Raw genomic sequence first — 57671 nt, forward strand, 5'->3', positions numbered from 1 at the left:
GCAGCGTTCGAGGACGCCGATGCGGCCTGTGCATACTACCGCGCCAAGGACGAGCCATGGTGGATCAAGGCAGATGGCCTGGCTGCCGGGAAGGGAGCTGTTCTTCCAGAGAGCATCGAGGCCGGATGTGAATTGCTCGCGGATTGGTTGAGCGGGGGCGCCATTGGCGAAGCCGGCCGTCGCGTTGTGATCGAGGAGCCATTGACTGGCCGAGAAATGTCGGTGATCGCCATCGTATCCGGCGAGACGGTGCGTTGCCTGGCGCCGAGTCAGGATCATAAGCGTCTGCTCGACCACGGCGCGGGACCGAATACCGGCGGCATGGGTGCGTTCGCTCCGGTGCCGGGAGTAGCGCGCGAAGACGTGCAGGCGATCGAGCGGGATTTCTTTGCGCCGACACTGAAGGAGCTGGCGCGCCGTGGCATCGAATTTCAGGGCGTGCTCTATGGCGGCATTATGATGACGCCCGCCGGGCCGCGGCTGCTGGAGTACAACGTGCGCTTCGGCGATCCGGAAGCGCAGGTGATTCTTCCGATGCTGGAAAACGACTTGGTCGATGTGATCGAAGCTGCTGTGGAGGGCCGGTTGGATGAGGTGGATCTGCGCGTGAGGCCAGGTGCCGCCGTAGTCGTCGTGGGCGCCGCGGAGGGTTATCCGGCGACGCCGCGGAAGGGCGATGCGATCTCGGGGCTCGAGGACGCGGCGAAGATCCTCGGCGAGAAGGGGAAAGTCTTCCACGCAGGGACACGCGCGGAGGACGGTCGGATTCTGACGAACGGCGGGCGTGTTCTGGGCGTCACGGCGCTTGGCGATGACCTGGCTGATGCCCGTGCCCGGGCCTACGAGGCACTTGGAGCGGTCTCCTGGGAGGGGCTCCAGTTTCGGACCGATATTGGGGGCTAAAAAAGCGCGTCATGGGATGCGACGCTGCTGCGCGCGCAGGGCGGGCACGCACAGGCTAAGTTTTTCTTTTTCAGGCTTCTATATCAAGTTGACGAGCGCGCAGATTATTCCTATATAGTACTTTATTGGCATATTGGACAAACTTGGTCTTTGTTGTCCTTTTTCCGGTTGCGCTCCACCCCCCTCCTGCTCACTATCCCGGCCTTGAAAAGCGGGGAGGAGGCCGGTTTCGGCCCGCACCCGGGTCTCCCGTTGCAGCACTGGACTCGGGACCGATTTTACCCGGAGTATACCATGCACACCGTTCAAGACAAGATTCTGCAACTCAGGACGCTGAAGTCTGAAGCGCGCCTGGGCGGCGGAGAAAAGCGTATCGAGGCGCAGCACAAGAAGGGCAAGTACACCGCCCGCGAACGCATCGACATGTTGCTGGACGAGGGCAGCTTCGAAGAGTTCGACATCTTCGTAAAACATCGCTGCACGGATTTCGGGATGGACAAGCAGCGCTTCGCCGGCGACGGCGTCGTCTGCGGCTATGGAACCGTAAACAACCGCCAGGTGTTTGTCTTCTCGCAGGACTTCACCGTTTTTGGCGGGTCGTTGTCCGAGACCTTCGCTCAGAAGATCTGCAAGGTCATGGACATGGCGATCCGCGTTGGTGCGCCGATCATTGGCCTGAACGACTCGGGCGGGGCGCGTATTCAGGAGGGCGTCGGATCGTTGGCAGGTTACGCAGACATCTTCCTGCGCAACACGATGGCCTCCGGCGTCGTTCCGCAGATTTCGACAATCCTTGGTCCTTGCGCCGGCGGCGCGGTTTATTCGCCGGCGATTACGGACTTCACGATCATGAACCAGGGCTCCTATATGTTCATCACGGGTCCGAAGGTCGTGAAGGCGGTAACCGGCGAGGATGTGGACACCGAATCGCTCGGCGGCGCGACCGTGCATGCCGCACGCAGCGGCGTGTCGCACTTCACGACGGACAACGAAGAGGAAGCGATCGACCTGATCAAGGTGCTGCTGAGCTACCTGCCCCAGAACAACATGGGCGAGCCACCGCTGCAGTCGACCACCGATCCGATCAATCGCAAGGAAGACGATCTGAATGCGATCGTCCCCGACGATCCGAACCGTCCTTACGATATGAAGAACGTGATCGCGCTGATCATGGACGATCACAACTTCCTGGAGATCCAGCGTCAGTACGCGCCGAACATTATTACCGCGTTTGGTCGCATGAACGGGCGCTCGGTCGGTATCGTCGCGAATCAGCCGAAGTACCTGGCCGGCGTGCTGGACATCAACGCCTCGCGCAAGGCGGCGCGCTTTGTTCGCCTGTGCGACTCGTTCAATATTCCGATCCTGACGTTCGAGGATGTTCCGGGGTTCCTGCCCGGCACATCGCAGGAACACAACGGCATCATCACGCACGGCGCGAAGTTGCTGTATGCCTTCGCCGAAGCGACGGTTCCGAAGATCACGATCATCACGCGCAAGGCCTACGGCGGAGCGTACTGCGTTATGAGCTCGAAGCATCTGCGCGCGGACGTCAATTATGCTTGGCCGCAGGCGGAAGTCGCCGTGATGGGGACGAAGGGCGCCGTCGAGGTTCTTCACCGCAAGAAGATCGACGCGGCAGAGGATCCGACGAAGGAAGAAGCGAAACTGGTCGAAGAGTACGAGGATCTGTTCATGAACCCGTACATCGCGGCCGAGCGCGGCTACATCGACGACGTGATCGAGCCGAGCAACACGCGCTTCCGAGTCATTCGCGCTCTCGAGATGCTGGTGACCAAGCGCGATTCCAACCCGCCGCGTAAGCACGGCAATATCCCGTTGTAAGAGAAAGGAAGGCTACGCGATGAGGTTCTTTCGTCGCTGGATGACATTGCCGGTCCTGCTGCTTGCTTCGGTGAGTTTCGCCCAGGAAGCGGCCGACGTTGTCGAGGAAGCGCACAATCCGGGAGCGTTCTTGGATTCCATCATCTTCGGAATCGAGATTGCCGTTGTCGGTATGGTGGCGGTGTTCCTGGGACTGGTGGCGGTGTTCTTCGTGATGTCATGGCTGAAGAAGCTATCCGAACCGAAGCGCAAGAAGCGCACGGCGGGCGAAGCGGTCGCGGAAGAGGAGCAGCCGGAAATCTCCGCCGAAGTGGCACACGCGATCGCGCTGGCACTGTTCATGGACCTGCGCACCTTCGAAGAAGAAGCTGCCCACGAGATTACCATCCGCAAGATCACCCGCCCGTACTCGCCCTGGTGGCACTCGGGCAAAATGCGCCTCGTGAACGATCAAGTTCAGATTTTCAGGAAGTGGTGACCCATGAATCAATTCAAGTACACCATCAATGGTAACACGTACGATGTTTCGATCGATCGCTTTGAAGGCGACCAGGCGGAAGTCGTCGTGAATGGGACGACCTACAAGGTCGAGATCGAGCGGGAAGTGCGACAGACGAAGGTCGTTCGCAAGAAGGTTGTCACCGGCGGTGGCCCGCAGCCCGCACGTATGAAGCCGGCGGGCGGTTTGGGCGACGTGAAGTCGCCGCTGCCGGGTATCATCAAGGATGTTCAGGTTAAGGAAGGCGACGAGGTGAAGCAGGGCCAGTGCGTTGCGATCCTCGAAGCCATGAAGATGGAGAACGAAGTCTATGCCTCCACGGCCGGCAAGATCACGAAGATCCACGTGGCGGCAGGACAATCCGTCCTCGAAGGCGATGTACTCGTCTCGATCGGAGCCTGATCCATGATCGATTTCTTTATCCAGTTCGTCCATAACAGCGGCCTGGCGCCGCTGTTCACGCCGGACAAGATCGACCTGCTGCTCAACTTCATCATGATTGCCGTGGGCCTTGTGTTCATTTACCTGGCAATCTCGAAAGACTATGAGCCGCTTCTTCTTGTTCCCATCGGCTTCGGCATTCTTGTCGGCAACATTCCTTACCATCCGTCCATGAACCTCGGGTACAACAACGAGGGCTCCGTTCTCTACATTCTGTATCACGGTGTGCGCTGGGGTTGGTTTCCGCCGCTGATCTTCCTTGGAATCGGTGCCATGACCGACTTTTCGGCGCTGTTGTCCAACCCGAAGCTGCTCTTTCTCGGAGCGGCTGCGCAGATGGGCATCTTTATCACGCTGCTGGGCGCGCTGGGGCTCGACTTCAACAGCGCACAGGCCGGCGCCATCGGCATTATCGGCGGCGCGGATGGCCCGACGGCTATTTTCCTGTCGTCGAAGTTGGCGCCCGAACTGCTCGGCGCGATTGCCGTGTCGGCGTATTCGTACATGGCGCTCGTTCCAGTGATCCAGCCGCCGATCATGAAACTGCTAACCAATGACAAGGAACGGAAGATGCGCATGAAGCCGCCGCGTGCGGTCAGCAAGCGCGAGAAAATCCTGTTCCCGGTCATCGGCTTTCTGTGCACCTGCTTCATCGTGCCCGGCGCGCTGAACTTGCTCGGCATGCTGTTCTTCGGCAACCTGTTGAAGGAGAGCGGCGTGACGGAACGCCTTGCCAACACCGCTCGCAACGCGCTGATCGATTCCGTGACGATCATCCTTGGTTTCAGTGTCGGTGCCAGCACACAGGCCAGCACGTTCCTGACGACGCAGTCGGTGAAGATCTTCGCGCTCGGTGCGTTCTCTTTCGCGATTGCGACGGCCAGCGGCGTGTTGTTTGCCAAGTTCATGAACCTGTTCCTGAAGGAAGAGGACAAGATCAATCCGCTCGTCGGTGCCGCCGGCGTGTCTGCCGTGCCGGACTCCGCGCGCGTTGTGCATACCGTTGGCCAGGAGTACGACAAGTCGAACTTCCTGCTGATGCACGCGATGGGGCCGAACGTCGCAGGCGTGATCGGCTCCGCGATCGCCGCCGGTGTGTTGTGGTCGGTTCTCTCGAAGCTGTAGGGGAGAAGTGGCTAGTGACTAGTGGCTAGAGGCGGGTTACACTCCATCTCACTTGCAATTCCTCCGGCACCGGGTACTCTCGGTGCCGGTTGCTTTTTGGGAGTTGCCAGCGAATGACGATCAAGTTCGAAGCCCCACCGAATGTCCGCTACTCGTGTACGCAGTGCGGCGATTGTTGCCGGACGTGGACGGTGATCCTGATGCCGGGCGAGCAGGAGGCGATCTCTGCGCTGGAGTGGAAGGGGCGCGAGGAACGCCTGGTGGGGGAGAAGACGACGACGCCGGCGCTTGGGCCCGGTACGCCGAAGGGGCGCCATCGCCTGGTGCGTACCGATGCCGGCGAGTGCGTTTTCCTCGGCGAGAAGCAGCAGTGCCTGATCCACCAGCACTTCGGCGAGATGGCAAAGCCGCTGCTCTGTCGGCTCTATCCGTTCGGCTTCTATCCGATGGGCGACCGCGTGGCCGTGCCGATTTCGTTCTTCTGTAACGCAGTCAGTGGGATGACGGGTCGCACGGTTGCGTCGCGCACGCCAGAGTGGCTGAAGCTGATTGAGGAATCGCGGCGAGCCGTCGATCGCGGTCGTCATCAGTTGAGCGCGGGCAAGCAGATTTCCGGCGAGCTCATGTGGGAGTTTGAAAGCTACCTCGTCAACTACCTGATGGATCGCAGCATGACGTTGTTCCAACGCGTGCGCGCGGCGCTGGAGTTTGTTCGTCTCGCGACGACAGGCAATCCGACGGCGCCGACCTCCGGCGTTTTCCGCGAGGCCATCGCAAAGGGTGTCCCCGACCAGGTGCGCCGCCTAGCCGCGACGGACACGATGGATGATTCACAGCGGGCCGTCTTCTATCAGTTGCTGTTCATCTCACTGAATCCGACGCCGCCGAATTTCTTCGAGATGACGCGCGGCGATCAGGAGCGCGAACGCCAGCGGCGCCTTGAGATCGGTAACAGCTTCCGTGATCGCACCGGCAGGCCTCACGTTGATAATCGCGAACTGAATTCGACCTTCGAAGAGATCGATCGGGTTGGCGCCTCGATCTTCCTGGACGATCCGCCGCCGGTTATTGAGACGTTCCTGTGTGCCCACATTGTCGGCCAGAAGTTCCTGATCGCCGGAAACGAAGAGCACCCACTTGTGGAATCGACGAACCGATTCCTGATGATCTTCCCGATGATCGTCTGGACGGCGAAAGCGTTGGCGGCTGACCGCGGCGCGAGCGACGTCGAACTGCCCGACATTCAGAAGGCGATTCGCTTTCTCGACCGCACACCGGGTTCGATCTCGTTCGAGGGATTGCCGAAGAAGCAGGAAGAGGCGGTCACCTTCGTTATTCAAGAAACCGGCATCGCCGTGTGTGCGACGAATGAAGTTCTCGGTGCAGAGGAGTCGATCGAATGATGGAGCCGATTCGTTTTCGCCCACACCATTTCCTGTGCATGTTGACGTACAGCGGAGCCGGATACACGCCGGAGTTCGTTGCGAATTTCGACGCGTTGATGCAGCGCATCAATGCCGGCCCCGTGGAGATCGAAATTGTCCAGGGTCCCGACGACATTTGCGGGCCGATGATGTCGTGTCGGGATCACCCGGATTTTCATTGCGAGAACGCGAGCGTCCGTCAGCGCGATGCGCACGCGTTGCGGGAAATCGCGGAGTCGATGGCGCGTTGGCCGGGAGACGTTGTTCCAACCTTTGAATTTGGCAAGCAGGTGTTGTTGACGGCGGAGTTGATCGCGTTTCTCCGCGAGGAATTCCGCACCGGCCGCATTCGCACCGGATGCAAGGATTGCGAATGGGATCCACGTTGCAGCGAACGCACCGCGGACGGATTTAAGGGCGCGCGTTTGGGGACGTAGGGGGGGGGGTGTGGCACCCCTTCAGGGTGCGTGTTTCATCGATCGGCAACCCAGGGTGGCGCTCGCCTTGCTCGCTGACCCTGTGCTGAGGATTGTCGAATCCCGTTGGGATTCTACGTCGATGGTGAGTGATGAGTCTCGCTGGGATTCTTTGGTGCGAACAGAAACGATCATTCCACATCAAGTCCGAAGGACTTGAACATCCGATAGCCCAGGGCAAGCGAAGCGCCGCCCTGGGTTTGCAGGCAATGCAACCGCACCCTGTAAGGGTGCAACAGCACACATCAATGAAACGAGCCGCCCGGTGTGGGCGGCTCGTGGTTTCTGCGATTCTGGTTTCGATCAGTAGCGATAGTGATCGGGCTTGTAGGGACCTTCGACGGGAACGCCGATGTAGTCCGCCTGCTTCTTGCTCATCTCGGTCAACTGGGCGTTGAGCTTCTTGAGGTGAAGACGCGCGACCTTCTCGTCCAGCAACTTCGGCAGCACGTAGACCTTGTTCTCGTACTTGCCGTTGTCGCGGTTCTCCCACAGATCGACCTGTGCGATCGTCTGGTTGGTGAAGCTGGCGCTCATGACGAAGCTGGGATGGCCCGTGGCGCAGCCGAGGTTCACGAGACGGCCCTTGGCGAGCAGGATGATGCGCTTGCCGTCCGGCCAGATCACGTGATCGACCTGCGGCTTGATCTCGACCCACTCGAGGGGATCGAGCGCGTCGACCTGGATCTCGCTGTCGAAGTGACCGATGTTGCAGACGATGGCCTGGTCCTTCATCTGGTCCATGTGCTCGCGTGTGATGACGTCGACGTTGCCGGTGCAGGTCACGAAGATGTCGCCCCACTTGCAGGCCTCGTCCATCTCGACGATGGGGAAGCCTTCCATGGCGGCTTGCAGCGCGGTGATCGGGTCGATCTCGGTCACGCTGACCTGGGCGCCGAGGCCGGCGAAGGCCTGGGCGCAGCCCTTGCCGACGTCGCCGTAGCCGAGCACGACGCAGCGCTTGCCGGCGATCATGACGTCGGTGGCGCGCTTAATGCCGTCCATCAGCGACTCGCGGCAGCCGTACAGGTTGTCGAACTTCGACTTCGTCACGGAGTCGTTCACGTTGATGGCGGGGAAGAGCAGCGTGCCCTTCTTCATCATGTCGTACAGGCGATGCACGCCGGTGGTGGTTTCTTCGCTGACGCCGCGAACAGTGGCGGCGACCTTGTGCCAGAGCTGCGGGTCCTCATCGAGGGTGTCGTTCAGCAGCGTGTCGACAACGGCGACTTCTTTGTTGCTGCGATCGATCTCGGGCTTCTTGCCGGTCTTCGCGAACTCGTCTTCGCGCTCGCAGCCGCGGTGGATCAGCATCGTGGCATCGCCACCGTCGTCCACGATCAGGTCGGGGCCGCGATCCGGGCCGTGTAGCAGCATCTGCTTCGTGCACCACCAGTATTCTTCGAGGCTCTCGCCCTTCCAGGCGTAGACGGGAACGCCGGCCTTCGCGATGGCGGCGGCGGCGTGATCCTGGGTCGAGTAGATGTTGCAGGAGGCCCAGCGCACGTCGGCGCCGAGGGCAACGAGCGTCTCGATCAACACGGCGGTCTGCACGGTCATGTGCAGGGAACCGCTGACCTTTGCGCCGGCCAGCGGCTTGCGCGGGCCATACTCCTCGCGCATCGCCATCAGCCCGGGCATTTCCGTCTCGGCGATTTCGATTTCCTTGCGGCCGAAGTCGGCCTGGCCGATGTCGGCGACCTTGTAAGGAACGGTCTGGTTTTCGACAGTAGACATGTCTTCTTACTCCTTGGGGTTAATGGGAAGTCGAGGATTGTCGGTTCTTATTCATCTGGCTTTCGTGCCAGCAGCGCGAAGCCGTCCGGCACTTGGACCTTCTTGTTGTCCGGCGTCGTCCACGGCTTTCCGGGCAGCGCAACCCAGCCGTCGATTTCGAGGCCGCATTCATTCATCCAGCTGTCCAGTTGCTCACGAGAGAACCCGAGCCACCGATGCTGCATGTGATCGCGCAGCCAGGTTTCCTGGTGTTGCATGAAGTCGGCCAGGTACAGCAGCCCGCCGGGGGCAAGCGCCTTGGCCGCGCTGCGCACTGCGCGTCCCGGCTCGTCGAGGTGCTGCAACACCATCACGAGCGTCGCGATGTTCACCTCGCCCGGCTTCAGCGGCGGTTCGTGCGCGTCGCCCTGGCGAAATTCCACGTTGTCCAGGCCCCACGCTTCGACCTTGCGCCGCGCGACCGAGAACATCGCTTCGCTGTTGTCGATCGCGATGATCTTGCGCGGCCGGTCGGCGAAGAGCTCGATCACGTGCCCGGTGCCGGACCCGATGTCCGCCACGGTCAAGTCGCGTGGGACAAAAGCGCGCAGCAGAGCCCGGCCGATCGAGTCGCCGAACAGCGCCGAGCGGATCTCGTCCCACTCGTCCGCAATCCGTTCGAAGAAGCGACCGTTGCGCTTCTCGCGGCGGGCGATCACGCCCTCCATGCGAGCCAGATCCGCCAGGAACAGCTCGTCGCCATCCCAAGCCGCGCGGATGCTCTGCCACAGCGGCGCCACGGCTTCAGGCAGCCGGTCGACATCGATCCGGTAATGCCGCCAGGGGCCCTCGCGGCGTTCCTGGACGATGCCTTCTTCACGCAGGACCTTCAGGTGGTTCGAGACGCGAGACTGGGCGAGCTGTGTGGCTTCGGAGAGCTCCATGACCGACAATTCCCCCGCGTCCAGCAGCCGCGTCAGGCGCAGCCGGGTCGGGTCGCTGAGGGTTTTGAAGAGTCTTGTGACGTCTTTGACGGCCATGGCCTGGAAACCTCATGCGCATTCTCGCTGAGCGCATTTCCAGATATCATGATATGATGATGCGCGGTCAAGGGGAAAATGCAGAGCCCTGCCCTCCCGGGCCCATTCGGCCCGGGATTTTCGCTCTCGGTGGCAGAGGGGGCTACTGAACGCGCTTGTAGGGTGTGTACTCCAGCGTCTCAGCGACATGCGGGCGGAAGACGTGGGCCGTGCGCGCGGGGACTTTGACGCGCATTGTGCCGGACATGACCTGCGCTTCGGCTTTGCTCAACTCGTCCCTCAGTTTGTCCCAGTTCATCAGTTTGCTGTCCCGCAGCGGGATGACTTCCGTGATCGGTTCGACGGTCGGGTTGACGACGACGATGGTGGTTTCTTCTACACGGTCCGTGACACGCATGAAGGCAAGTAGTTGTTCGGTCTCCAGCAGTCGGAAGTCGCCGACGCGGAGCGCGCGATTGCTGTTTCGCATCTCGATCAGGCGACGCATCCATTGCAGGTCTTTGTTCGAATCCTTGACCAGGTCCCAACGCATGGGCGCCCGGTTGGCGGGGTCCTCGCCGCCTTCCATACCGAGTTCGACGCCGTAGTACACGCACGGCGAGCCGGGCAGCGTGAACTGCAGCACCTGGGCCATGCGCCGCTGCCACTGGTTCTTCATCAGATTCTTCAGGCGCGGCGTGTCGTGGTTGTCCAGAATGATCCAGGATTTCAGAATCGGATCCAATCCGGTATCGCGGACCATCGTATCGAAGCATCGGCCGGCATGTTCGCCGCTGATATCGCCGTTCACCATGTAGAGGATCAATTGGCGGGCGTGGAAGTTCATCACCGAGTCGAGTGCCGGCGACCATTCCTCCGGGTAGTTCCAGATCTCGCCGGTGACGAGCGAGCCGGGCTTCGCGGTGTGCGCGGCGTTCGTAATGCCAGCCAGGATGTCGAAGCCGATGTCGAACGCCACGTCGAGGCGCCATCCGTCGGCGCCGTCGCGCAGATAGCCCTGGATCGCGGAATCCGGATCGCCGAACAGGCGCTTCTGCACGGTCGGATTCTCCAGGTTCAACTCGGGCAGATTGTCGACGTTCGCCCAGGCGCGGTAGCCGCGCTGGTACTGATCGCCGATGTAGAACCACTCGCGCCAGGGGCTTTCGGGGTCGGCCATCGCTTCCTGGAAGATCGGCGACGTGCGGCCCATGTGGTTGAAGACGCCATCCAGCACGAGGCGCATGTGGCGTTCGTGTACGGAGTCGGCCAGCGCGGACAAGTCTTCGCGATCGCCGTACTCCGGCGAGATCGTGAAGTAATCCTGCGCGTCGTACTTGTGGTTTGTGTAGGCCTTGTGGATCGGATTCAGGTAGAGCACATCGACCCCGAGATTGTCGATATAGTCAAGGTGCGCCCGGACGCTGTCCAGATCGCCGCCCCAAAAGTCGATCTCGTGACTCCAAACGTTGACTTCTTCCAGGTACGTGCCTTTGGTGGGAACCTCGCCCCAGTCTCGGAGCGTCTTCGGAGCGGGGTAGAGGTCTTTCTTCGCCTCGAGATCTTCCGGGGGTGCGAAGCGATCGACGATGACCTGATAGACGATCGCGCCATTGCGCCAGTCGGCCTCGCGCTCGGCGAGGACCTCGGCTTTGTCGCGGTCGTAGGAATTGGCGTAGGAATACGTCATGGTGGGTTGCTCAGCCTGAAGTGAAGTCGCCGCCAGGGCGGCCAGGAGCGCAAGGGAAGCAAGTTTCATGGTGAGACCTCCCGGGCCGTTTCCATCGATCATGCGGAGCGGCGCGCGAGGGTCAAGTGAAGGCGGAGTGATTCGAATGCAGGGGTTCTCCTGTTGACACACGGATTATGGGTTTGGTGTATCGGGTACAAATCAATAAATGCAGTTTCGCCATAACCCAGTTGAGTCGGCAGGGAGAGGAGTGCTTCAGCCATGAACGGATGGGTCGTTGCGATAGGTCTTCCGGTTCTAATCTTTGTTGTTCTTTCTGCACTGCTGTTCAAGTACTTAGAGCACATCGATGAGTGGCTTTCGAAGGGAGGCGATCGGCGTATTGCCGCAGGCCTGATTGTTTCACTGATTGTCCCAGGAATTGCATCTGTAGTTCTTGATCTGGCTGACCTTTCAGCGATAATCGATGATGATCAGACTACGGATCCAGAGTTGTTACTCGTGACTATCGCAGGGATTCTTTGTTCGATATTCCTGGTTGGGCAGATGGCGCTTTGGATTAACGTAGACCGGTGGGAGAAGCGATTGAACGGGCTTCGCTCCCAACTCGATCAACTGAAGGACGAATTTCGAATGGCCAAGCAAGATCATGAGGCGACCCTTGGCTTCACGAATATCTTCCTGGGAGTTGTAAACGAGAAGCACACTCGCCTGAAGCGTCTGCGGAGCGAGGAGAGTGGACAGGGCGTCTTGGACCTGCCCCGGCTAATGAAGGAACTAAACCCTCTAGCTCAAATCAAGTGCCTCCTGCTCTGTTTATACAAATTCCTAGAGGAGAGACTCCGGAGAGAGGATGGCGGCAAGGAGGAACTGAGGATTGCGTACTTCAAGCTGGATGAAGAAGGCTACTACCATCCGATTTTCAGCTGGAACGGGCAGGCGGAGGGATGTGTATCGAGCCCGCAGGGAAGTCATCGCGATTGCTTTCGTCTTGACACTACTGAAGATAGGTCATTAGTCGTGTGGTGTGGGCGTCACAAGAGAATCGCGATAATCGAAGACGCCCAGAAGGCTCATGCGGAAGATCATGTTTTTCGGTTTTTTGACCAAAGCCAGCAGGATCATATCGGTTCGATTCTCGCTGTCCCCATTTCATTGGGCGATGAGCAGGGCCCAATCAGCCATATACTGTCCATAGACACAAGTAAACGAAGGTTCTTCCTCGACAATCAGAAGACACAGACACAGTGGAAATGGATCGCGAAGCACTTCGCTCAACGGGCCCTCTACGAAGAGGAACTTCAAGAAATCACCCAATCGGAAGGGTAGTCAAAATGTCTCAGAATACTCGCAAAGAAACAACGTGTTTGGTGCAGACGTCCGCACGGATCGTCAGTGAAGCAAAGACTCGGGCCCACGAGACGGTGAAGACATATTGCGCAGAGAACAAGCACCAAGCGAATGCCAAGGTCGTCAAGAACGTCAGGCGAGCTGGGATTGCGGTTCCCAAGCACTAGCATCTTCAAATGGAACTGCCTTGACCTTTGGGAGAAATGAATTGAGACGCTCTCCCAGCTACCGACTGAACGTGGATGGAAGGAAGCTGCCATCTCACTCGCGCCGAGGCAGTTGCAGCCATCGGATGGCCTTGAGATACTCCCTTTGAATCAGCCGCGAGCGGGCAGTGCGAGGCGAAGCAGGGCGCCGTGGTCGGAGTCGTCGACGGTCAGGTGCCCCCGATGCAGTTCGACGATCTGGCGCGCGAGGTACAGCCCGAGGCCGGTGCCGCCCTTGCGACGGGTCAGCGGGTTTTCGATCTGGAAGAATTTCTCGAACACCAGGTCGTGGTACTCCGGAGCGATTCCCTCGCCGTTGTCCTGCACGGTGACTTCGACGGTCTCGCCGTTGTAATGCGTCGTGATGGTGATCGTTTCCTGGCGGGGAGAGAACTTGATGGCGTTATCGATAATGGCTTCGATTGCCTGGGTCATCCGTTCGACATCGACCAGCGTATTCGGCAGCGCCTGCTGATCGACCCAACTGACCATCAATTCCTGTTCGTCCAGGCTGCGTTGGCGTTCCTGCAGGACCTTCTCGATCAAGGTTTCAATATTTGTGGGCTCGAACTGCAGCTCCAACTTGTGGTTATCGAGCAGCGCGATATCCAGGATCGTGTTCACAACCGTGGCGAGGCGCTCGATGTTGTTCGTAACGATCTTCAACAAGTTGCGCTGGGTGTCGTCGAAGTTGCCGCTGTAGTGCGTCGCCAGGAGATTCGCGGCGCCCCGGATCGATGTGAGGGGTGTGCGCAGCTCGTGCGAGACGACGGCGATGAAGTTGTTCTTCATCTCGTCGATGCGGCGAAGCTCTTCGACTTCGCGCGTCAGCGACATGTCGATCACGATCAACAGGGCCTCGCGCGTGGGGACCTTGTTCTCGGTGATGGGCACGGCGTGGATGCGCAGCGGGCTGTTCATTTCGTTCAGCGGTTCGAAGTCGCCGCGTTGTTCCGCGGCGCTCTGGATGGCGGCGTCCGCCATTTCCCGCAACTTGACGCCGAGGCTGTTGAGCTCGGGGATTTCCAGGTTCTCGATCTGAGATTCTTCCGCCAGGCCAAGCAGCCCCCTGGCCCGGCCGTTGGCCATCACGACGTTGCCGCCTTCGGTTGTCAGCACGATCCCCGCGGGGATGCTCTCGAAGGCCTTTGTCAGCTCCGCATTCACGTGGCGCAACTGGCGGCCCAGGCTGAAGCGGTCTATCGTCACGGAAAGGAATCGCGCGACGGCGCGGACGACTTCCAGATCGTCCTTGTCCAGCTTCGATTGATCCGACTTGTTTGTAATATTAATGACTCCGAGGACCTTGCCCTCGGAGTGGATTGGTGCGCTGATGTATGTATTCGTGGTGTACCGACGGTCGTTCTCGCGGCGACGGGTTGCGACCGACAGCCGGGGCTCGCCGGATTCCGCCACCTTGCCGGCAATGCCTTCGCCGACTTTGACTCGGATCGATTTGGTCAGCTCGGGATCGATGCCGGACGCCGCCGCGACGCTGAGTTCCGCGGCCTTGTGGTCCAGCAGGAGGATCGAGCAGCGCTCGACGCGCAGCAATTGCTGAATCAGCTCGACAGTCGACTTGAGAACGGAACCAAGTTCGCCCCCGGAGGAGACGATCTCGCTGAGGATCGTCAGCAGTTGGACATAGGAGAACTTCTCGGATTCCGTTATCGAGACAGGCATTTGCTGTGTGTTCGTCATCGTCGTGCCAGATTGGCTCCAACCCCAAGAGACGTCTTTCCTATGTCTGGACAAGAGCGCCGAGGCTGGCAAGGATTTTCATTCCAAACCTCAGGTCCCTCGCGAACTTTCATTCGTTTACCATGCCAGAACCATTCCGTTTTAGGGGATGGCGCCGACGGCGTTTCCACGGCTTGTCATGGAAACTATGACGCTGGGCCAATCGATCTCCCTTGATTTTGCGGGGGCTGTTAGGGTTGGGTTCCCACTCAGCGGCGAAATGCCCTGGAATCAGACATGAAGCAAGGATTTACATTATGTACACTGTAGCTATTTTGGGTGCCTCGGGCGCCGTCGGTCGCGAGATGTTGCGAGTTCTTGAGCAGCGTCAGTTTCCCACAAAGGAAGTCCGCCTGTTGGCTTCCGCACGTTCCGCGGGGAGTCGTTATCCTTACCGCGGCGGGCTGCTGACAGTCGAGGCCGTCACACCCGAGTCCTTCGACGGGGTGGACCTGGCTCTGTTCAGCGCCGGCGCTTCCATCTCGAAGGAATGGGCTCCCGTGGCTGCAGACCGCGGTGCTATCGTCGTGGATAACACGAGCGCCTTCCGCATGGACGAGGACGTTCCCCTGGTGGTGCCCGAGTGCAACGCGCACGCCATCGCCAAGGTCCCTTCCCGTCGCATCATCGCGAACCCGAATTGCTCCACGATTCAGATGGTTCAGGTGCTGAAGCCGTTGCACGAGAAGTTCGGTCTGAAGCGCATCGTCGTTGCGACCTACCAGTCCGTCAGCGGCAGCGGCACCGAGGCGATGGAGGAACTGCGCGATCAGAGCATCTCGATTCTCGAGGGCGATCCGAACTTCGACATCAAGGTCTATCCGCACCAGATCGCGTTCAATTGTTTGCCGCACATCGATGTCTTTCAGGAAAATGGTTATACCAAGGAAGAGATGAAGATGGTGAACGAGACGCGCAAGATTCTGGAGGCGCCGGAGATCATGGTTTCCGCCACTTGCGTGCGCGTTCCGGTTTTCCGCGGCCACAGCGAATCCGTGAACTGCGAATTCGGCAAGCCGGTCACCCCCGCGCAGGTTCGCGAGCTGATCGCACAGATTCCGAACTGCGTTGTCGTCGACGATCCGGCCAACAACCAGTATCCGTCGCAGATCTACAGCGAAGGGCGCGACGAGACGTACGTCGGCCGCGTTCGCCAGGACATCTCGAAGCCGGAAGGCACGGCGATCGATATGTGGGTCGTCAGCGACAACCTGCGCAAGGGCGCTGCGCTCAACGCCGTTCAGATCGGCGAGACGCTGGCCAAGACCGGGCTGCTTTCTGCCTGACGGATTGATTGCTCACCAAAGAAGATCCGCCCCCTGGCAGTGCGCCGGGGGGCGGTTTGTTTTCCGGCTGAATGCTCTGAAGTCGTTTCTGGGGCCATGTCAGATGACCAGGATGGGCTTGCAATCCGGGGACAAACCCAACCAGAATCAATGAGTTGGTTGCCAGGAGCATCGTAATGAAGTCGATCGGCACACTCCCGAACGAAGAGATTATCCGCGTAGCTGCGCGCTACGGAGCGAGGAGAGTGCGTGTCTTTGGTTCTCGCGTCCGCGGCGAGGAGCGACCCGACAGTGACCTCGACTTGTTGGTTGAGTTCGACCAAGATCGAAGCTTGCTCGATGCAATCGGACTTGAGCAGGAACTTGAGGAGCTCCTCGGTTTCCCGGTTCAGGTCCTGACTCCTGCCGGTCTTTCGCCCATCCTTCGCGACGAAGTCCTCAGCACCGCCTTGCCCTTATGAAAACGGATCGGGATTTTCTCCTGCACATTCTCGATGCGGTTGTTGATGCTCTGACCTACGCTTCAGGCGGGGAGGAGGAGTTCTTTGCGGACAAGAAAACCCAGGATGCTATTCTTCGGAAGTTGGAGGTCATCGGTGAGGCCACCAAGCGTCTTTCCCCTGAACTCAAGGCTGCGAATCCCGACATTCCCTGGCGTCAGATCGCGGGCATGCGAGACAAACTCATCCACGATTACTTTGGTGTTGATCTGAAACTTGTCTGGAACGTGGTCAGCCAAGTTCTGCCCGGATTCGAGGAGAACGTCCGCCGAATCCTCAAGGAGCTTTCGCCACGAACCTGAGGGGGATGGCCAGAATTCCCGACGCAAGACCGGGTTGCTGACTAAAGAAGATCCGCCCCCTGGCAATGCGCCGGGGGGCGGTTTGTTTTTCGGCTGAGCCAACTACTTCACCGGCACGCAGATATCCACGATGCAGCGCCCTTCCGGGTGTGTGTCCGGATCGTTCAGGTAGTGCTCGTAACACGGCCGCTCGTCGATCGTGAGCCCCTGGGCGGGGATCCACTCTTCGATCAGTTGATCCCACGCGGCCTGATATTCCGGCGGGAGCAGTTCGTGGCGTGCGACGGCGTACCTGCCGGCGGGAAGCACGCAACGTTCGACTTCGCCTTCGGCCGGCGTTTCCGGCGGGACGGTCAGGCAGATCGCCATGCGCAATGCGTCCTCGCGCGGCACGTCGGGGTCGATCTCGTAGGTGGCAAGCAGTTGCGTTTCCGGGAAGCGTACCAACCCACGCGGCTCCGCCCATGCGAACATGCGCTGCATCACGCCCATGAAGGCTTCGCCATCGCCCGCGCGAAACGGACCTTTGTGGCGGACGACTGCCACATCGAACGCGGGCTTTTCTTTCACTTCGATGCTGCTTGCTTTCGGGGTCATCGGTGGCTCCTTGGAGGAATCGATCTACAGCGCCTTCACGGGCACGCACAGGTCGACAACGCAGCGGCCTTCGGGGTGTTGTTTGGGGTCGTTGTGGTAGAGCTCGTAGCACAAGCCGTCGCCGGGCTGGTAGCCGCTCTGCGGAAACCACCCGCCCATCAGGCCGGTCCAGGCGTCTTCGAACTCGGGGGGCAGCAGCTCGAAGCGCGCGACGGCGTACTTGCCCCCAGCGATCGTCATCTTGCCGATCTCACCGTCGACGACCGTCTCCGGCGGGACGGTGACGCAGACGCTAAGGCGCAGCTTGTCCTCCTCGGTGATGTTCGGATCGTCGTGATAGGTGGCGAGCATCTGGGTCTTCGGGAACTGCAGCAACCCGCGCGGCCCCGCCCACTGGCACAAGCGCGCAAAGAGCCCTTCGAACAGCTTTGCGTCGCCCTTGAACGGTCCCGTGTGGCGGATGTACGCGACGCACATCTCGGGCATTTCTTTCACTTCAACTTCCGCGGTGATTTCCTTGCTCATTGCAATCCTCCATGTCGGTTTGTGGCCGAAGCCGGTCGCAATGTACTCAACGTGGATTGTGAAGTCTTTCCGAGGCTTGCGAATCGATTGATCGATCTTGCTATTCGATTGGCCGATCTTGCGCCGACGCCATTCGGTGGCGCTCATTCCGGTGGTGGCGCGGAACGCGCGCGCAAACGGTGCCGAGCCGGAGAAGCCGCAATCGAAGGCGATCTGCGTGACCGAATCGCGGGGATTCGCGATCAACTTCTGCGCGGCACGTTCCACGCGCAGGCGCGCCACGAATGCATTCAACGTTTCGCCCGTCATACCGCGAAAGATGCGATGAAAATGGAACGGCGAGAAGTTCGCGACGCGGGCGAGTTTCTCCAGCGGCAACGGCTCGGCCAGGTGCGCTTCGATGTAATCCATCACGCGATGAATCCGTGCGCGATACTCCTCGCGCACCGCATCGGCGGGGGAGAGCGGTTCAGACATGCCGAAGACCTCGTGAAATCCCAAATCCCGGAAAGATACAGGCAGCTGTACCCGATCGCCCGGGAGAAGGCGACAGGAATTTCGAGTGGAAGCGGAGGATGGGCAGGCGAGGGAAGCGGTTTCGAGTACGAGTTCGAGTGCGAGTACGTGTACGAGTCAGGGCGAAGGTACTTCGTGCTCTTTATGACTTCGTGGTGATTCAATTCTTTGGCGCAGGGGCAGTTGAGAGCTTCCACCCGACGGCCGGCGGGGGAGTGCTCACACACTCCTCTCGAATCATCGCGAGGCTCTCCGACTCCTCTGCAACAAGCACGATTGCGTACGAGGTCGTGTAGACATGACTTGCGCGAACGGGCCCCTCGCCCGGAGGATCGACGGGGTACAGGATCATGCCTTCGAAGGCGCCATCCTTTGTTCCTGCATCGATCCTCACCGCGGTATCGCGATTCGTACATGTAGACGGGGTTTCCCGGGTAGAGACATCCCCGACATTGATGACCCTTGTTACAATCGGCGCATCCAGCAACCACGGAAGATACCTCGCCGGTAATGTGGGTTTCCCCGTTGCCGGCTTCTTCAATCCGCCTTCACGCAGCAGCGCATCGCCATTCTCTTTGGTGCGGGGCTCCAGTCCTGCATTCACCCAACTACAGAACGCCGGCATTTGCCGTTCCGGGATTGCGTACACGCGCTCGCCCCACGGGACCAGGATCAGTTCGGTTGGTAGATTGAGCTTGTTGGATTCCGCAATAGAATCGTCGCCCAGCAGATGCAGACGGCCATCGCTCTCGGTGACTCGTCCCCAGTTCTGTGCGTCCATGCCTGAGCAGGACCGTTGGCTGAAGACGAATCCGCTCTTCGGGGCGACCAGCAGAGTCCAATGCGCGCTAAGCGACACGCCCGCATCGTATTTGCCCGCCCACGGATGATCGGCAAGCCCTTCCAATTCGCGCGCGATTTCCTCTGCCTTTTGTTCGGCGGCCTCGCTCCAGGCCGGCCGGGGGGGAATGGTGGGCAAATCATCAACCGTGACAGACGACTTCCCGCCTCCAGAAGACACACATCCCGCAAGAACCAGCAGAGTAATCAAGACGCCAACCCCAGCGGGTATTCTCATCCTCACGATCCCTCTCCGTGCTCTTCGTGACTTCGTGGTGAATCCCCCTGTGCTTCTTCTGCGGCCGCGCGCATTCTCTTCCCACGTGGAGAGCGCGATGTGACGGAGGCCCCCAAAGTCGGCACGCGGTCAGATGCCCCCGTGGAGATCCATCCATTCGAGGTGTTTTCATCCACCGATGAAATCCAAAACGACCCGCCTGCACTTGGCTCCATCACCCACAATCTCATACCCTCGAAAACGCCGTCGCTTGATCCGGCATCGATCTTGAACCAAACGCCCGTGTCTTCGCCGTATTTCGTCTCCTTCGTCACCAGGTCCCCGACTTCCAGGATGGTGGCTTCCAGAGGTTCTTCCAGCAGCCACTTCCGATACTCTTCCGGGACTTGGGGCAGGCCGGGGGCGGGCTTTGCTTCATCGCCTTCGCGCAGGTAGCAGAACCCGTACATCGAGTTGCGCGGCTCCTCCCCCGAATTCACATAGTTGCAGAATCCCTTCATTTGTCCCGGAGGAGAAAGATAGAATCGTTCCCCCCAGCGAATGGGGATCATGTCCGCATAGATTTCGCTCGGATACCAGCTTATAACCGGGCATTCCAGAGAGAGGTAAAGTTGGTCGTCAAACTCTGCTACGGAGCCATGAAGTCGAAAGAACGGCGGGCAACATCCGTATGATTCATACAGAAATCCGTAATGCGGGGCGACGGCCACCCAACAATTTTCCTGCAGATATAGGCCGGCCCAATGATCGTCGGGCAGCTTCGCGGCCTCGGCTTCGATCTTGGCTCGAAGTTCTTCCATCTCCTGCTGCGGTTCATCCGGAATGAACGCGGACTTGCATTGGTTGTCTTCGGCAAGCGCCGAGACCCCCAGCGCGAGCGCCAGGGACAGAACAAGCGGGATCGCTTTCATCGTCTCACCTCGATGAGAAATTCTGGCCCTGATGAGAACTGGACTGTGGGGACGGAGGGTGGGTTTGTTTCCTCAGAGCTCCGCGTAACGCGTTGCGAAGTCTCGCGCTCTTTCGACCTGGTAGTTCCTCGCGATGAACTCCAGCACCGGTTCGATCGCGGCGCGCTTTTGTTCGGCGGACTGGTTGAAGCCACCGGTGCGCGGGCGTCGTCGGCGGAAGATGATCGGCGTCGTGCAGTCAGTCAGGTCGATGGCGTGCAGCAGCAGCAGCACGGGGCGTCGACGCGTCGCGAGGCGCTGCAGGGCCGCGATGGTGCGCTCTGGCCCGAGCGCGACGATCGCCGCGCCTGTCAGCGGCAGGCCGAACGGCGGCAGTGTCGTGACCGGAAACTCCATCAGGCGGGAATCGGCAAACGACGCAGCTTTCTTGCGCAGGCGATGCGGCTGCGGGAAGTAGGGCGCTCGCGGCGCACGCACGTAGGCCAGGCGGCCGAACTGGCGCTTGCCCGGTTGGATACGGCGCGCCAGCCACGCATCGGCCGCGCGCAGCACCGGCCCCAGCGCCGTCGGCAGAACCGAGGCATCGTACACGTAATCCAGTCGCCGCAGGACTCGCAGAACGCGCGCATCGACATCGTAGCCCGGTGAACGAAATCCGATTGGTGCGGGCAGTCCCGCGGCGCGGATGATACGGTCGGTGCGGGTGATCTGCTCCAGGATCGCGCCGACGGGCAGACGCGTCAGGCCGATGCGGTGCGTGTAGCTGTGGTTTGCGATCTCGTGACCGGCGCCGGCGATCTGGCGAGCCAGCGCGCGTTTCGCAGGCAATTGCAGATCGCGTCCGACGAGGAAGAAGCTGGCCGGCACGCCGTGGTCCGCGAACAGATCGAGGAGATTGGGAATCCCCTGCTGCCAGGCGGGATCGCGCTCAAAGGAATCGCCTTCCTTCTGTCCATAGCACCGCCGCACGGCCCACAGGCCATCGACGTCGACCTGGACGAATGCGGGAGGCTGGAAGGACTTGGAGGGCATAGCGCGCGTTTCCCTGAATGGAGCCAACAAGATACGTTCACTACTTGTCGCCCCGACCGCGAGTCAATTCGTGCCCGTTTCAAAAAACGTCCGGGCCCCTGCGGTGTGCAGGGGCCCGGTGAATTTCAGGCGGCGCAGGTACCACCTGACAGGAGTTGGAGGCTGATTAGTGTTCGAGCAAGTACCAGTCGTTCACGTTGGTGAACTGGGTCTGCTTCGAGACGCGAAGGTTATCCAGCACGATCGTGCCGCGGCCCCAGTCGATGTTCTGAATTGCGAAGTGGCCGTGGGCCTGGCCGTACTCGGAGAAGTCGGCCGCGTGCGTGCCGGACGCTTCGAGCGAGTCGTTGATGTAGACGTCGAAGGTCGACTCGCCGACCTGGATCTCGAAGCCGAAGGGTGTGCTGGGCAGGGTGATGACGCTGTTTGCCAGCTGCGGGCCGTTGTCGCCGTAGTTGTTCGGGCTCTTGGCAAAGACCTGCAGCGTGCCGGTCGTGTTGCCATCCTGGACCGCCAGATGTGCGACCACGTCTGCCTGGCCGCCATCGTAGCTATCCCAGACCCAGAGGGCGCTGTAGGCGCCGATTTCGACGCGCATCGGGCCGGTGATCGCGGAGATATCGTTGACGTCGGTGGAGATGTAGATGCTGCCGCCGTCAAAGGCCATCGCCTCGCGGGCGTCGACGCTGGTAGGTGCCCATGCGAAATTGCCGGGCGTCACCGCCAGCGCGCCGGAGCCCTGGGCAATCGTGCCCTGTCCAGGATCGGCACCGAGCGTTTCCCACTTCGTTTCGTCGATGCCGCCATCATAGGTGGCGTTCGCGAAATCATCTTCCACCGTGGTCGGACGATTGAGCGTGCCGGTGTCCACATCGCCGACGGAGACGGCGGAGATTTGGACGCTGCCATGGCCCCAGTCCTGCTGCCCGAAGTTCAGCATGAACGAGGGGGTTTCGCTCAGTTCGCTGATATTGATGTTCGTCGGGCCTTCCAGAACCAACTGGCCATCGAGAGCCAACTGGTACGTGAAGTCGTTGACGACCAGGTCGACATCCAGCGGATAGGAAAGGCCGAACAGCTCGATTACGGCGTTGGTCTTGCCAGTACCGGACGTGGTCTCGCCGGCATTCTTCTCCCAGACTTCGACCTTCAGCTTGTCGGGCACGTCCACATCATAGACGAAGAACACGCCGAACATTGCGCCCGCGTAGGAGTACATGTCGTGGGCGCCCGGGCCGACAGTCGTCGCCGTGTCGTCCAACTGGACCTTCAGGTTCACGTCGACATTATCACCCCATCCTGTAGTGCGATTAACGTCAACATTCCACTCATTAATCGTGAAGGAGATCGGCGTGCCGAGGTTGTCCGCACTGTTGGTGATGTCGATCTTGTTGTTGGCGAACAGGGTCGTCTGGTTCCAACCGGCGTAAGAAGTGGTCAGAGTCAGGACCTGGGTCGTGGAGTTCTGAACGGCGGCGCCGGCCACGGCGTCCGTGTTCACCTGCCAGACGGTGTTATCGAAGCTGCCGTCATAGGTCGGGTTGTCAAAATTGTCGGTGAGTTGTTGGGCGAACGCGCTGGACCCGACGAGCAGGACCATGGCCACGAACGCGCAGATACGGCTAACAGAACGCTGGTGCATGGGGAGGATCTCCTTGGGGAGGAAGTTGTGTGCAATGCGCCCGCGGTTTACGGTGGTGGTTGATGGGGCCTGCTGGGGGCGGTGCGGGGCGCTTGGCACGGCTAGTGTTCCTCAAATTCTAACTCGCGTAGAGTTATCGATAACAAATCCAAGCGGGGGCTCCCCGTCAACCCCTTTTTGGACCGGTCTGCAATTAAATCGGCAGATTCGGACCTGGTAGGGCGCGTGACCACCTGTCTGGTCCAATAACGCTCAATTGGTATCGTGAACGGTATGGCGGCGGTCGGAAAGGGTTGCGAACGGGAGTGCAACCCCCCGCAGTTGTCCCGTGCAGTGCCCCGTCGCCGCTGGCGCGCGTCCAATATGTTGGCGTTGACAGTTAAGCCGCGCGGGGGGCCCATCCATCATTCGGTGCAAGTTCACCAGAAGGGCGCGATACGGACGAGGGGAGCATTTCAAGCTCCAGGAGAGCCAAGATGGCGATCATGTTGTTCGTGCGTATCAAGTCGGAATTGGAGTCGGAAGAGCTCGTGCGGCGGGCGACCGAACGACGGCCGCAGTTTCTTGAAGTTCCAGGGCTTATCCAGAAAATCTACGGCCTCGATCCGAAGACCGGCGATGCATGCGGCGTGTACTTCTTCGAGGATCAGGCATCGCTCGATGCGTTCCGTGCGACGGAATTGGCGAAGAGCATCCCGATCGCCTACGAGGCAGTCGACGTGCGACCGGAAGCTTATGAAGTGCTCTTTCCCCTGCGTCCGGATCGTGGGCCGATCGCCGAGTAGGTTTGCGGCGGGCTACGCGTCGCTCCAGTCCAGTGGCTTCTTTGCGAAGAAGCATTCCAGGCCGTGGCGGAAGGTCTCTTCCTGCGAGTACGACGCGAAGAGTTCGACGACGTTCGCCATGTCGGCGAGAATGCCGGGAATCTCCGGCGCGTTAACGAGTTGCTTGGAACGCCGCATCGCGCCGTCACTGTTTGTGCGCACCATCTCGTCGGCATAGGCACGTGCATCGTCGATGACGTGGCGCGGATCATCGCCGGCGCCGAGATGATGCACCCAGCCGCGCGCGTAGGCTTCGGGGGCTTTGACGCGGCGTCCGCTCAGCATCAGTTCGCGGGCCGCGGACGCGTGCAGGCGCCGCATCGCAATTGTCGAAACGAGGCCGGGGACAAAGCCGATTTTCACTTCAGGAAAACCGAACAGCGCGCTCTCGTGCGCCCAGATGCAATCGGAGACGATGGTCAGCGCGGTGCCGCCGCCGAGCGCCGGTCCGTGAATCGCGGAAACGAGCGGTTGCGGCAGTTGCAGCATGTCGCCGAAGCACGCCGCAAGTTCCTTGGCCAGCAGTTTGACGCTCGCGAACGTGAAGTCGTCGTGTAGTTCGCGCAGATCGAGCCCGGCGCAGAATCCGGCACCTTCGCCGCTGAGGAGCACGACCTTCGCGGCGGGATCGTTGGCCGCGCGGCGGATCTCGTCGCGCAGATGACGGACCATGTCGAGCGTCAGTGCGTTGCGGCGCTCCGGGCGATTCAGGCGAATGTGAAAGACGCGGCCGTCGCGCTCGGCCAGCACTTCGTCGCTGCGACCGGGCGCACCGTTCTTGTCGACCTCGACGAACTGGAAGCACTCCGGTGGCAACTCCGGCCCCCAGTGCAGGCGAGCTTGCTCGTACATCTCGGCGGGCACGCGAACCGGCATGCGCAGCAAGGCGTGGGAGTACGTCTTTCCCTGCGCGTCGATCTGAAGCGAAACGGACCCGCCACCGCCGAGTGCGCCGTGCACGAGGAAGTTCAGTGCGTCGAGGTTCGGCATTTCGAAACGCTCGACCGGGCCGGTGGCCATCGAGCCAAGAAACGCTGCGACGCGTTCGGCGGTGAGCTCGCGCGCCAGGAAGTCGTACCACTCTGGGCGGCGGGCGATCACGCCAACGTTGACTGCGTCCCCTTTATCGCCGGAACGGCCGTGAGCAAGCATGTAGAGAGCAACGGTGACGCTCATCGGGCGGTCTCCTTTGCATCGTCAAGCGTGAGGATATCGAGCTTTGGTTCGGCTGCGGACTTATCGACCAGCCCGGGCCAGTACGCAAGCACGTCTGTTGGACGAGGGCGGCCCCCGGCGAAACCCGTTGCGCCAGGAGGGCCGGTCAGGACGAGCGGCACAATGTCCTGGCCGAAGCGCGCGAGTTGCTCTTTGTCGTGTCCGCGCACCGCGATACGCAGTTGCACTTCGTTGACTTGCGTTTCGTCCACGGCCGCGCGCGAAATTGCGCCATGGCATCCATCGTAGCCGACGGTTTCGGTGCTCACGGCATCGAATGAGATACCCAGCTTCTCTGCGCGCTTCAGGACGAGTTCGCCCGCGCGGCGCGCTTTGCCGACGGCGTCCGGCCACGAATAGACCATCGTCCCGGACAGCATATATCCGTCGGCGTAGGAACACGAGACCTTATAGGAATCGGTGGTGGGATTGCCCCTCACGCCGGTGATGCGCACTCGATTCGGCGCTTCCTGCTCGACGCGAATCGAAGAGAAGTCCACGACAACATCCGGCGTGATGTAATCCTTCGGGTCGCCGATTTCGTACAACAACTGTTCCTTCACGGTGCCGGTGGAAACTTCGCCGCCGAGGGAATCGTGCTTCGTGATCACGAGACCGTCGCGCCCGTCAAACTCCGCGATTGGGAAGCCGAGCTCAACCAGCTCCTCCGTCCCCAGTTTTCGACCAAGGAAGTTGCCGCCGCTCGACTGGGCGCCGCATTCCAGGATGTGTCCGGCGACGATCCCGAGCGCAAGAGCGTCCCAATCGTCCCACGCGACACCGTAGCGATGCACCAGCGGCGCCAGAGTCAGGCCGGTATCGGTGACGCGACCGGTCACGATGATCTGACAGCCTGCTTCGAGCGCCTGAACCATCGGACGCGCGCCGAAGTACACGTTGGCACTCAGGAGCGAGTCCTTGATCGCCGCCAGTTCCGGTGCGTGCGGATCAAGGCCCTTAAGTGGCAGATCGTCCAGGCGATCGAGAATGTCGTCGCCGTGCACGACACCGATCTTGATTTTGCTCTTCGAGTCGTGGGCCTTGATTCGTTCGAGCAGCGCCTGCGCACAACCAATCGGATTCGCGCCGCCGGCGTTGCTGATCACCGTGATGTTGTTCTCGATCAAATCCGGTAGCAGTTCGTCGATCACGCCGACAAAATCGCGCGCATAGCCCATCGCCGGATCCCGGCGGCGCTGCTTTTGCATGATGCTCATGGTGACTTCGGCCAGGTAATCGAAAACCAGGTAATCGATCTGGCCGGAACGAACTTGAAGCAACGGTGCTTTTGGCCAGTCGCCCCAGTAGCCTTGTGCGGATGCAACGCGGATCATGGTGTGTCCTTGTCCAAGAGCGGAGTGGCGAGTGATGAGTGACGAGTGGCGAGTAGGCCGCCGGAATCCCTGAGAGATTCACTAGCCACTCGTCACTAGCCACTAGCCACTGCTCTCCTAAATCATCGGCCGGAATCTTCCCCAGCAGTCTTGCAGTGCTTCGACCATTTGGCCGTTTGTTGCGTGTTCGGCGGCGTCGAGGAGTGTTTCAAAGACATTCACTTCGCTTTCGCCGCAAAGGGCTGTTTCGCGCAGGCGAGCGAGCGCTTCCTTGGCGCCGGCTTCGTGGCGGTGCTTGAAGTCGCGTACGCGTTCCGCCTGCATTTCGCGCTTCTCGCGTGGCGTGCGTGAGAGATTGACTTCCGGCCGAGCCGTCTTGTCGTCGCGATAGCAATTCACGCCCACGATGCGGCGCGTTCCTTCGCCGACCTGCTCGTGCATGCGGTAGAAGCTATCCTGAATGCGCGCGCGCGTGTAGCGTTGCTCGACCGCCGCCAGGACTCCGCCAAGATGATCGATCTCGTCCCAGATGTCGAGCACGGCGGCTTCAACGCGATCGGTCAGCACCTCCATGCCTGGGCTGTTGCTGAACACGCCCATCATATGGCGAAACAGGCCGGATTCCTCGAGCAGAATTGCCTGCGTGTCACTTGCGATCTGAGCGGCTTCGGCGGTCGGCGTTGTGATTGCTTCATCGTACGAGTTCGAATGTGCCGAGTTCGTGTGGTTGATCAAGCCCAGGAACAACTGCACCGCGGTGCGCGTGATGTTGTTCAGGTAGCGCTGTTCGATCAGGCTGCGGCCGCTCGTCTGCGTGTGGAACTTCAGCTTCGCCTTCGCCGGATCGACGCCGAAGTGATCGCGTAATGCAATCGACCACAAGCGCCGCGCAACGCGGCCCGTGACGGCCGATTCCAGGTCGTGATCGAACTGGAAGAAGAACGACAAGCGCGGGACCACGGCGTTCAGATCCATGCCGCGCCTCCGGAACTCGTGCGCGTAGAAGAGGCCATTCCCGACGGTGAACGCGAGTTGCTCGATCGGGTTCGCGCCGGCTTCGGCGATGTGATAGCCGCTGATCGAAATCGGATACCAGCGCGGCATCACGCGCGTTGTGTAGTCCACCATGTCGCCGAGCAGACGAAGACTGGGCTCCAGCGGGAACAGAGTCTCGTTCTGCGCCTGGATTTCCTTCAGGATGTCTGCCTGGACGGTACCCCGCAGTGCGGCCGCCGTTTCGCGCCGCATGCGCAGGTACTCCTCGCGATCCGGCTCGCGACCATTCTCTGCACGGAACTTTTCGGCCTGCTGGTGCGTGGCGGCGACGATGAACTGCGCCATCAACATTGGTCCCGGACCGTTGATCGTCATGGAGACACTGACGTTGCGCGCTGTCAGATCGAAGCCTGCAAACAGGCGCTGCATATCGTCGATCGTCGAGACGGCCACGCCGCCTTCGCCGACTTTGCCGAGCAGGCCTTCTCCATCCGAATCCATCCCGTACAGAGTCGGCCCATCGAAGGCGGTGGAGAGGCGAATCGTGCGCTGGTTCTGCGCGAGGAAGTGAAAGCGCTCGTTCGTATCTTCCGCCAGGCCGAGGCCGGCAAACATTCGCGTGGGCTCCTCGTGCTCTTCGCCTTCCTTGATCAGGTACATCCGCGGATAGGCGGAGTGCGTGTATGGAAACTCGCCGGGCAGGCCTTCCCTCAAAAGATAGCGAGTCACCGCGCCGGGTTCGTCGTAATTCGGAAGCGCGACTTCCGGGACGTTGAGGCCGTTCAGCGTGTGCGTTTCTGGAATTGCGCCGAGCGCTTTGCGCCAGCGCTCCATCGCCGCAGCACCGGCGGATTCGTCCGTGCGAGCGCGTTGGACTTCGCCAGGAACGCGATCATGGTAAGCGCGCACCGCGGCGGCGCTGGCGGCGAGAACGCCTGCAGATTGAGCCGGCATTGTGGCGGTCATGAGGTGACTCCGATCTTCCTTCGTTCGGTTGTTTCCGGGCCGGAGTGTTGTTGTGCCCCATCAGGGCACGGTTTCCTTTTCAGCCCGATCCCCAGCCCGATGGGCTGGGCTAAGGAATGGTGCGCCTTCAGCGCATTCCCATTTCGACGTCTCACCGTCTCCCTTTATGGCATTCGGGCCGCCATTCAGACAAGGCCCAACGGGTCGGCAAGTCCTTAGCCCAGGCCGCAGGCCTGGGAAAGCCCGGCGCCAATCAGGGCGGCCTGAAGGGCCGCGATAGAAACGTCGTCACCTCCCGATTCGTTCCTCCAGCAATTCGTGCAACTTGTCCACGCCTTCGTCGCGATGCCGGACGGCCGTGACGCCGAGGAGCTCGAACGGGCGACCTTCCGCGCGCAGGCGGGCGCGAATTGTCTTCAGTGCAGCGGCGGATGCCGGTTGATCGCACTTGTTCAGCACAACAATGTCCGCCTGCTCCAGCATGACGGTTTTTTCCAACTGCAGCGCCGAGCCGAATTCGCTCGTCATCACGTACACGTTCAGATCAACGAGGCCATCGAACGGATTGTCCGCCTGGCCGATGCCGGCGCTTTCCAGAACGATCACATCGAACGGCGCCGCAGACAGGACCTTCACCGCGCGGCCGAGAGCGCCGCTCACGCCGCCGGGATTATTGCGTGTGGCGAGGCTGCGGATGTAGACGCCGCCTTTGTCCGCGGCCAGCATGCGAATGCGATCGCCAAGGAGCGCTCCGCCGCCATTTCGTGACGTTGTTGGATCGCAGCAGACAACGGCGACGCGGTGTTTGCCGGCGGCGCTGAAACGCAGCAGCAACTCGTCGATCAAGGTGCTTTTGCCCGCGCCTCCGTTTCCAGAAACGCCGATCACGAAGGGGCGTTTCGTCGCCCCTTCGAAATCCTGTGCAGTGTCTTCGACGATGGAGAGTGCACGGGCGATGGCGTTGGGTTTTCCGGCCGCCAGATCATCTACCAAGGCATCAAGCTGTCGATCGTCGGCGCGATTGGCGGCGCAGATGGCGCGGACCTGCTTTGCGATATCCCACAACGCCATGCCGGGCGCGAAGACTTCGGCGATGCCCATTTCTTTGAGTTGTTCCGTGTCGCGGCCGGTGATGGTTCCGCCGCCCCCGGCAACTACCGGGATCGACACACCGGCCGCGCGCAGATCGTTCAAAACGTCTTCCAGAAACTCCATGTGCCCGCCGTTGTAAGAGCTGATACCGATCGCGTCGACATCCTCCTCGATCGCGGCGCGAACGATTTGTGCGGGGCTCTTATTAAAGCCAAGATAGATGACTTCGAGTCCTTCGTGCCGCAGCGCACGACTGACGCCGACGATCGCGGCGTCGTGGCCATCGCAAAGCGCGACGGCGGTTAGTACGCGGAACGGGGCACTGGGAGTTTCAGGCATGGCGGGCTACTCCATCAATCGGCGGTGTTCGATTTTTAGGCAACGATCCATGACGACCTTCATTCCGGCCGCCTGTGCGATTTCGGCGGCTTCATCGTTCGCGATCGTCAACTGCAACCAGAAGACCTTGGCGCCGACGTCGGCGGCTTCTTTGGCGACTTCCGGTGTGTGTTCGCTACGGCGATAGACATTCACCATATCGATCGGCCCGGGTACTTCGGCCAGTGTCTTGTAGACCTCCTGGCCGAGCCACTCTCCGCCGCGAGGGTGCACCGGTAATATCTCGTAGCCGGCATCTTTCATTTCTTCCGAAACCTGATAGCTTGCGCGGTGTGGCTTCGGCGACAGACCAACCACGGCGATGCGCTTCGTGGTCTTCAGTATCTCGCGGACTTCTTCATCGGTTGGTTCGGTGTATGGCATGATCTCCTCCTGGATCGTTTGGACGGAATTTCGAGGAATTCCGTCGACCGCTCTCACCTAACCTGTCCGGCGAAGCTTGTCAAAGCGAAGGCGGATCGTCATTCCTCCGGCGCTGGCGCAAGCTCCGGCCACTCGCCTTCCAATTCGATAAGTGCGGCAGCCAGTGCGCGCTCGTGCTCGACGCGATTGATGGAGAGTACAAACAGCCGGCCGGCCGAGGCGATTTGCTCGGCAGCGGCTTCGGGCTCCATCACGGCGGCGAAGAGCGATTCGCTCTGGTTGCGCGTTTCGCGACCGGCATTGGCGACGGCCAGCATCGCGGCGTGGTGGGCGAAGTCCTTCCAGCGCTGGTCGACGTCGTCGCGGGCGGCCATCTTCGCCGAGCGCATCGCGGCGCTGTCGGCCACGTATATCTGAATCGCCATCTCGGCCAGCGCCGCCAGCAGTTCCTGCTCGTCGCGCAGCTTCTTCGGGTCGCCGAGCTTCGCCAGCACGGCTTCGACGGCGCGGGCGAAGACCTGGCGCAGTTCCTCGACGACGGCCGCCAGGCGATCGCCGCTCTCGACCTTACGGGCGCGGATCTGGTCGACGACCGATTCCTTTACGCTTCGCCGCATGATGCTGTTCACGACCACCATGCGGTTGATCTCGTTGGTTCCCTCATACAGGCGGGACACGCGAACATCGCGATAGTTCCGCGCCACGGGGTACTCCTCGCAGAAGCCGTAGCCGCCGAGCATCTGGACGGCGTGATCGGCGACTCGGGTGGCGCCTTCGGTCAGGAAGATCTTCGCGATGGCGCACTCGACGTTGAATTCTTCGCTGGCGTGGCGCTTGGCGGCTTGCTTGCCCTCGGCCGGCGCCAGGATCTCGACCGTGTCTTCGATCAGGCGCGACGTGCGGTAGGCGATCGCCTCTCCGGCGAAGATCAGCGCGGCGCAGTCGGCGATCTTCTGGCGGATCATCCCGAAGCTGACCAGCGGTTGGCCGAACTGCTTTCGTTCCATGCCGTAGCGGATTGCCTCGCGGAGGGCCCGCTTGTTCGCGCCGAGCATCGTAGCGCCCAGCTTCAGCCGGCCCAGATTCAGCATATTGAGAGCGATCTTGTGCCCGCGGCCGATGTCGCCCAGGCGGGCGCTGTCGGGGACTCGGACGTTTTCGAGCTTCAGTCCGCACGTTGAGGAGCCCTTGATGCCCATCTTGTCTTCTTCATCAAGGACGCTGAAGCCCTCCGCTTCGCGTGGAACCAGGAAGGCCGTCAGCTTGTTGCCGTCGACCTGGGCAAAGACCGTGTAGAGACCGGCCCAGGCGGCGTTGGTGATGAACTGCTTCGTGCCGTTCAGGATCCAATGGTCCCCATCGCGGACGGCGGTCGTCTTAGCGGACAGGGCGTCGGAGCCGCTTGAAGGCTCGGTCAGCGCGTAGGCGCCGATGACCGAGGCGTCGGCCAGCCCGGGCAGGTGCGCGGCGCGCTGCTCCTCCGTGCCGTACGTCATCGTGGGCTGCATGCCGATGCCCTGCTGGACCATGGCGGCGACCCCAAAGGACCCGGCACGGCCGAGTTCCTCGATCATGGCGATGGCCGAGAAGATCCCAAGCCCCAGTCCGCCGAATTCCTCCTCGACTTCGGCCATGAAGAGGCCGATTTCGCCAAACTGGCGAAGGAGGTCCGGCGCGTGTGCGTCACGATCCTCGTCCAGCTCGTGCAGGCGAGGGACGACTTCGCCTTCCAGAAAGGCACGGACGGCTTCCTGGAGTTCCCTCTGTTCACTGGACTTATCTTCGGGAAATCCCGCGTCCTGGGGGGAGATGACGTGGGTCAGGAAGCTGATGCCGGGCTGTTGTGTCTTCTTATCCATCACGGACATGGCGACCATACTCCTGGGGTGGGGTCACGGTAGTGTCATAAGCGAATAAGAGGAAGACGCAAGACCCGGTCCCATCGTGGATCGGTCCAAAACCGGGATTCTGGGCACATTTTCGAGCCGAGAGGTGCCGAAATCGTGGCGGAAATGCCGGTGGGGGAGCGCGGCCGAATCGCCACCCACGATAAGGTCGAGAGGCCCGGCTCTTTTTCCCTTGGTCCCCGGGTGTCATAGGTGCCAAAGTGCCCGCCCCCAGCACTTTTTCGTTGCGATTCCGGGACGAAGAGGGCTTGGGAAGAGAATTGCCCCGCGGCTTGGTTAGCCGCAGGGAGACTTTTGCCCCCGGAGAGGAACGCTTAGTGAAGTCCCGTTCGGCAGCGCTCAGAACTTACATTCTCCGGCGCATCATGCTTATGGTTCCGACCTTTATCGGAATCACTCTTTTTACCTTCGTGCTTTGTCAGTTTGTGCCCGGTGGCCCCATCGACCAGATGCGGATGCGCATGGCCGGTGCCACCGAACAGGGCGAAGTCGGCGGCGGTGGCCAGCACGGCAACCAGTCTGGCGGAGTGATGTCCCTGCCTCCGGAGCAGTTGAAGATTCTGGAGAAATACTACGGCTTCGACAAACCGATTCCGATGCGGTACCTGACCTGGCTGTGGAACATCGTCAAACTCGACCTCGGCACGTCTTACCGCTATACCCAACCGGTCATCAAGATCATCGGCGATCGGCTGCCAGTCTCGATCTATTACGGTTTCATTACAACGGTCTTTGTCTACCTGATCTGTATACCACTCGGCATTGTGAAGGCGATCAAACACCGCACGGTGGTCGATAACACGACCTCGCTGCTGATCTTCGCCGGCTATGCTGTTCCAGGGTATGCCCTTGGGGCCGTGCTGATTGTGCTGTTTGCGGTTAAGAAGGAGTGGTTCCCGCTCGGTGGATTCCACAGCGAGGGGTTCGCCGATTTCAGCATGGGTAAGAAGATTATCGACACCATTCATCACTCCATCCTGCCGCTGATCTGTTACCTGATTGGCTCGTTCGCCGTGATGACGATGTTGATGAAGAATTCGCTGATGGAGAACATGGGTGCCGACTACGTGAAGACCGCGTTGGCAAAGGGACTGACTTGGCCGCGCGCCGTGTTCGGACATGCCGTGCGCAACTCGTTGATTCCGCTGGCGACCAGTTTCGGCAACAATATCAGTATCATCCTGGTCGGGTCCGTTCTGATCGAGACGGTCTTCAATATCCCCGGCATCGGCAAGTTGCTCATCACTGCCATCGAGGCGCGCGACTACCCGATCGTTCTCGGCATGACCGTGATCAGTTCGATCCTGATGCTGCTGGGCAACCTGCTGTCCGATATCTGTGTGGCATTCGTTGATCCCCGGGTGAGGTTTGAATAAGGGATGAGGAAGCTCTTTCGACTGAACCCGATCACGCAGCGCCGTATCCAGCGTTTCCGGCGCATCAAGCGTGGATATTACTCGCTGATTATTCTCCTGATCGCCGTTTTCATCTCGCTGTTCTCGGAGATGATCGCCAATAGCCGAGCCATCGTTATTTCCCACGAAGGGAAGATCGCCTTCCCCGGCATGATGCACGTGTTGCAGAATGGGAAGATCCTCCCCATGTATCAGTTCGGCCAGACCGACGAATGGGGATTCGACGATCAGGGCGAAACGGACTACCGCCGCCTTCAACAGCAATGGAAGGAGGAGGGCTCCGACAGTTGGATGATCATGCCGCCGGTCCCCTGGAATCCCTACGAGTCGGATTTCGGTTACGATGCCCCTCCGCCAAACGCTCCGGATTCCAAGCACTTGCTCGGCACGGATTCTCAGGGCCGCGATGTGTTCGCGCGCCTGCTGTACGGATTCCGCGTGTCGATCTTCTTTGCGCTGGCGCTGGTTGCATGCGGCCAGTTCGTCGGCACAGTGATCGGGTGTCTCCAGGGATATATTGGACATTGGTTTGATATTTTTTCGCAGCGCATCATCGAAATCTGGTCGACCATCCCGTTCCTGTACGTCGTGATCATCATGGCGGCGATCTTCCGGCCGTCGTTCTGGTCGCTTATCCTGATCATGGGCATTTTCCAGTGGATCACGATCACGTTCTACATGCGTACAGAAATGTACCGTGAGAAGACCAAAGAATATTGCCTGGCTGCTAAGTCTTATGGTGCCAGCCATGCGCGCATTATCTTCAAGCACCTGCTGCCGAACTGCCTGACGCCGCTCGTGACGTTCACGCCGTTTGCCATCGTGGGCGCGATCGGCGCGTTGACAGGCCTTGATTATCTCGGCTACGGCCTGCCGCCTCCGACGGCCAGTTGGGGTGAAATGATCCAGCAGGCCCTTCGTCCAGAGAATCGCGATGCGATCTGGCTGACGCTTTCGCCGTTCTTTGCTATCGCATTCACGCTCATTCTGGTCACTTTAATCGGCGAAGCTGTTCGAGAAGCCTTCGACCCCAAACAATACGCGAAGTACAAATAACTCGCGAGGAGAGGTTTTATGCTCAAAATCCGCCATTTGTTGACATTCGCGACGCTGCTCGCCCTGTTCGTGGTTCCAGCGTACGCGCAGGACGAAGAGGCTGCTTCGACCGATGAGACGTCGGCCGAGGAAGCCCAGCCCGCCCAGGAAACCTTCCCGCTCAGCCCTGAAATGGCCCCCGAGGACATCGACTGGCAAACGAACTACGACGATCCGCCGATCGGCGATCCGGCTGCTCTCAAGGGCGGCACGTTCTTCACCTACATGGACGACTATCCGCTGACGTTCCGTCTGATGGGGCCGAACTCCAACGACTCGTTTGCCGGTTGGAACCGCTCCTTCACGATGGACTTTGCGCTCGTTGCCCGTCACCCCGAGACGGACAACTACATTCCCTGGCTGGCCACCCATTGGGCCGTCATGGATGACAACCGCACAGTGTACTACAAGCTGGATTCCGACGCGAAGTGGAGCGATGGCGTCCCGGTGACGGCGAAGGATGTGGTCTTCGCCTGGGAGATGTTCAAGAGCCCGTACATCGTCGACCCCTTCTACAATCAGTACGCGAACGACTACTATGAGGAAGTGAAGGCGATCGATGATCATGTCGTGAAGATCGTCGGCCGGCGTCCGAGTTGGCGCCCCCTGGCGGACTACAATCTGTTCGCCATGCCCGCCCACTTCTACACACTCGACGACAATTACGTGAACGATTACAACAACAAGTACCCGATCGTCGTCGGTCCCTACCATATCACGGCCGCGGAGTCGGGCAAGAAGGTCGTCTTCAGCCGCATCAAGGATTGGTGGGGCAAGGACAAGCACTACTGGAAAGGTATGTGGAACGCGGATGAGATCGTCATCAAGGTCATCCCGGTGGAGCGTGCGCTGGATTACTTCCAGAAGGGCGAGCTATCCTTCTACACGGTGACGACGGCTGCGATCTGGGCCGAGAAGCTGGAGAAGGACAACTTCCCGCCATTCGGCGACGGCTGGGTTCACAAGAAGCGTGAGTTCGTCGAGGTTCCCTCGGGCATCTACGGCCTGAACATGAACCTCTCCGTCCCCATCTTCCAGAATAAGCACTTCCGCAAAGCGCTGCAGTATCTCTTCAACTTCGACGAGTTGAATCAGAAGTTGATGTACAACGCCTACTACCGTCAGGTTTCTGCGTTCGAGGGCACGGAGTACGAGAACAAGGACCTGAAGCCTTACGGCTTCGATCCCAAGAAGGCCCGCGAGGAACTGATCAAGGCCGGATATGTAAAGCGCGGCCAGGACGGTATCTTCATCAACAAGGACACGGGACAACGCGCCAGCTTCGAGCTGATTTACGGCTCGAAGTCGATGGAACGCCACATGACGGTCATCAAGGAAGGTTACAAGAAGTTCGGCATCGAAGTGAACCTCAAGGTTCTTTCGCCCGCGACGGCCTTCGAGTACGGCCTGGAGCGCAAGTTCGAGATGATCATGACGGGCCGCACCGCCGGCTTCTATCCGAGCCCGTACCAGTACTTCAGCAGCGAATTCGTCAAGACGACCAACAACAACAACATCTGGGGCTTCGGCAGCCCGGAGACGGATAAGCTGATCGATGTCTACCGCTTCGACATGGACAAGCAGAAGCGCATGGACGCGATGCACAAGCTCGATGAGATTATCCAGGACGAGGCGTTCTACATTCCCTTCTGGGATGCGCCGTATATCCGTTTCATGTACTGGGATAACCTGTGCTTCCCGGAAGGCTACTTCCCGCGCCGCACGGAGCAGTACACCGACTGGGCAGTCTACTGGATCGACCCGGACAAAGAAGCTCGCCTGAAGGAAGCGATGCAGGCGGGAACGAAGCTTCCGTTCGACAGCGTCATCGACGTGGATCCTTACGGATTGCAGGCGCAGTATTCCACGAAGGAATAACGAGGAACCGAATTGGCACTGCTTGAGATCAATGACCTGCAGGTCGCATTCACGACCGAAGCGGGAACGCTGAAGGCCGTCGACGGGGTGACGTTGTCGGTGGATTCGCGCCGCACCTTGGGTGTCGTGGGCGAGTCCGGCTGTGGCAAGAGCGTGACAGCCATGTCGATCCTTCGGCTGATTCCGAATCCGCCGGGAGAAATCGTCGGCGGTCAGATCCTGTGGAAGGGCGACGACATCCTGTCGCTCGAGCAGAGCCAGATGCCGTCCATTCGCGGCAAAGAGATCTCGATGATCTTCCAGGATCCGATGGCTTCTCTGAACCCGGTCTACACGGTGGAGAAGCAGCTCGGCGAAGTGCTGAAGCTGCGTTTCGGCCTGAAGAAAAAAGAAGCTCGCGAGCGCTCGATCAAGATGCTCGAAACGGTTGGCCTGTCCGAACCTGAGAAGCGCGTGACGCAATACCCGCACGAACTCAGCGGCGGTATGAAGCAGCGCATCATGATCGCGATGGCATTGCTTTGCGAACCGGATCTGTTGATCGCCGACGAACCGACGACGGCGCTCGACGTGACGATCCAGGCGCAGATTCTTCACCTGATGAAGGAACTGCAGAAGGAATTCGGCACGGCCATTATCCTGATTACGCACGACATGGCGGTCGTGGCGGAAACCTGCGACGACGTTGTCGTGATGTATGCTGGCCGGGTTGTGGAGTCTGCTCCGGTCGCGGAGTTGTTCGAGGCCAATCGCCATCCCTACACACGCGGTCTGCTGGAGAGCATCCCCGGCACCGGCCACACACGCGATGGCGGACTGCCGACGATCGAAGGCACGGTACCATCATTACTTCGGCCGCCGAAGGGTTGCCGCTTCGCGGAACGTTGCACCCGCTGCAAGGCGTTGCCCGAAGCCGATCAGAAGCGCTGCGTCGAGGAAGACCCGCGGTTGCGCGAGCTTTCCGGGAATCACAGCGTGGCGTGTCACTTCCCGCTTGAAGTCAATGAGCCCGCGGAGGTGGCACAGTGAGCGCGACGGCCCAGAAGAATGGTTCCGATCCGATCCTGAAGGTTCGCGGACTGCAGAAGTTCTACCCGATTCGCGGTGGTGTTTTCGCCACGAAGCAGGCCGAAGTGCGTGCCGTCAATGGCGTCGACTTCGACTTGAAGGAGGGCGAGACGCTCGGCCTTGTCGGGGAGAGCGGCTGCGGAAAGTCGACCCTCGGGCGAACCGTGATGCGGCTGGAAGAACCAACCGGCGGGCACGTGCATTTCGAAGGCCGCGACCTGGCCACTGCCAATCATCGCGAGTTGTTCGAACTGCGCGGCGACCTGCAGATGATCTTCCAGGATCCCTACTCCTCGCTGAACCCGCGCATGACCGTTGGCGAGATCGTGCGCGAGCCGTTACTTGTACACCGCATCGGAAAGAAGGCGGAGCAGATCGCACGCGTCGAGCAGTTGCTTGCGCGCGTCGGTCTCGGCGGCGAGCAGATCAATCGCTATCCCCATGAGTTCTCCGGCGGCCAGCGCCAGCGCGTCGGCATTGCGCGAGCGCTCGCGTTGAACCCCCGCGTGATCATCGCCGACGAGCCCGTCTCGGCTCTCGACGTTTCCGTGCAGGCCCAGGTGATCAACCTGATGGTTGAGTTGCAGAAGGACCTGGGGCTGACCTACGTCTTCATTTCTCACGACCTGTCCGTCGTGGAATACATCAGCGACACGATCGCGATTATGTACCTTGGACGTATTGTCGAGAAGGCGCCGCGCGACATCATCTTCCAGAATCCGCGGCATCCATACACGCGTGCTCTTATCGAGGCCATTCCGAAGCCCGACCCGCGCCGGAAGCGCGAGTTTGTCCCGATCGGCGGCGAAGCTCCCAGTCCCGTCAACCCGCCGCGCGGATGTCCATTCCACCCGCGCTGCCCGTTCATGATCGAGGAATGCAAGGCGGCTCTCCCGCCGCTGGAGAAGGTCCCCGAGAGCGACGCCGAACATCTCGCGGCGTGCATTCGGAAACACGAAATCTGATAACAAATACCGGCCCCAAACGGGGCCGGTTTTCATTTAGAGTTTGTGGTAGAGAGCTACTCGTCACACGGTTCGACGTCGCCCGTGATCTGGAAGTATTCGGCTGTGTCTACATCGAGATTCTGTGAGCGCGGTTCGGGCGCCTGGGCCTTCAATTCACCACCGGGCTCTGGACCATAGACTCCCAAGGCGACGAACAGTGGCTGGCTGCGGCTGACACCGGCCGCGCGGATCGTGCCTTCGAAGAAGGTCGAGTACCCATCGCGCGCCGACATGAAACGCGTCGGATCGTCGGCCACGGCGTTCTCTTCCAGATTGTCGGTGATAGGGTACCAGCCGACGAATTCGTTATCCCCTTCGCGGGCGAGGAAGTACTGGAAGTCGGCGACGTAGCCGGACTTCTGCCAGGGCGATTCACGCCGACGGACGGTGTTGCCGCTGATCATGATGAACGCATCGCAGTTCAGTTCTTCGCCATAGTCCAACGGCGCGTCGGCTGCCACGTAGAGCCAGCCCTCGCGCATGCCAATCCACATGCGCGGACTCTTGGCCGAGCCCACGATGCAGGCGCCAGGATCGAGCTTGCCGTCCATCACGAAGGGCGACCGCGGCGGCGGCGGATCCGCGAAGCGCGAAAACGTCTGCAGGTGCCAGTCGCGGTCAAAATTGTTCGCCCACGTTGCTTCGCCGTTGTGGAATGCGAAGTCGATCTGCTCGGTGCCGAGTTCGATCGTGAAGAGCACTTCCCAGACGTTGTCCTCGACGCGTTCCATCTGCTGATCCGGCGAAACGATATCCGCCCACGCGTTTCGTCCGCGGTGAATGAAGACCTCTTCGGCGTTCTCCAGCGGTGTGCCGGTTGTGCGGAATCGGATCTGAAACTCCTCGCCGCGCATCGGCGGATAGGGATTCACAAACACATTGCCCAACTGCATGCCGACCGGTGCGCGCGGTTCCGGTGTGGGCTCGGGCTTCTTCATCGGGGCCGGAGCAGGAGTCGGCGCGGGAGTTGGTTGCACGACGGCGATGGGCGTTTCCTCCGGCGGGGGAGCGGGTTGCTCCTCGTCGCCACCGCGTCCACGGAACAGAAGGACTGCCGCGACGATCAACACCGCCGCCCACAATGCCAGGCCACCCACTTCGACCCAGGAGCGTGTTCCGCTCTTCTTGCGGCGTTCGGGCAGTTTGCGAAGTGACTCCGCAAGGTCGCGCGCGTTCGGGCGCTGTGCCGGATTGGTTGCGATCAGATCGGAGACATCGCCGCGCAACACATCGTCGGCGATCACGGTTTCCAGGTTGATCGGCTGGGCATTTAAGTCGCCGGCGAGGATCTGGAAGAACAACACGCCCAGCGAATACATGTCCGTCTTTGGGTTGGCCGGGTGGCCGTGTTCGAGCTCCGGCGCGCGATAGAGAGCCGCCTCGCGAAGGGCCTCCGGCGTATCGTCCAGGAACTGATCAATTGCCGAGCCGATATCTGCAATGCCGCCCGATTCCAACTCGCGATCGATGATTGTTCCGAGCCCGAAGTCCGTCAGGAGCACCTGAGGTGGGTGTCCGTTATCGATGGCGATAATATTCATCGGCTTCAGATTGCGATGCAGGATCCCGGCGCCGTGGACGGCCGCCAGCGTCTCAGCGATGCGCGCGATGAGCTCGACGCGCTCTTCGATCGGGATTGCTTCCAGACCGCCGCGTCGTTGGGCCCACTCGCGCAAGTTGCAGCCTTCGTAGTAATCGGTTTCGAGGAAGTATGGCGGCTCGGTCAGGTGCCAGCCGCGCACGCTCAAAACATCGGTTCGATTGCCCAGGCGTTCTTTCAGAAGCCGGAAGAGCTTGGCCTGGCTGCGCAATGCCCGAAGGCGCGTCTGGCCGAAGCAGAATCGGAACACGCGGCGGGCACCCTTCTCGTGGCGCGCCAACCAGGCTTCGTCGAAGCCGCCCGTACCCAGTTCGCGCTCCAGAGTCCAGCCCTCGCGAGCCGGGACCGATTCGCCCGCGGTTGGGCGCCAGCCCGGCAGCGTCTCATTGAACCCGTCGGGCAACTGCTCGGCGTCGGGAGACTCGGGAGCCTCGAGCGGTGCCATGCCTTCCGCGCCGACCTCGTACACGCCGAGCGGCTTCTCGTGATCGGGGAACTGATAGAGCCCGTGATACATCCAGCGCGTTTCGCGACTGACGGCATCCTCGCCGACGGCCGCGGCGCGAGCTTCTTCGAAAGCCTCTTCGCTCAGCAGCGTCTGGTTACGCTCGGCGAGCTTCAGCATGCGAGCCGTGGCGCGTCGTCCTTCCCCCTCGATTTCGCGCAGCCGGCCGGTACGCTCCGCCATGTCGGGCGGATTCTCGCGTACGATCGCTTCGCCCGTGTGAATGCCAACGCGCGCCGACAGCGTCACGTCCATTTCCTCGGACATCGCATCGACGGACTCGTGGTACCGCAGCGCGTAGCGCACGGCATCGATGGGGCGCTCGAACAGGAAGAGGAAGCCGCGCGACTTGTTGATCTCGCGCCCGAGATAGATGCCGATCAGCGCCCGGGCGGTGCGATCGTGATGCTCGAAGATCTCGTTTGCGCGCTCTTCGCCCAGAATCATCATCAGGTCGTCGCGATTGACCAGATCGGTCATCAGCAGCGTGACGCGGGAAACGACCTCGGGCTGTTTGATCTCGGCGGAACTCAACGGCGGCGCTCGGCGACTTGGATTCTCAGGACTGGGCCTTCCTGATTTCGAAGAGAATCATTTTGCAGCGGCCGGTCCACAAGGACAAGTGGGAGATTTAGTGGCGAAGGGCGAGTGATGAGTGGCGAGCGGGTGGGCCGCCAGGGAGATAGCTGCCTGGCTCAGCCCTCCGCCGGCACGAGATCCACCACGATGATCTCCGGGGGGCAGAGGAATCGCAGGGGGAAGAAGGACCCCTGTCCGTGGCTGGTCAGGGTCAACATGTCGCCCCAGCGGCCGGGGCCTTCGGCGGCGATGGGTCCGGCTGCGGTGCTGCTGACCGTGGTGCCGAACAGGGGCAAGCGTACCTGGCCGCCGTGAGTGTGGCCGGCAAGAGCCACCACGCAGCCAAGCGCCGCGGCATCCGCGTAGCCCTCCGGGGCATGCACCAGACCGATCCGGGGCCTGGGCAATTGAGCCAGCGCATCGCGATCGGTCCCGGTCATCGGGATGTAAGGGGACTCGACGCCGATCAGGGTCAGTGCCGCCGCGCCACGCCGGAGAACGACGGCCTGGTTGCTCAGAAGCTTCATGCCGCATTGTTCTGCAAGACGGGCGATGCGTTGTGGAGCTTTCCAGAAGTCGTGATTGCCGCGAACGTAGTAAACCCCATCGGGGGCGCCCAGGCGGCTCATGATCCCCGGGATACGTGGAATCTGGGGATGCTTCGAGATGAAGTCCCCGCCGTACAGCAGCAGATCCGGCTTCCAAGCATGGGCTTCATCGATCACGCCGTCGTACCATTGCGGCGTAAGCGTCTTGTGGATGTGCATGTCGGTCAGGTGGACAATGCGATAGCCATCGAACTCCGGCGGAAGATCGCGGACCTCGACGACGCGGCGATGAATCCGCAAATCGCCGACGCAGTTCACGGGTTGAAGCATCCAGAGAAACGGTTTCCAGTGCGGACGCAGGCCGGTCCAGTCGATTGCCGACGGCACCGGAAGACGGGGACGCTCGAATCGCGAGCCACGCGCGTATTGGCGCTTGAACAGACTGACGCGAGTGTACCGCAGCACGAGGCCAATCCCGGCCGCCAGGCCGACCAGCCAGACCCAGCGTTCGGCACCGGCCGGTGTGCTCAACACCATGCGACAGCCGCCCACCAGCCCCGCGAGACAGCCGAGCGGCAGGGTTGCCAATGCGACGACTTTCTTCGTGACGGACTCGTGCATTCTCGACAGCATGCGGTTGTAGAACCAAACGAATGTCCCACACGCCGCGACGGCGATCAGCAAGCCGACGATGCAGATTCCAAGGATGTTCGCCAGGACACTCATCGTTCCGCCAGTAAGCGGATGTAGCGGGTCGACGGAAAGCGAAAAGCTCCATTCCGGGATTCGACGCTGACCCCGATGAAACACTTCATCGGGCAAAATCCGCTCGCGTTTTCGTCCCGCGGTGCCACTAGAATGCAAACCATGATGCGAATCGTATTCTTCTCACTGCTTTGCGTCGCAACGTTGCTGGCGGGGTGCGCGCGCGGGCCCGAAGCTCGGCCCATGGGGCCGGGTGCGGGGCTGGTACCATTCGCTGGGGGAGAGGCTCATCAGATCTCCTCGCACGCGCCCATGGGCGAGACGGCAGGATGGCTGCCGATCGACTGGCCGACGGAGTTGGCAACGATCGAAGGCCCCGGCGTGATCACTCGCATGTGGTTTCAGTTCACGCCGATCGAGCCTACCAGTGTACCGCGCGACATTCTGTTGCGCATCTACTGGGACGGCGAGGAAGAGCCCTCCGTCGAGGTTCCGGTGGGCGACTTCTTCGGCTCGCCCTTCCAGTTCAACATGGACGCCGACGGCAATCTGTTCTCGTCGACAAACAATGCCTACTCCTGCAACTGGCCGATGCCATTCGAGCGCTCTGCTCGCATTGAGCTCTGGAACCAGGGCTTCCGCGCGGTTGCACTCGGGTATGAGATCGATTACCTGGCCGACGTGGAATTGCCGTCCGATGTCGCGACCTTCCATTCACAGTGGCGGCGGGAGAATCCCGTGCCGCAGGGCGAGAACTTCGTGGCACTCCAGGCGGAAGGCCGCGGACTCTTCGCGGGCGCGATGCTCGTCGCCCAAGGGCTCTGGCGTCAGCGCGACACGTTTCTTCGTGCGCCGGTCGCACTCTCAATCGATGGCGAGCGCTCGCTCTTCAGCGTCGCCACCCCGTCGTACTTCAACATGGGCTGGTTCAACGGTGGAACCACGCCGGTTCTGCCAAATGCGTCGTTGATCGAAGCCGATTGGGATGCTTCGCGGTTCATCGCGTCTCGTCTGCATCTATCAGACCCAGTTCCATTCGGGCGCTCCCTCGGAATGACGTTCGGTCATGGCGTGGCGTACAACTCGCAGGCGGTGGACTATGCGGTGACGACGTTCTGGTACCAGCAGGAGCCCCACGCGCCGTTTCCGCCAATGCCGGCCGTGGACGAGCGTCTGGCGAGCGAGCCGGCCGCGCTCTACACGATCTCCGGTGCGATTGAAGCCGAAGACTTCATGCCCGGCGCGCTTTGGGAGACGCAGAACTACGACCCGCAGGTCTCTCGATTCCAGGCGATGCTCGGAAAGCCGCTGGAGACGCTCTTTCCGCAGGGCGTGACGGTCCAGGTGGATGCGCTGGTGGATGGCGAGTATCAACTCGGCGCGTCGTTCATCAAGTGCGCGTCCGGCGGGAAGTTTGCCCTAGAAATCGACGGCCAGCGAATCGGCGAGCCCTACAACACCTACGACGAGATGCCTCTGACCGGTCCGCTGGATTGCGTGAATCCGGCGTCCGGCCCGGTGATCTTCGGCTCGGCATTCCTTCGCCGAGGGCGGCATGACCTGACCATTGTTCCGATTCTCGAGGACTTCGACTCGACGACCAGTTGGATCAAGCACGGCGACATTTACGACGAGATCGTGATGCCGCGCGTGCTGGTGTTGGACTGTGTGATCTTCCGCGGGCCGGATCCGGGGATGATTGCGGAGGCCGAGCTGCTTCCGATCGCGGAACTGACCGGCGGCGTGACCGAGAACCAGTACTCGCCGATCTGGAGCAACGACTACCAGGTCTTCTGGCACGACACGGAAGACGGCAATGTGCTGGAGTTCGAGGTCGATATCCCGCAGACGTGGGTCTACGATCTGGCCGGGCAGTTCACCCGCGCGAAGGATTACGGAATCGTGCAGGTGGAGATCGACGGCGTCCCCGTCGGGCGGCCGATCGACCTCTACACCGCGAAACCCTACCACACGACTGGGCCCCTGACGATTGGGAACGTGCCGATCACCTACGGCAACCATCGGATCGGGTTGCGTATCGTGGGCAAGAACCCGGCCGCCGAGGACACGTGGGCGGGAGTGGACTACTTCCTGTTCCATCCGACGACGCGGTATTACTATCACCGGGGGCAGTAAGGCGCGCTGCTCGGGCCTTCTTGGCCCCCTTCGGGGACCGGGCCGTTGACGATGCTTACCCCGGGCTCCCCTTCGGTCGCCCGGGGCCATTCAACTGATCCTCCTTCGGAGGAAGGGGAGATCTGAGTAGCTGTTTGCGGGGCGTCAGGCGCTTCGACGTTGATCCTCTTCCGGAGGATTCCTTCTGATCCGCCGTTCGTGAAGAACGAATCGCTTGGCCCCGGCTGCGTCGGGAAGTCGATCTCGCCCTTCCTTTAGTGACCCTGTGACGTTCGAGCAAGGCTTCGGTCGCCCGGGGCCATTCAACTGATCCTCCTCCGGAGGAAGGGGAGATCTGAGTAGCTGTCTGCGGGGCGTCAGGCGTTCCGACGTTGATCCCCTTCCGTAGGATTCCTTCTGACCCGCCGTTCGTGAAGAACGAATCGCTTGGCCCCGGCTGCGTCCGAAAGTCGATCTCGCCCCTCTTCCAGTGACCCTGTGACGTTCGAGCAAGGCTTCGGTCGCGCGGTACCCGAAGGGTGCCAAGTTGAATGGCCCTGAGCGACCGGAGGAGCTCAGGGTCAGTGATTGAAAGTAGACTCGTCCCCGAAGGGGGCGAAGGAGTTCCCCCATCCCACCTGTCGCACCATGCGATGACACACCCGGGGCAGGCTGGCGCTTCCGGTGTGTCTCCTTGAAACACCACGGGGGCCGATGCCCCCTGTGGCGCATATGTAACCCAAGAAATTTCAGCCGTTAATCATCTGGGTCGGATGGTGGCATTCGGATTGCACATCTCTGCGCCCGGAAAACAAACCTACCCTGACTCATAGAAGGAGAGTCGAAACATGAACCTCAGACCATTGCATGACCGTGTTGTGATCGAGCGTCTCGATGAAGAAGAGACGAAGACATCGGGCGGGATCATCATCCCGGACACTGCGAAGGAAAAGCCCCAGCGGGGCAAGGTCGTCGCCGTTGGCGAGGGCACCTATAACGACAAGGGAGAGCGCAACAAGCTCGACGTCAAGGTCGGCGACAGCGTGCTCTTCGGCAAGTATTCCGGCAACGATGTGAAGATCGATGGCAAGGAATACCTGATCATGCGCGAGAACGAGATCCTGGCCGTCGTCGGCTAAAAGATCCCCCGCGTACGCACCAAATCTTTAGGATACACACGCAAAGTTTCGGATTGATCCAAGGAGGATGATTCCATGGCGAAGCAAATGACTTACGGCCAGGACGCGCGCTCAGCGATTCTGCGCGGCGTTGATAAGCTGGCCGATGCTGTCAAGGTTACCCTCGGCCCGAAGGGCCGCAACGTGGTGCTGGAGAAGAAGTTCGGCTCCCCCACGATTACGAAGGACGGCGTGACCGTCGCGAAGGAAATTGAACTTCCGGACGCGATGGAAAACATGGGCGCCCAGATGGTTCGCGAAGTCGCCAGCAAGACCAGCGACGTGGCCGGCGACGGCACCACGACTGCGACGATCCTGGCCCAGGCCATCTACCGCGAAGGCCTCAAGCTGGTGTCCGCCGGCAACAACCCGATGGCCATCAAGCGCGGCATCGACAAGGCCGTCGAGATGATCGTTGGCGAGTTGAACAAGCTCTCCGTCGACACCCGCGACCACAGCAAGATCGCCCAGGTGGCCACCATTTCGGCCAACGGCGACAAGGAAATTGGCGAGCAGATTGCCGACGCGATGGATCGCGTTGGTAAGGACGGCGTCATCACGGTTGAAGAAGCCAAGGGCATCGAGACCGAGCTGGAGCTGGTCGAAGGCATGCAGTTCGACAAGGGCTACCTGTCCCCGTACTTCGTGACCGACACCGAGAAGATGGTCGCCGATCTGAAGGACGTCCTGATCCTGATCCACGACAAGAAGGTCTCCAACATGCGCGACCTGCTTCCGCTGCTGGAGAAGGTCGCCCAGAGCGGCAAGCCGCTGCTGATCATCGCCGAGGACGTCGAGGGCGAAGCCCTTGCGACCCTCGTCGTGAACAAGCTGCGTGGCGTTCTGAACATCTGCGCCGTCAAGGCACCGGGCTTCGGCGATCGCCGCAAGGCCATGCTGGAAGACATCGCGATCCTGACCGGCGGCACCGTCATCAGCGAAGAGACCGGCCGCAAGCTGGACAGCGCGACCCTCGAAGACCTGGGCTCTGCCAAGAGCATCCAGATCACGAAGGAAGAGACGGTCATCATCGAGGGTGGTGGCGACAGCGCCTCCATCGAAGGCCGCAAGAAGCTGATCGCTCGTCAGATCGAAGAATCCTCGAGCGACTACGACCGCGAGAAGCTGCAGGAGCGTCTCGCGAAGCTGGCCGGCGGCGTGGCCGTCATCAAGGTCGGCGCTGCGACTGAAGTCGCCATGAAGGAAAAGAAGGCCCGCGTCGAGGACGCGCTGCACGCGACCCGCGCAGCCGTCGAAGAAGGCATCGTGGCTGGTGGTGGCGTTGCGCTGCTGCGCGCCGGTGCCACGGCTGCCAAGGCCATCGAGAAGCTGCCGGCGGACGAGCTGGCAGGCGGCCGCGTGGTCCTGAAGGCCACCGAAGCTCCCTCCCGCTTCATCGCGAGCAACGCCGGCCTCGAGGGCAGCGTGATCGTCGAGAAGATCAAGGAGCTGAAGGGCAACAACGGCTTCGACGCCGCGACGGGCGAGTTCGTCGACCTGCTCGAGGCGGGCGTCATCGACCCGAAGAAGGTCACCCGCTCCGCGCTGCAGAACGCCGCTTCGATCTCCGGTCTGCTGATCACGACCGAGTGCCTCGTGACCGAGGTTAAGGAAGAGTCCGAGGGCGGCCACGCCCACGCGCACCCGGAAATGGGTGGCATGGGCGGCATGGGCGGAATGTACTAAGCCGCTCAGCGCACAACGTACAAAGACACTAACAAGCCCCCGGGTCCTCGCGATCCGGGGGCTTTTCTTCATATCTGCAGACTTATCTTAAACTGCTTGCCCCTATGCGACATGAGGGCCTACGACTCAGATAGAGTGAAATTCCCAGATCGTTAAGAACGAATGGAGCGCCGGGATTGCACCTGGCCCAGGCGTGGCATGCTCATTCTGGCAGAAAACCGAATGTTCATTCCTCTTTGAAGCGCTCTAAAAACAGTTGGCAATGGAGCGATCGCCCTCTAGGCTATGAGTAGTAGGAAAGGAGACGCACAGGACATGCATGGGGAGGATTTGCTGGCTCAGGTGGATAGCAACCGTGTGCTGAACGCGCTCGCGGACGGAGTCTATGTGACTGACCGCGACCGGCGCATCATCTTCTGGAGCAAGGGCGCCGAGCGTATTACTGGCTGGACCCCCGAGGAAGTCGTGGGCCGCGCGTGCCACGAGAACATCCTGGTTCACAAGGACAAGGACGATCACTGCCTTTGCGGACAGGAGTTCTGTCCGTTGTATCGCGCCATGGAATCCGGCTGCTTCAGCGACGTTCCCATCATCCTTTTTGCGCGGACGAAAGCCGGCTACCGCATTCCTCTGCAAGTCACTGTCGCACCCATCCATGACGACGCCGGAGAGGTCATCGGCGGCGTTGAGGTCTTCCGCGAGGCGGGGACTTTCCTGCGCGATCTGCAACAGGCTCGCCTGATTCAAGACAACGCCATGCGGTCGCAACTGCCGGTGGACGAGCGCGTCCGCTTTCTGATTCACCATGTTCCAATGGAATACGTCGGCGGCGATTTTTATCGGATCGAGCAGATCGACGAAGATCGCTACGGGATGATCCTTGCCGATGTGATGGGCCACGGCGTGGCGGCTTCGCTTTACACGATGCACCTGCGTGCTTTGTGGGAACAGCATCGCGACTTGATGCCCGACCCGCGGACGTTCTTCCAGCGGCTGAACTTTGGACTCAAGGAGCTGGTGGGTGAGGATCACTATTTCGCGACGGCCTTCTATGGCGTCCTGAACGTGGCGACCGGCGAACTGAAGTATGTCGGCGCAGGCCACCCGGCTCCCTTCCTATGGCGCGCGGCGGAAGATGGACACATCGAGCCATTACGTACTGACGGTTTGCCGATCGGTCTGTTGCGCGAGTTCCAGTATGAGAACCACGAGATGCAGTTGGAGCACGGGGATTCGTTGCTGCTGTACAGCGATGGCGCTGCCGAAGTTTCCAATCGCGACGGCGTTCCGTTGGGCGAGGATGGCTTGATGGAGATCGCGCGTTGGATGAATCTCAAGCCGCGTAGCGACGCGCTGGAGAAGCTGGAAGCCGAGTTGCTGCACTACTCGAATTTCGTTCGCTTGCCGGACGATCTGACGCTGATGCTTGTCCACTGGAACGGAAGCGCCGCCGAGTAGCGACTCCGTCCCCTTTTATCCCGCCATCAAGTTCTTTACCCAGTCGGCGTTTGCGTCGCGCTCGATCGCATCTTCCATTGGGTCATCCAGTTCCCACAGGAAGTCGAGTCCGGTGCGTTGCTCGATCTCGTCGATTGTTGTGACATGATCGCTCAGTGGGCTGTTGCGCGGGGTCTCCTGATCGAAGAAGAACGCTGCTCCCTGCTGCGGCATGCCTTTGTCGTTCGCGACGCAGACGATCTTCCAGTAGCCGCTGGGGACGCGGTGGGGTTCGTCCGCACCAGGCATGCTGGGCATTTCGCGCTCAAACACGGGGCCGGTCATGATGTAGACGGTGTTGCTCAGGGCGAGATCGCGCACATAACCTTCGAGCTCAACCCACACGCCTTGGTTCAGATCGCTGCGCTGCGGGGTGATGTTCGAGAGGTAGTTCGTCTCCTCCCAGTAGGGCGTGCCCTTGAAGGCGGCCAGCGGCGCCTGGTGGCCGCGATCGGTATGTAACTCCGCAAATGCACCACGATAGTCGTCCGGTTCCAATGTCTCGTCCGGATCCAGCCAGGGATCCGGCTTCCAGTTTCGTTGCGTCTTGACATTGCCATAGACAGTTGCTCGGTCGAGCCGATACGCGACCCAGTCGGCGAACTTCGTATCGTCGTTGGTCGACATCGCGTAGATGTCGCGGATGATCAGATCGTTCGTCGCCGGGGTGCCGGCGGGGTAGCCGTGGAAGAAGTGCTTGCAGTGAATCTCCGGGCGGGCGGGGGCAATTTCGCGAACGATGGTCTCGCCGGAGGAAACGACCGTGTCCGTCGTGGCGCGAACCGCCGGCGACCAGGGCGTATCGGCGAAGTAGCCCGTGCCGGAGAAGATCGCGATAGTGAGGAAGATGGTTAGGGCGACCGTGCGCTTGATTCTCCGACGCAGGTTTCGTCGTCTGGCCATGGTGAGACCTCCGGATGATGGTACTGGTACTTATGCGCGCGGAATTCCAACAGCGGCAACAAGAGAGTGGTCCGGATCCATTCAGCAGGAATTCCTGCTGTCGGACATTTCGGTTGCACGGGGGCTATGCCCCGCGCGTTTTTAATGGTGCCACTCAGCGACGAAATTAGGAATCCGGATCCTCATAGATGAAGCGAGAGTTTCTCACCCTCTGGTCAAGTTTGCTCTTTGTCCTCCTCCTGGCGGTCAGTGCATCTGCGCAGGAAGTCGTTCATGCGCCGACATTGCTGGATCATCCGGCATACGGCTTTGCAGATCGTTCGACGAGTTTCACGGCGCAGGGCGCCTTCAGCAGTCTCGGCCATGAACTTGAGTATCGATTCGATTGGGGGGACGGCAGCGAGTACTCCAACTGGACCGGCGCGGACAAGACGCACAAGTACAAGGCTGTGACGGTTCCGCTCTTCTCGTCGATCAAACTGACCGAGTACGACGTCCGTACGCAGGCGCGTTGCATCCAGCATACCGACATCGTCTCCGGCTGGGTTGATTCGGTCATCACGATTGAATCGAATCGATGCGACACCGAAGATGAGATGCCCGAGGAGTGCAACGACGTCGATTTGCCGACTCTTCGACAAGTCTGCGTCGGCGATATTCATCGCCTGATTAACGAGGGGCGTGCCAACGAGGGCATTACGTCAGACGACGAGTACATCTACACGTCGCGAGGGTTCAGTGAAATCCTCGACCAGCAGGAACTCGTGATCTCCAAGATTTGGCCAGATGATTCGGATGCCTGGGTTGCTATCGATGATGTCACAATCGACTACGACAGCGATCTGAAACACATCGGAGATATTGGTGTCAGCGATGACTATGTTTATGCACCCGTAACGGATTTTGTTGTTGGTTTGTTCCGCACAGACCGAAGCGTCAAGCGCGCCCGTGCCGGTGCGACGATACTCAATATCGCGAACTTCGATAAGCGGACGCTTGAGTTCAAAGGGTTCGTCGACTTCTCTGACAAGATCGACGTCGGCGACGACGGCGACATTGCCGGCGTCGATGTCACCGACAATACGACAATCTGGATGGTTGAATATCAGCCGGATGAGGACAGTCCCGACCCGCGCATCTTCACCTATGATGTCGACAAGCCGTTCGAGACACTGACGTCATATCCGATCAAGACCTACGACGCGAACGGCATCCTTCTGCATGGTGCGTACGCGTATGTTGCCAGCGGGCGCGACAAGTTGCTGGAGGTCGACGGGGCTGTCGGTTCGATCGACGTCTACGATGCAGATGCGCTGAGCACCGATACGATGAATGTGCCGGCGGCGACATACAGCTTCTGCACGCCCGAGATTCACGCCGAGGGAATCGCGATGCATCGTGGCGAGCTTTGGCACGCGCAAGTTCAGGAATTGCACCAGATCGAGCGCCCTGAGATGTCTCCGGACATTACTGGAATCATTCTCAGGCTGCTCGGAGTCGAGCCTGTTGAAGGTGCGGATCCGAATGCGGATGGCGAGCTTGACGCGGCGGATGTTCTCTTCGAGATTCTGACGCTGTAGCAGACCTATTCAGGAAACACAGGCGATTTGTACTCGACGCTTTCGAGCACCAGGCCCCACGGGTCTGCGGGCGCGACGCGCGGCGGGAGAGTGCCCGCTTCGACGTGCGTGGCCAGATCTTCGACGCTGAGTTGACCAGCGCCGACGCGTACGATGCCTCCAACCAGGTACCGCACCATTTTGTGCAGAAACGAGCGGCACGAGAACCAGATCTCAAAACACTGGTCATCCATTCCGTGCGCGGCGGCAGCCGACCACGGAAGGACATCGATGCGCTTCAGATCGAGCACGGTACGTTTGGCTTGGCATTGTGAGGAGCGCCATTCACGGAAGTCGTGCTTGCCGCGCAGAACGTCCGCCGCGGCCCTCATGAGTTCAATGTCGAGGTGGGCCTTCACGCGTCCCATGCGATTGCGCATCAAGGGCGGAACGGGTTGGCCCGCGCACAGGAAGTAATGATACGTGCGCAGGCGCGCGTCGCGGCGCGGATCGAATCCCTCGGGGGCTTCGATGGCCTTTCGTACGCGAATCGAAAGGGGAAGATGCCAGTTTAGCGCGCTGATTGGATTGCCGCATGCAACACGTTCCGGCAGGTTGATGGTGATGACCTGGCCGCGGGCATGCACGCCGGAATCGGTACGGCCGGACGCGCGAAACTTCGGATCCTCCACGCCGAGCGCCATCGCGGCGCTCTCCACCTCCCCTTGAATCGAGCGCCCATTCTTCTGTCGCTGCAGGCCGGCGAAATCCGTCCCGTCGTACTCGATGATCAAGGCGAGGCGAACGGTCGCACTCATTGCGCGTTCATCCAATCGCGCAAGGCATGATCGATCGCAAGGCAACCGCGCAGCATCGTTTCGAGCTCGGACAGCGGCAGCATGTTCGGTCCATCGCTCAGGGCCTTTTCCGGGTTGTCATGCACTTCGACGAAGAGCGCATTGATGCCGGTCGCACACGCGGCGCGCGCGAGCAGAGGAACGAATTCGCGCTTTCCGCCGGTCGCGTTGCCGAGTCCACCAGGCTGTTGGACGCTGTGGGTTGCATCGAAACAGACAGGAAGCCGCGTCAGGTGCTGCATGGTTGCAAGGGCGCGAAAATCCGAGACAAGATTGTGGTAACCGAAGCTCGCACCGCGCTCCGTAATCAGGATATCTTCGCATCCGATGCGCTGCAATTTCTGGACAACATTGACGATGTCTTCCGGCGCAAGGAACTGGCCTTTCTTCACGGCGACGGGCTTGCCGGCTCGACCGACGGCTTGCACGAAGTCCGTTTGGCGGCAAAGGAACGCAGGCACCTGTAGGCAGTCGCACACTTCGCCGGCGGGCTGCGCTTCCTCCTCCTTGTGGACGTCGGTCAGGACGGGAAGCCCCGTGGCCTGCTTGATCTCATCGAGAATCTCCAAGCCATCTTCCAGGCCTGGCCCGCGATAGGATTCCACGGAGCTGCGGTTGGCCTTGTCGTAGGACGCCTTGAAGACAAATGGGACACCGAGCTTCGTCGTGATCTTCGCGACTTCCGCGGCCATCATCATCGCATGGTCGCGGCTTTCGATCACGCACGGTCCGGCGATCAGGACGAGCGGACTGGCACCGCCGACGGCGACGTTTCCGATCTTGAATTCGCGACAAGTCGTCAGTTGAGTCGGTTGGCTGAACGATGTCATGGTGTCTTCCTCGATTCGGTCGATTGCTCGGCGGTTGTGTTTTCACGCAGGCGCAGCCGCAACTCCGCGGCGCGGCTTTCCAATTCCTCGGTCCACGGCGCCCCGCGGTAGCGCGCGTGATAGTATTGCTGTGTGAGAGGAAGGAAATCTTGGAGCGGCGCATGGCCGGCTGCAACGGTTTGTGCGTACGCCAGAGGCGTTTGTCCCGGCGACCGCGGGAAGTGCTTTTGCAGATCGGCGATCAGATCCAGATACGCGCGGATGACGACACTGGGTTCGCGCGCGACCTCTTCCTTTGGGGCCTTCTTTGTTGTGCGACGCTTGCGCCGAGTCAGGCTCCAGATCAGGAACGCGCCGACGCCCATCGCCGCGAGCAACAGCAAGGCACCGAGCCATTGGCGGCCATTCATACGGCGATTGTGCCCCTCGCCGCGCCACCATTGTGCCATGTCATTCACACTGCGATCCGTCAGGCGCTCGGTCCACCGCATTGCGTGCAGCAGAGCGATGAATCCGGAGCGCTGATCGTGCGCGCTGTAGTCGACAACCATCTGGTACCACTTAAGTTTCAAGGCATCCAAGATGCTCGAGAAGCGATGGTAGAAGGAGCGCCCAATGCGGTTGGAGCCAATGCCCTGCGCCGGTGTGGGATCGAACGTCACCCAGACGGGCCCATTGTCGACGCGCGCTTCAACCCAGGAGTGTGCGTGTTCCTGGCGGACGACGAAGTACCCGCCGGTTCGCGACCACTCATCGGTCAGGTATCCATTTACAATGCGCGCCGGAACGCCGACCGAACGCAACATCATCGTCATGGCAGTCGCGAAGTACTCGCAGTGTCCACTGCGGGCCACGCGGAGGAAGTAGCTGAGGTGATTCGGTTGATTCGAGTAGTCGTTATCGAGCGAGTACCCGTACTCGGTGCGGAAGCGCCGTTCGATCTCGCGCGCCATATCGATCTTCGAATTCATGCCCTCCGTCCATTCACGAGCCGTCTCGGTGATGACTCGCATGTCGGCGGTGGTGGGCATCTGCAGGTTGTTCTCGTCTGCAATGTCCTCGCGCGAGCCAACAAACGTCTCGCCGGCAAACTCGCGCACGGCGGTCGGCAATCGCTGAATCACATCCCTGGAGGCCTGCAGGAAGATTGGCAGATTACTGTCGCCCTCTTGCCGAGGCGGGCTGCGATCAAAACCCGAAGCGAGCCGCATGCTTGACTGCAGGCGCCCTTCGACGACGTAAGAGATCGGAACTTGCCGATTGGACGCCATCTTCAAACTGCGTCCTTTTCGGTCGACCTCCATCTCCCTGCCGCTCTCCAACTCGACCAATTGCGGTTGATTCAGCGTGAATATGTAGTTCGAGCGATCCGGCTCCACCGTTATGCGCACTTCGAACAGATCGCCGTAGAGGTTTGCCACATCGGGATCCATCAGCACGAAGTTCGAGCGCGAATCCCGGTAGATTGCATCCTTGACCACATCGGATTTCACCCACTTTACGCCGGTGAACTCATCGAGCGACGTTCCGCGAATGCGAAGGTACTCGGGGCGGGCCTCGACGAATCGCGCCGTTGGTTCTGCGCGCATAATGATCGTGGGATCGGTCTGGATCTGGCCGACGCCGCCGAATTCGACGTTCTCTGCGAAGCCGCTCTTGCGGACTGTCAATGGCGATGTCCCAAGGCCCGGGATGAAGTTCTGCTGTCGCGCGCGTGGAACGATCCAGAAGATCACCGCCCCGACAATGAAGACGATCAGAGACGTTCCCGCCCATCGCAGCACCTGGCGGCGGTTCAGGAATGCCAGCGAGGCGACCGAGGACAGGGCGCGCCGATCGGAAGCGGTCAGACGGAATGGGGAATCCGGCTTGGGGCGGCGGCGCGAAGATCGCTGGTGCGCAAACGTCATCTCGGCATCGCGCTTGATCGTGAACGTAATCATGGTCCCGATCATGATGAACAGATAAACAAGCAGCATCGGCGCGAAGCCGATCGATGTCGTGGCGACAGACGCCGCCAACACCTGGAAGAACGTCAGGCCGTAGAGCTGCAGATAGTCGCGGTTCTTTTCCGCGGTCAGCATCTTGTTGATTTCGAGATACAAGAGCAGATACGTGACGGCGTACATGCGCTCGTTGACGACGAACATCACGTAGGCCGTCGCCACGATGGCCAGAAAGCTGAAAATCCCCCACACTATCCCGGACAGCCGAAAGCCGATCCGATGGCGGAAGATCGCGAGGACATAGAAGGCGACGAAGATGACGATGGCAGGCCAATGCAATTGGCCGGTCAGCGCGAGCGTCAGAAACGCCCACATGACCGCCAACATCGTCAGGACTCGAAATGCCTTCGTGAATGCCATTGTCTCGCCGTCCGGTGCCTTCGAGAGGTTATACGCTCTCGATGGACAGGTCCTTTCCTGCAGGCTGCCCGATCTTTGCGTCTTCGAGCGCCTGGAGTTCTTCTTCGAAATCCTGCGTCCGCAGCTCGATCGCGTCGCCCGCGGCCTCCTGGCCTACGCGATAGAGGACGGCGAACTGAACGCTGTCGGCTTCGGGCACGTGCGCGTGGGGCGGGGCTGCATCGAGCGGCTCGGGCTGCAGCAGGGCGAGTGCGCGTCGGCAGCGCAGCAGGTGTTGCGGGCCCTGACCGAACGCCACCTTGCCCGTCGCCGTCAGTAATTCCACCTGGTGGCCGCGCTCGATCAAGTAGCCGAGCAGCGAACTCGTCACAATGATCGCGCGTTCCAGCTCCTCAAGATCCTCCGGGCGCGCGTTCCGCGGCAGGCGATTGTCGAACAGCACGCTCGCCTTGCGCTTCTCTTCGCTTTCGTACTCGCGCACCATCACGCGGCCCTGGCGGGCGGTGACTTTCCAGTGAATGTCTCGCGCCGAATCGCCCGGAGCGATTTCGCGAATGCCGTACAACCCCGTGCCGCGGCCTTTCTGGTGACTCTCGTAATCACCCAAGTCGACGCGGGCGGCGCGCATGAAGCCCTCCATTCGAATCTCCGCAGGCAAGACCAGGACTTCGTGGGGCTCGTCGTAGGTGACAACGCGCTCAATCAGGCCGAATGGAAAGCGCGTCGCGACTGTGACGTTGATGAACTTGAACAATCCGCGGCGCGGGAAGACGCATTCGTAATCCTCGATTTGGCGCGAGCGGGCTGGAATACGCGCAAAGAAGGCGGCGCCGATGGGCACGTTGCCTTCCAGGCGATCCGTCACGCGAAGCGAGAAACTCGTGAGGAAGCGTTTGCGATTAGCCAGGCGGATTTGAATGCGGACGTTCCGGCGGGCCGCCACGATCCGCGGCGCCATTCGTGTGACGCCGATCTTGGAGCGGCTGGCCGTGGCCATCACCGCCGACAGCATCCAGAACGAGCACATCATCGCGAAGACGAGGAAGAGCAATTGGGCGGCGGTGTTCATTGCCGCCAGGCCGATCATCAGCGTCACGATGATGAAGACGAGGCCCTCGGCGGGGAAGCGGTACGAGTGGCGGGTATGCAACAGCGTCTGGAAGCGCTGGCGCATGGCGCGCCCCAACGCCCGCATCGGATGCCGGGAAAGCTTCGCGATCTTGGCCACTCGTGGGCTCCGTCGAAAGATAGCGCCGGCCCGTCGCCGGCGGGTCCCACCCCTGTGCAACCCTCGGGCCAATGTCCGTCAAGAGGCGGGGAACCGTCAATGCGGGTGTGGCGCCGAGAGCCCAAACCCTTGACGTTCCCGCGCTCTCGCCCTCGTGATGGCCCCATTCTGTCGGAGGCATTATCCCATGAGGTTGGTTATTCAGCGGGTTTCGGAGGCGAGTGTTACGATTGGGGGCGAGGTGAAGGGACGGATCGGGCAGGGCGTCGTCGTGCTGGTCGGCCTCGGTGCCGAGGATCACGAAGGGATGTTGCCGAAAGTCATCGACAAGATGGTGGGGCTGCGGATCTTCGCCGATGAGAACGGCAACACGAACCTCTCGCTGTCGGACGTGAAGGGCGGCATTCTGCTGATTTCGCAGTTTACGCTCTATGCGGACATTCGAAAGGGACGCCGCCCGTCCTTCACCGATGCGCTGGCGCCCGGGGCGGCCGAGGCGCTCTACGACAAGTTCGTCGACGCCGTTCGGGCGCGCTACTCCGACGGTCCGATCGAAACGGGCGAGTTCGGCGCCATGATGGATGTGGCGCTTGTGAACGAGGGCCCGGTGACTATCTGGCTCGATTCCCGCTACCTGAATATATCCTGATTCCGAACAAATTGGGGACGGAGTTTCAATCCAACCAAGGAGAGTGAGTGAATCATGGCTAAGAAGTCAGCAAAGAAGGCTGCAAAGAAGTCTACTCGCAAGAGTGCCGCACGCAAACGTACAGCGCGCAAGCCGCGTACGCCGCGCGTTGCCGTTCTGATCGAGAATATTTTCGAGGATATGGAAGCGCTGTATCCGATCTATCGCCTGCGCGAAGCGGGTGTGCGCGTCGATGTGGTGGGGCCGAAGAAGAACACGGTCTACACCAGCAAGCACGGCTATCCGCTGAAGGCGGACACAGCGCCGACGTCGCTAAAGGCCGCAAACTACGACGGCGTGATCGTGCCCGGCGGGTATGCTCCGGACAAGGTACGCCGCAACGCCAAAATGGTGAAGTTCGTCAGCGACATGAACAAGGCCGGCAAGCTGATGGCGGCAATCTGTCACGGTGGCTGGGTTTTTTGTGAAGCCGATGTCATGCGCG

At 60.7% G+C, this 57671-nt stretch carries 48 protein-coding genes (2 of these 48 cut by a window edge); 25 read left to right on the plus strand and 23 right to left on the minus strand.

Annotated elements, in window-relative coordinates; all coding sequences use genetic code 11:
• The 7 genes from purD to KQI84_17700 form a co-directional block, all read left to right on the plus strand.
• Positions 1–903 carry the 3' portion of a phosphoribosylamine--glycine ligase gene (gene purD / locus KQI84_17670; GenBank protein MCB2156708.1) on the plus strand. 363 nt of this gene lie to the left of the window's left edge, so the window shows 903 of its 1266 coding nt (coding positions 364–1266); its start codon lies off the left edge, out of view; its stop codon occupies positions 901–903.
• Between the two features lie 294 nt (positions 904–1197).
• Positions 1198–2748 (plus strand): acyl-CoA carboxylase subunit beta, encoded by a 1551-nt coding sequence (locus KQI84_17675; protein ID MCB2156709.1) that lies wholly within the window; start codon positions 1198–1200, stop codon positions 2746–2748.
• 19 nt (positions 2749–2767) lie between these two features.
• Positions 2768–3226, plus strand: coding sequence for an OadG family protein (locus tag KQI84_17680; GenBank protein MCB2156710.1), 459 nt, complete (start codon positions 2768–2770; stop codon positions 3224–3226).
• Between the two features lie 3 nt (positions 3227–3229).
• Positions 3230–3649, plus strand: coding sequence for a biotin/lipoyl-binding protein (locus KQI84_17685; protein MCB2156711.1), 420 nt, complete (start codon positions 3230–3232; stop codon positions 3647–3649).
• 93 nt (positions 3650–3742) lie between these two features.
• Positions 3743–4813, plus strand: a complete 1071-nt coding sequence (locus KQI84_17690) for a sodium ion-translocating decarboxylase subunit beta (protein MCB2156712.1) — start codon at positions 3743–3745, stop codon at positions 4811–4813.
• A 113-nt stretch (positions 4814–4926) separates the two neighbouring features.
• Positions 4927–6216, plus strand: coding sequence for a YkgJ family cysteine cluster protein (locus KQI84_17695; protein ID MCB2156713.1), 1290 nt, complete (start codon positions 4927–4929; stop codon positions 6214–6216).
• Positions 6213–6674: a DUF1284 domain-containing protein gene (locus tag KQI84_17700; protein MCB2156714.1), complete on the plus strand. Its 462-nt coding sequence runs from the start codon at positions 6213–6215 to the stop codon at positions 6672–6674. The genes KQI84_17695 and KQI84_17700 overlap by 4 nt, the downstream gene beginning before the upstream one ends.
• 342 nt (positions 6675–7016) lie before the next feature.
• Here KQI84_17700 and ahcY read toward each other — a convergent pair whose 3' ends face one another.
• The 3 genes from ahcY to KQI84_17715 form a co-directional block, all read right to left on the minus strand.
• Positions 7017–8450: an adenosylhomocysteinase gene (ahcY, locus tag KQI84_17705; GenBank protein ID MCB2156715.1), complete on the minus strand. Its 1434-nt coding sequence runs from the start codon at positions 8448–8450 to the stop codon at positions 7017–7019.
• A gap of 47 nt (positions 8451–8497) precedes the next feature.
• Positions 8498–9469: a metalloregulator ArsR/SmtB family transcription factor gene (locus KQI84_17710; protein MCB2156716.1), complete on the minus strand. Its 972-nt coding sequence runs from the start codon at positions 9467–9469 to the stop codon at positions 8498–8500.
• 142 nt (positions 9470–9611) lie between these two features.
• Entirely contained in the window at positions 9612–11138 is a 1527-nt protein-coding gene (locus KQI84_17715) for a glycoside hydrolase family 13 protein (protein MCB2156717.1), read from the minus strand.
• A 261-nt stretch (positions 11139–11399) separates the two neighbouring features.
• Here KQI84_17715 and KQI84_17720 point away from each other — a divergent pair, with 261 nt between their 5' ends.
• Both KQI84_17720 and KQI84_17725 read left to right on the plus strand, forming a co-directional pair.
• Entirely contained in the window at positions 11400–12467 is a 1068-nt protein-coding gene (locus tag KQI84_17720; GenBank protein MCB2156718.1) for a hypothetical protein, read from the plus strand.
• A gap of 5 nt (positions 12468–12472) precedes the next feature.
• Positions 12473–12655: a hypothetical protein gene (locus KQI84_17725; GenBank protein MCB2156719.1), complete on the plus strand. Its 183-nt coding sequence runs from the start codon at positions 12473–12475 to the stop codon at positions 12653–12655.
• A 150-nt stretch (positions 12656–12805) separates the two neighbouring features.
• Here the strand turns inward: KQI84_17725 and KQI84_17730 are convergent, their stop codons facing one another.
• Complete coding sequence (locus KQI84_17730; protein ID MCB2156720.1) at positions 12806–14377, minus strand: GAF domain-containing protein; 1572 nt, start codon at positions 14375–14377, stop codon at positions 12806–12808.
• Between the two features lie 314 nt (positions 14378–14691).
• Here KQI84_17730 and KQI84_17735 point away from each other — a divergent pair, with 314 nt between their 5' ends.
• The 3 genes from KQI84_17735 to KQI84_17745 all read left to right on the plus strand — a co-directional run bounded on the left by KQI84_17735 (position 14692) and on the right by KQI84_17745 (position 16522).
• On the plus strand, positions 14692–15720 hold the full coding sequence (locus KQI84_17735) for an aspartate-semialdehyde dehydrogenase (GenBank protein MCB2156721.1): 1029 nt from the start codon (positions 14692–14694) through the stop codon (positions 15718–15720).
• Between the two features lie 176 nt (positions 15721–15896).
• A complete protein-coding gene (locus KQI84_17740) occupies positions 15897–16181 on the plus strand; it encodes a nucleotidyltransferase domain-containing protein (protein MCB2156722.1) in 285 nt (94 codons plus the stop codon).
• Positions 16178–16522, plus strand: coding sequence for a DUF86 domain-containing protein (locus tag KQI84_17745; GenBank protein MCB2156723.1), 345 nt, complete (start codon positions 16178–16180; stop codon positions 16520–16522). Before KQI84_17740 ends, KQI84_17745 begins: the two co-directional genes overlap by 4 nt.
• Positions 16523–16624: 102 nt before the next feature.
• Here the strand turns inward: KQI84_17745 and KQI84_17750 are convergent, their stop codons facing one another.
• From KQI84_17750 to KQI84_17775, 6 genes are all read right to left on the minus strand, one after another.
• Entirely contained in the window at positions 16625–17119 is a 495-nt protein-coding gene (locus KQI84_17750; protein MCB2156724.1) for a GyrI-like domain-containing protein, read from the minus strand.
• 24 nt (positions 17120–17143) lie between these two features.
• A complete protein-coding gene (locus tag KQI84_17755) occupies positions 17144–18121 on the minus strand; it encodes an AraC family transcriptional regulator (GenBank protein ID MCB2156725.1) in 978 nt (325 codons plus the stop codon).
• 199 nt (positions 18122–18320) lie between these two features.
• Positions 18321–19238, minus strand: a complete 918-nt coding sequence (locus tag KQI84_17760) for a hypothetical protein (protein MCB2156726.1) — start codon at positions 19236–19238, stop codon at positions 18321–18323.
• 2 nt (positions 19239–19240) lie between these two features.
• Positions 19241–20149, minus strand: coding sequence for a hypothetical protein (locus KQI84_17765; GenBank protein MCB2156727.1), 909 nt, complete (start codon positions 20147–20149; stop codon positions 19241–19243).
• A 72-nt stretch (positions 20150–20221) separates the two neighbouring features.
• Positions 20222–21181 carry a polysaccharide deacetylase family protein gene (locus KQI84_17770; protein MCB2156728.1) on the minus strand — a complete coding sequence of 320 codons (960 nt, stop codon included), beginning with the start codon at positions 21179–21181 and terminating at the stop codon, positions 20222–20224.
• A 166-nt stretch (positions 21182–21347) separates the two neighbouring features.
• Positions 21348–22823: a hypothetical protein gene (locus KQI84_17775; protein MCB2156729.1), complete on the minus strand. Its 1476-nt coding sequence runs from the start codon at positions 22821–22823 to the stop codon at positions 21348–21350.
• A 476-nt stretch (positions 22824–23299) separates the two neighbouring features.
• Here KQI84_17775 and KQI84_17780 point away from each other — a divergent pair, with 476 nt between their 5' ends.
• The gene (locus tag KQI84_17780) at positions 23300–23608 is read left to right on the plus strand and encodes a YdhR family protein (GenBank protein ID MCB2156730.1); all 309 of its coding nucleotides are present in this window, start codon (positions 23300–23302) and stop codon (positions 23606–23608) included.
• A 12-nt stretch (positions 23609–23620) separates the two neighbouring features.
• Here KQI84_17780 and KQI84_17785 read toward each other — a convergent pair whose 3' ends face one another.
• From KQI84_17785 to KQI84_17810, 6 genes are all read right to left on the minus strand, one after another.
• A complete protein-coding gene (locus KQI84_17785; GenBank protein MCB2156731.1) occupies positions 23621–24823 on the minus strand; it encodes an enoyl-CoA hydratase/isomerase family protein in 1203 nt (400 codons plus the stop codon).
• Positions 24820–26196 carry a DUF1446 domain-containing protein gene (locus tag KQI84_17790; GenBank protein MCB2156732.1) on the minus strand — a complete coding sequence of 459 codons (1377 nt, stop codon included), beginning with the start codon at positions 26194–26196 and terminating at the stop codon, positions 24820–24822. The genes KQI84_17785 and KQI84_17790 overlap by 4 nt, the downstream gene beginning before the upstream one ends.
• A 117-nt stretch (positions 26197–26313) precedes the next feature.
• Positions 26314–28158, minus strand: coding sequence for a hypothetical protein (locus KQI84_17795; GenBank protein ID MCB2156733.1), 1845 nt, complete (start codon positions 28156–28158; stop codon positions 26314–26316).
• A gap of 288 nt (positions 28159–28446) precedes the next feature.
• Entirely contained in the window at positions 28447–29589 is a 1143-nt protein-coding gene (locus KQI84_17800) for a cobalamin-dependent protein (GenBank protein MCB2156734.1), read from the minus strand.
• A gap of 6 nt (positions 29590–29595) precedes the next feature.
• A complete protein-coding gene (locus tag KQI84_17805; protein ID MCB2156735.1) occupies positions 29596–30012 on the minus strand; it encodes a CoA-binding protein in 417 nt (138 codons plus the stop codon).
• Positions 30013–30110: 98 nt separating this feature from the next.
• Complete coding sequence (locus tag KQI84_17810) at positions 30111–31880, minus strand: acyl-CoA dehydrogenase family protein (protein MCB2156736.1); 1770 nt, start codon at positions 31878–31880, stop codon at positions 30111–30113.
• A gap of 404 nt (positions 31881–32284) precedes the next feature.
• Here KQI84_17810 and KQI84_17815 point away from each other — a divergent pair, with 404 nt between their 5' ends.
• From KQI84_17815 to KQI84_17835, 5 genes are read left to right on the plus strand one after another with little or no spacing between them, the layout of a single operon-like run.
• On the plus strand, positions 32285–33295 hold the full coding sequence (locus KQI84_17815) for an ABC transporter permease (GenBank protein MCB2156737.1): 1011 nt from the start codon (positions 32285–32287) through the stop codon (positions 33293–33295).
• Positions 33296–33298: 3 nt separating this feature from the next.
• Positions 33299–34390 carry an ABC transporter permease subunit gene (locus KQI84_17820; GenBank protein ID MCB2156738.1) on the plus strand — a complete coding sequence of 364 codons (1092 nt, stop codon included), beginning with the start codon at positions 33299–33301 and terminating at the stop codon, positions 34388–34390.
• An 18-nt stretch (positions 34391–34408) separates the two neighbouring features.
• Positions 34409–36307 (plus strand): extracellular solute-binding protein, encoded by a 1899-nt coding sequence (locus KQI84_17825; GenBank protein MCB2156739.1) that lies wholly within the window; start codon positions 34409–34411, stop codon positions 36305–36307.
• Positions 36308–36319: 12 nt separating this feature from the next.
• Complete coding sequence (locus KQI84_17830) at positions 36320–37336, plus strand: ABC transporter ATP-binding protein (protein MCB2156740.1); 1017 nt, start codon at positions 36320–36322, stop codon at positions 37334–37336.
• The gene (locus KQI84_17835; protein MCB2156741.1) at positions 37333–38340 is read left to right on the plus strand and encodes a dipeptide ABC transporter ATP-binding protein; all 1008 of its coding nucleotides are present in this window, start codon (positions 37333–37335) and stop codon (positions 38338–38340) included. The genes KQI84_17830 and KQI84_17835 overlap by 4 nt, the downstream gene beginning before the upstream one ends.
• Before the next feature lie 56 nt (positions 38341–38396).
• On the opposite strand, the gene KQI84_17840 is transcribed toward KQI84_17835, so the two are convergent.
• Entirely contained in the window at positions 38397–41021 is a 2625-nt protein-coding gene (locus tag KQI84_17840) for a protein kinase (GenBank protein ID MCB2156742.1), read from the minus strand.
• A 161-nt stretch (positions 41022–41182) separates the two neighbouring features.
• Positions 41183–42340, minus strand: coding sequence for a metallophosphoesterase (locus KQI84_17845; protein MCB2156743.1), 1158 nt, complete (start codon positions 42338–42340; stop codon positions 41183–41185).
• 141 nt (positions 42341–42481) lie between these two features.
• Here KQI84_17845 and KQI84_17850 point away from each other — a divergent pair, with 141 nt between their 5' ends.
• The 4 genes from KQI84_17850 to KQI84_17865 all read left to right on the plus strand — a co-directional run bounded on the left by KQI84_17850 (position 42482) and on the right by KQI84_17865 (position 48756).
• Complete coding sequence (locus KQI84_17850; protein ID MCB2156744.1) at positions 42482–44455, plus strand: DUF2961 domain-containing protein; 1974 nt, start codon at positions 42482–42484, stop codon at positions 44453–44455.
• 827 nt (positions 44456–45282) lie between these two features.
• Entirely contained in the window at positions 45283–45573 is a 291-nt protein-coding gene (groES, locus tag KQI84_17855) for a co-chaperone GroES (GenBank protein MCB2156745.1), read from the plus strand.
• Positions 45574–45648: 75 nt separating this feature from the next.
• On the plus strand, positions 45649–47298 hold the full coding sequence (gene groL, locus KQI84_17860) for a chaperonin GroEL (protein ID MCB2156746.1): 1650 nt from the start codon (positions 45649–45651) through the stop codon (positions 47296–47298).
• Between the two features lie 315 nt (positions 47299–47613).
• Entirely contained in the window at positions 47614–48756 is a 1143-nt protein-coding gene (locus KQI84_17865) for a SpoIIE family protein phosphatase (GenBank protein MCB2156747.1), read from the plus strand.
• 15 nt (positions 48757–48771) lie between these two features.
• Here KQI84_17865 and KQI84_17870 read toward each other — a convergent pair whose 3' ends face one another.
• The gene (locus KQI84_17870) at positions 48772–49698 is read right to left on the minus strand and encodes a DNA/RNA non-specific endonuclease (protein MCB2156748.1); all 927 of its coding nucleotides are present in this window, start codon (positions 49696–49698) and stop codon (positions 48772–48774) included.
• Between the two features lie 188 nt (positions 49699–49886).
• On the opposite strand from KQI84_17870, the gene KQI84_17875 reads away from it, so the two are divergent.
• The gene (locus tag KQI84_17875) at positions 49887–51278 is read left to right on the plus strand and encodes a hypothetical protein (GenBank protein MCB2156749.1); all 1392 of its coding nucleotides are present in this window, start codon (positions 49887–49889) and stop codon (positions 51276–51278) included.
• Positions 51279–51283: 5 nt separating this feature from the next.
• Here KQI84_17875 and truA read toward each other — a convergent pair whose 3' ends face one another.
• From truA to KQI84_17895, 4 genes are read right to left on the minus strand one after another with little or no spacing between them, the layout of a single operon-like run.
• A complete protein-coding gene (gene truA / locus KQI84_17880) occupies positions 51284–52075 on the minus strand; it encodes a tRNA pseudouridine(38-40) synthase TruA (protein MCB2156750.1) in 792 nt (263 codons plus the stop codon).
• The gene (gene kdsA / locus KQI84_17885) at positions 52072–52944 is read right to left on the minus strand and encodes a 3-deoxy-8-phosphooctulonate synthase (GenBank protein ID MCB2156751.1); all 873 of its coding nucleotides are present in this window, start codon (positions 52942–52944) and stop codon (positions 52072–52074) included. The genes truA and kdsA overlap by 4 nt, the downstream gene beginning before the upstream one ends.
• Entirely contained in the window at positions 52941–55310 is a 2370-nt protein-coding gene (locus tag KQI84_17890) for a DUF3488 and transglutaminase-like domain-containing protein (GenBank protein ID MCB2156752.1), read from the minus strand. Before KQI84_17890 ends, kdsA begins: the two co-directional genes overlap by 4 nt.
• Before the next feature lie 28 nt (positions 55311–55338).
• The gene (locus tag KQI84_17895; GenBank protein ID MCB2156753.1) at positions 55339–56538 is read right to left on the minus strand and encodes a DUF58 domain-containing protein; all 1200 of its coding nucleotides are present in this window, start codon (positions 56536–56538) and stop codon (positions 55339–55341) included.
• Between the two features lie 187 nt (positions 56539–56725).
• Between KQI84_17895 and dtd the strand changes: the two genes are divergently transcribed.
• Both dtd and KQI84_17905 read left to right on the plus strand, forming a co-directional pair.
• Positions 56726–57187, plus strand: a complete 462-nt coding sequence (gene dtd, locus KQI84_17900; GenBank protein MCB2156754.1) for a D-tyrosyl-tRNA(Tyr) deacylase — start codon at positions 56726–56728, stop codon at positions 57185–57187.
• A 54-nt stretch (positions 57188–57241) separates the two neighbouring features.
• On the plus strand, positions 57242–57671 hold the 5' portion of the coding sequence (locus KQI84_17905; GenBank protein MCB2156755.1) for a type 1 glutamine amidotransferase. It continues 167 nt past the right edge of the window; the window shows 430 of its 597 coding nt (coding positions 1–430); it begins with the start codon at positions 57242–57244; its stop codon lies beyond the right edge, outside the window.

This window comes from bacterium (assembly GCA_020444065.1).
GTDB lineage: Bacteria > Sumerlaeota > Sumerlaeia > SLMS01 > JAHLLQ01 > JAHLLQ01.

Bases quoted from the DNA above. Each gene is read 5' to 3' on its own strand.
- KQI84_17675 (MCB2156709.1), top strand. From the start codon at position 1,198: ATGCACACCGTTCAAGACAAGATTCTGCAACTCAGGACGCTGAAGTCT.
- KQI84_17680 (MCB2156710.1), top strand. From the start codon at position 2,768: ATGAGGTTCTTTCGTCGCTGGATGACATTGCCGGTCCTGCTGCTTGCT.
- KQI84_17685 (MCB2156711.1), top strand. From the start codon at position 3,230: ATGAATCAATTCAAGTACACCATCAATGGTAACACGTACGATGTTTCG.
- KQI84_17690 (MCB2156712.1), top strand. From the start codon at position 3,743: ATGATTGCCGTGGGCCTTGTGTTCATTTACCTGGCAATCTCGAAAGAC.
- KQI84_17695 (MCB2156713.1), top strand. From the start codon at position 4,927: ATGACGATCAAGTTCGAAGCCCCACCGAATGTCCGCTACTCGTGTACG.
- KQI84_17700 (MCB2156714.1), top strand. From the start codon at position 6,213: ATGATGGAGCCGATTCGTTTTCGCCCACACCATTTCCTGTGCATGTTG.
- ahcY (MCB2156715.1), bottom strand. From the start codon at position 8,450: ATGTCTACTGTCGAAAACCAGACCGTTCCTTACAAGGTCGCCGACATC.
- KQI84_17710 (MCB2156716.1), bottom strand. From the start codon at position 9,469: ATGGCCGTCAAAGACGTCACAAGACTCTTCAAAACCCTCAGCGACCCG.
- KQI84_17715 (MCB2156717.1), bottom strand. From the start codon at position 11,138: ATGACGTATTCCTACGCCAATTCCTACGACCGCGACAAAGCCGAGGTC.
- KQI84_17720 (MCB2156718.1), top strand. From the start codon at position 11,400: ATGAACGGATGGGTCGTTGCGATAGGTCTTCCGGTTCTAATCTTTGTT.
- KQI84_17725 (MCB2156719.1), top strand. From the start codon at position 12,473: ATGTCTCAGAATACTCGCAAAGAAACAACGTGTTTGGTGCAGACGTCC.
- KQI84_17730 (MCB2156720.1), bottom strand. From the start codon at position 14,377: ATGCCTGTCTCGATAACGGAATCCGAGAAGTTCTCCTATGTCCAACTG.
- KQI84_17735 (MCB2156721.1), top strand. From the start codon at position 14,692: ATGTACACTGTAGCTATTTTGGGTGCCTCGGGCGCCGTCGGTCGCGAG.
- KQI84_17740 (MCB2156722.1), top strand. From the start codon at position 15,897: ATGAAGTCGATCGGCACACTCCCGAACGAAGAGATTATCCGCGTAGCT.
- KQI84_17745 (MCB2156723.1), top strand. From the start codon at position 16,178: ATGAAAACGGATCGGGATTTTCTCCTGCACATTCTCGATGCGGTTGTT.
- KQI84_17750 (MCB2156724.1), bottom strand. From the start codon at position 17,119: ATGACCCCGAAAGCAAGCAGCATCGAAGTGAAAGAAAAGCCCGCGTTC.
- KQI84_17755 (MCB2156725.1), bottom strand. From the start codon at position 18,121: ATGTCTGAACCGCTCTCCCCCGCCGATGCGGTGCGCGAGGAGTATCGC.
- KQI84_17760 (MCB2156726.1), bottom strand. From the start codon at position 19,238: ATGAGAATACCCGCTGGGGTTGGCGTCTTGATTACTCTGCTGGTTCTT.
- KQI84_17765 (MCB2156727.1), bottom strand. From the start codon at position 20,149: ATGAAAGCGATCCCGCTTGTTCTGTCCCTGGCGCTCGCGCTGGGGGTC.
- KQI84_17770 (MCB2156728.1), bottom strand. From the start codon at position 21,181: ATGCCCTCCAAGTCCTTCCAGCCTCCCGCATTCGTCCAGGTCGACGTC.
- KQI84_17775 (MCB2156729.1), bottom strand. From the start codon at position 22,823: ATGCACCAGCGTTCTGTTAGCCGTATCTGCGCGTTCGTGGCCATGGTC.
- KQI84_17780 (MCB2156730.1), top strand. From the start codon at position 23,300: ATGGCGATCATGTTGTTCGTGCGTATCAAGTCGGAATTGGAGTCGGAA.
- KQI84_17785 (MCB2156731.1), bottom strand. From the start codon at position 24,823: ATGAGCGTCACCGTTGCTCTCTACATGCTTGCTCACGGCCGTTCCGGC.
- KQI84_17790 (MCB2156732.1), bottom strand. From the start codon at position 26,196: ATGATCCGCGTTGCATCCGCACAAGGCTACTGGGGCGACTGGCCAAAA.
- KQI84_17795 (MCB2156733.1), bottom strand. From the start codon at position 28,158: ATGACCGCCACAATGCCGGCTCAATCTGCAGGCGTTCTCGCCGCCAGC.
- KQI84_17800 (MCB2156734.1), bottom strand. From the start codon at position 29,589: ATGCCTGAAACTCCCAGTGCCCCGTTCCGCGTACTAACCGCCGTCGCG.
- KQI84_17805 (MCB2156735.1), bottom strand. From the start codon at position 30,012: ATGCCATACACCGAACCAACCGATGAAGAAGTCCGCGAGATACTGAAG.
- KQI84_17810 (MCB2156736.1), bottom strand. From the start codon at position 31,880: ATGTCCGTGATGGATAAGAAGACACAACAGCCCGGCATCAGCTTCCTG.
- KQI84_17815 (MCB2156737.1), top strand. From the start codon at position 32,285: ATGCTTATGGTTCCGACCTTTATCGGAATCACTCTTTTTACCTTCGTG.
- KQI84_17820 (MCB2156738.1), top strand. From the start codon at position 33,299: ATGAGGAAGCTCTTTCGACTGAACCCGATCACGCAGCGCCGTATCCAG.
- KQI84_17825 (MCB2156739.1), top strand. From the start codon at position 34,409: ATGCTCAAAATCCGCCATTTGTTGACATTCGCGACGCTGCTCGCCCTG.
- KQI84_17845 (MCB2156743.1), bottom strand. From the start codon at position 42,340: ATGAGTGTCCTGGCGAACATCCTTGGAATCTGCATCGTCGGCTTGCTG.
- KQI84_17850 (MCB2156744.1), top strand. From the start codon at position 42,482: ATGATGCGAATCGTATTCTTCTCACTGCTTTGCGTCGCAACGTTGCTG.
- groES (MCB2156745.1), top strand. From the start codon at position 45,283: ATGAACCTCAGACCATTGCATGACCGTGTTGTGATCGAGCGTCTCGAT.
- groL (MCB2156746.1), top strand. From the start codon at position 45,649: ATGGCGAAGCAAATGACTTACGGCCAGGACGCGCGCTCAGCGATTCTG.
- KQI84_17865 (MCB2156747.1), top strand. From the start codon at position 47,614: ATGCATGGGGAGGATTTGCTGGCTCAGGTGGATAGCAACCGTGTGCTG.
- KQI84_17870 (MCB2156748.1), bottom strand. From the start codon at position 49,698: ATGGCCAGACGACGAAACCTGCGTCGGAGAATCAAGCGCACGGTCGCC.
- KQI84_17875 (MCB2156749.1), top strand. From the start codon at position 49,887: ATGAAGCGAGAGTTTCTCACCCTCTGGTCAAGTTTGCTCTTTGTCCTC.
- truA (MCB2156750.1), bottom strand. From the start codon at position 52,075: ATGAGTGCGACCGTTCGCCTCGCCTTGATCATCGAGTACGACGGGACG.
- kdsA (MCB2156751.1), bottom strand. From the start codon at position 52,944: ATGACATCGTTCAGCCAACCGACTCAACTGACGACTTGTCGCGAATTC.
- KQI84_17890 (MCB2156752.1), bottom strand. From the start codon at position 55,310: ATGGCATTCACGAAGGCATTTCGAGTCCTGACGATGTTGGCGGTCATG.
- dtd (MCB2156754.1), top strand. From the start codon at position 56,726: ATGAGGTTGGTTATTCAGCGGGTTTCGGAGGCGAGTGTTACGATTGGG.